Origin of the sequence: Janthinobacterium sp. SUN100, assembly GCF_030397705.1 — a bacterium.
In the GTDB taxonomy this organism is placed as follows: Bacteria; Pseudomonadota; Gammaproteobacteria; order Burkholderiales; family Burkholderiaceae_D; genus Janthinobacterium; species Janthinobacterium kumbetense.
Genome location: NZ_JAPUBU010000002.1, coordinates 169068 through 224089, shown reverse-complemented (window position 1 = coordinate 224089; position 55022 = coordinate 169068). Strand labels below are relative to the sequence as shown.

Genomic DNA, 55022 nt, shown 5'->3' with positions numbered 1-55022 from the left:
CCGCCCGGTACCTGCACATACAGATAGCTGATGTCGCCCAGTTTTTCCACCGCTTGCACGGTGGCCGTGAGGGCGGCGGTGGCGCCGGGCGCGCACGCCTGCACGTGTTCGGGACGCGCGCCGACGGTGACGGGGGTGCCGCTGGCCAGCGGCTGCGTCAACACGGCTTGCAGCATGCCGCCCGCGTTGGTGGCGATGGTGGCCACGCCGTCCGCGTAGCTGTGGATCTTGCCTTTGAGGAAATTCATGCGGGGCGAACCGAGGAAGCCGGCCACGAACAGGTTGGCGGGGTGGTGGTACAGCTCCAGCGGGGCGCCCACTTGCTCGATGCGGCCCGCGTTGAGCACGACGATGCGGTCGGCCAGGGTCATCGCTTCGACCTGGTCATGCGTGACGTAAATCATGGTCGAGCGCAATTCGCGGTGCAAATTCGCCAGTTCGATGCGCATCTGCACGCGCAGCGAGGCGTCCAGATTCGACAGCGGTTCGTCGAACAGGAAGACGTCGGGCTTGCGCACGATGGCGCGGCCGATGGCCACGCGCTGGCGCTGGCCGCCCGACAAGTCTTTTGGTTTGCGTTCCAGCAAAGGTTCGATGCGCAGGATTTGCGCGGCGCGCTGCACGGCGTCGGCGATCTGCACCTTGTTCATGCCGGCCAGTTTCAGGCCGAAGGCCATGTTTTGCGCCACGCTCATGTGCGGGTACAGGGCGTAGCTCTGGAATACCATGGCGATGCCGCGCTTGGCGGGCGGCACGTCGTTCATGCGGGTCTTGCCAATATACAAGTCGCCGCCGCTGATTTCTTCCAGGCCGCAGATGCTGCGCAGCAAGGTGGATTTGCCGCAACCTGACGGGCCCACGAAGACCATGAATTCGCCGTCGGCGATCTCCAGGTCGATGCCGTGCAGGGTTTGCACGTCGCCATATGCCTTTTTCAGGCCTGTTAACTTCAGTCCAGCCATGTCTGTCGTCCTCAATCTCACTGAATGTGCCTGGCCAAATCTACTGCGCGTCGAACTTGCGGCTGGCGATGCTCACTGTGCATTCGCACAGCTGCGCTTCTCAGCCACAACTTTCATCCGCTCGCTACGATTTTGCCAAGCACTGATACTCTGTTGTTCGGCCCCGCTGATGCGCGGGGCTCGTTATTGTAATTGGCGGCATGGCCGCCAAAGGCTGCGATTTACGCCAGGGTGCCGAACCAGCCGCCATGCGCAGGCAAGCTGATCTGTTGGCCATCCTTGCTGCCTGGCAATCCATGACCGGCCAGGTCGGCCGCTGGCGCCGCGTCTGGCCAGGCAAACGTGACGGCTTGCGTGCCCAGGTTGAAGGCGGCCAGCACGGGCGCTTGGCCTGGCAAGTCGCGGCGCAGGGCCAGCACGGGTTCCGGCGCATCGAAGAAGACTATGTCGCCGCGCAACAATTGCGGCAGGGTGCGGCGCCAGGCGAGGATGTTTTGCGCAAACTGCAATGGTGAAGCGGCATCGTTTTCTTCGACATCAACGGCGCGCGCCAGGTGTTCAGGCGGCACGGGCAGCCAAGGTTTTGCCGTGCTGAAACCGCCGTGCGGCGCCTCGGCCACCCATGGCATCGGCGTGCGGCAGCCGTCGCGGCCCTTGAACTGGGGCCAGAACGGGATGCCGTACGGGTCTTGCAGCGCTTCGAAAGGAATGTCCGCTTCCGTCAGGGCCAGCTCGTCGCCCTGGTACAGGCACGGCGTGCCTTTCAGCGCCGCCTGCACGGCCAGCACCACCTTGGCCAGCGATGGCGACGGATTATCTCCGCCCCAGCGCGTCATGACGCGCACGCTGTCGTGGTTGCCCACGGACCAGGACGCCCAGCCGTCGGCCACTTGCGCTTCGAACTCTTCCACTTGCGTGCGGATGTGCGCGGCCGAAAACTCCGCCGTCAGCAAATTGAAACTGTAGGCCATGTGCAGCTTGTCGGCGCCCGTATAGGCAGCCATGGTGGCCAGCGCATTGTCGTCGCCCACTTCGCCGATGGAAATGGCTTGATATTCGTCAAGTACGGCGCGCACGCGCTGCAAATAAGCGATGTTTTCCGGCTGCGTCTTGTCGTACACGTGCGCCTGCATGCCGTACGGGTTGATGGCGGACACGCTGCTCGCATCGCGCTGGGCGGCGGGGGGATTGTCGCGCAGCAATTGGTCGTGATACGGGAAGTTGCAGGAATCGAAGCGGAAGCCATCGACGCCGCGCTCGAGCCAGAAACGCAGGTTGTCCAGCTGCGCCTGCTGCACGGCCGGGTTATGGAAATTCAGGTCGGGCTGGCTGGCGAGGAAATCGTGCAGGTAATACTGGCCGCGGCGCGGCTCCCATTGCCAGGCGGAACCGCCGAACACGGACAGCCAGTTGTTCGGCGCCGTGCCATCCGGTTTCTGGTCGGCCCACACATACCAGTCGGCCTTGGCATTGTCGCGGCTGGAGCGGCTTTCCACGAACCACGGGTGGTTGTCGGACGAGTGCGACAGCACCTGGTCGATCATCACTTTCAAGCCCAGTTCATGGGCGCGCGCCACCAGGCGGTCGAAATCGGCCAGGGTGCCGAACATGGGGTCGACGTCGCAGAAGTCGGCCACGTCGTAGCCGAAGTCTTTCATCGGCGACGTGAAGAAGGGGGAAATCCACACGATGTCGGCGCCCAGGGCGGCGATGTAGTCGAGCTTGGAAGTAATGCCAGGCAAGTCGCCGATGCCGTCGCCATTGCTGTCGAGGAAGCTGCGTGGATAAACCTGGTAGATGACGGCGCTGCGCCACCAGTCGGCGGGCAGATGGGCGAGATTGTTCTGGATGGTCGGCATGAATGATTTCTTAAAAGTTGCCTGTAGCCTCGGCTATCAGGGCGGCGCTGCTGGTTGGTAGGCGAACGTCTTATTTTAAAATTCAAAGCGCTTTGGGTATGAAATGAGTATAGTTCAAAGCGCTTTGAAAAGTAAAGCGATACACGCTCCAGACATACGATTTTTTTATGAGGGTGATTCAGGAAGGCGAGACAGTGGCGCCGGCCAGGCGGCCGGCGGCATGGGGAGGCGGAATACGCCTAGTTTGGTACAGGCCCGGCCGACTCGCCCGGCAACAGTTCGCACGGCCACAGTTCCTGCAAGTCGGTGACGGGCGTGCCATCCATCAGGGCCAGCAGCATGTGGATCATCTTCGCGCCGGCGCCGCGCGGGTCGGGCTGGACGACGGTGGTGACGTTGTGGCCGGCCAGGGAATCTTCCATCACGCCCCAGACGATCAGCGACATGTCGCGGCCGATGGCGATGCCCGCGTCGAGCAGGGCGCGCACGGCGCCCACGCCCGACATATGGTTGTCGACGATGACGGCGGTAGGGCGGGGCGAGCGGGCCAGCAGGCGCTGCATGGCCTGGTAGCCGGCGCGGCGGTCGTGCGCGTTGTCGACCAGGTTGTCGGGGTCGACGGCGAGGCCGCCCGCCTGCATGGCGTGCTGGAAACTCTCGACGCGCTGGCGCACGAAGTTCAGGTCCGGCGTGGCGCTGATCAGGCCGATGCGCTGGTGGCCCAGCTGCGCCAGGCGCTCGACGGCCAGGCGCATGCCGGCCTCGTTGTCGTAATCGAACCACGCGTGCGGCTGGTTCAGCTGCGTGCGGCCATGCGCGACGAACGGCATGCCCTGCTGCGCCAAGTAGGCGATGCGCTCGTCGAACGGCTTCGTGCGGCCGACAACGAGGCCATCGATGCGGCGGCCCTTGACCATGCGTTCATAGGTGTGGAATTCGTTGGTGGCCGAGGCGGGCGCGATCATCATGTCCATCTGCTGCGCTTCCAGCGCTTCCGACATGCCGCCCACGATGTCGATGAACATGGGGTCGGCCAGGTCGTTCGGCATCAGCGGGTAGATGATGCCGACGATATTCGTGCGTCCCACGGCCAGGCTGCGCGCCATGGGATTGGGGCGGTAGCCGGCCGCCTGCGCGGCGGCCAGCACCCGCTCGCGCGTGCGTTCGCTCACTTCCGGATAGCCATTCAAGGCGCGGCTGACGGTGGTTTCGGATATTCCTAGCGTTTTGGCGAGATTTTTGAGGTTCATGGATGCTGCGGTTGGGGTCTATCCAGGGTGGGTCGGGAGCGGTGCCGTGCGATGACGGGTAGTTTATCTGATAAATGCCGGATTGATCAGGGTCATGACAAGCGGCGGCGGCGCCCAAAAAAATACGCGGGCAAACCCAGGGGCGCCCGCGCTAAAAGAGGATACTGCTGAATCACTACATTGAAGCTGCCGGCCATCGCGTGCAGCGGCGAAATGGTGGGTCCGGATATTACTTGCCCCTGGATAAGCGGGCGGTGTTGCTGCCACCGGCAAGCGTCCGGGGACGCTTGCCAACGTTCTAGCGGCCTGCGATTACCACCAGGATTCCACTTGGAAGCCGACGGAGCTGCCGTTGGTCTTGCCACCGAACACGCCGGTCGACGACAGCGCCGATTCCACGGCGGCGGCCGACTGGGCTGCCTTGTTCCATTTGGCGTAGGTGTAGAAAGCGCGCAGCACGGGGCGCGACCAGAAGCTGTTGCCGGCCGACAGTTGCGGCGCGAAGGTCAGCTTGGTCAGGTTGCGGCTTTCGCCGCCTTCCGGCTTGACGATGTCGTGGCCCAGTTCCACGGCCAGGCTGTAGTTGTCCGTGAAGTGGTAGACGGGACGCGCGCCGATCGACGTCCACTTGCTGCTCACGCCTGCCGATTCCTTGTCTTCGTAGACGAAGGTGCCCATGCCCGACCAGGCGCCTTTGGGCTGGATCATGATCTGTTCCGTCAGGCGCACGACCTTGTCATCCTTGTTGGCGCCCAGGCTGAAGCCGCCCGTGTTGGCGGCGCTGCCCTTGCCGTACTGCAATGCCACCTTGTTGAAGCCGCCCAGCAGATTGCCTTGCGTATGCATGATGGTCAGCAGGTGGCCGCTGGCGATGGGGGCCGCGCCTTGCGCATTGCGTTTCTGGTTGAATTGCAGGCCCAGGGTCAGTTCGCCATCCGGGTTGACCTTGATGCCGGAGAAGCGCAGGTCGTGGGACAGGCCCATGCGCTTGCTGTCGCCGTCATCGGCCGTGCGCACGACGGCGTAGGCCAGCTTGGCGGCGCCCAGGTCGATGTTTTCCAGGCCGGCGCCAGGGCCGCTGTTATTCCAGAAGTAGTAATCGGTGATGTGCACGTCCTGGCGGTCGTAGTAGCGCTTGCCGACCCAGGCGCGCGCTTCGGCGAAGGCGCCCGTGCCGATCTTGTCGGCGACGACGTTCATTTCGCGCCACGACGGGTCCGATTGCTCCCAGTCCTGGTTCTGGTTGACGGAGAACGCCACCAGGGTATTGATGCGGAAGGTGGTGCCGTTGGCTGCCTTGAAGGCTTCGCCGCCGAATTTCAGCTCGCCGTAGGTTTCGCACTCATTGCCCAGACGATACTTGGACGAGGCGCCGGCCAGGCCGAAACACGCTTCCTTGCCGCCTTCGCTGCTGGTGCCGAAGCCCGAGCGGATGTAGCCGCCGAAATCGATCGGCAGGGCGGCCTGGGCGGCCGAAGCGCTCAAGGCCAACGCCACGGCGGCAGGCAAAGTTTTCAAGAAATGTTTGTTCATTGCGTCTCCAGTGTTTTTATAGGTGTGGGATCGGTGCGCATAACTTCGCACAACCAAAGCGCTTTAGTTATGTTTCAAAGCGCTTTGAGTATAGTTCAAAGCGCTTTGATGAGTAAACTAGTTTTATCTTTGAAAACTTTTGAGGTGTTGCGGAGAAGCATCAAAGGCGGGCGGCGGCGCGTGGGCGCCGCCGGGTATGGCGGGGCAAGGGATGGCTGCTGCGGGAAAGCCGGGCCGCTTAGTTTGGCGCCTTGCAGGCGGGCAGGGCGGCCGTGTCCCGCGCGGCGTCGGCTGCATTCGCCGGATGGCGCAGGAAGGCGAGGATCAGCAGGGCCGACGCCGTGGTGATGCTGGCCAGCACATACAGCAAGTGGCGGAAGGCGGCGCCATAGGCTTGCGCCAGTTCGGCGGCGCCGGCCTGCGGCAACAACTCGCCCGCATGGCGCAGCTCGCCCAGCGCCAGGAAGGGCGCCGCCAGCGCCGCCTGCTCCGCGCCGATGCCGGCAAGGCCGGCGCCGCCCAGCGCCGCCATGGTGAAGGTGCCCAGCAGCGCGCTGACGATGGCCAGCGCCAGCCCTTCGCCCGCCACGCGCGTCGTATTGAAGATGCCGGCCGCCATGCCGGCCCGTTCGATGGGCACGACGCTGATGGCCAGGCCATCCATCAAGCCCCAGGGCAGGCTGATGCCGCAGCCGATCAGCAGCAGCGGCCCCAGCAAGGTGGCGGGCGACTGGCCCGGCGCGCAGGTGGAGAGCCACAGCAAGCCGCCCGCCGCCAGCAGTAATCCGCTGGCGCAGATGTGCGCGGCGGCAAGGCGCTGCGCCGCCATGCCGGCCAGGATCGGCAGCACCAGCATGGGCGCCGACAGGGCGATCATCATGCGTCCCGCCTCCAGCGCGCTGTAGCCTTCGATGCCGATGAAGCGGGCCGGCAGCAGCACCAGCAGCACGACGAAGGAAAACGCGGGCGCGGCCGCCAGCAGTTGCACGCCGGCAAAGGCGGGCAGGCGAAACAGGGATAAATCCAGCATGGGCCGCGCCGCGCGCCGCTCCACGCGGATGAAGATGGCCAGCAACAGTGCCGCAGCACCGAACAAACCCAGGCTGGTGGAGCTGTCCCAGCCTTTGTGCGGCGCCTGCAGCAAGCCATACGTAAACAGGGACAGCGCACCCGTAAACGTCAGGGCGCCGGGCCAGTCGACGCCCTGCGCTTGCGGGTCGCGCGATTCGCGCATGGCGCGCGCGGCGGCCAGCAGGGCGGCCAGGCCGGCCGCGGCCGTGGCGACAAAAATGGCGCGCCAGCCCGTGTGCGTGATCAAGGTGCCGGCCAGGAAGGGACCGAAGGCCAGGCCCACGCCGAAGGCTGTGCCGATCAGGCTGAAGGCGCGCGCGCGGGCGGTGCCGTCGAATTCCTGCGCCAGGGCCGCCAGTCCGCTCGACAGGGCCATGGCGCAGCCCAGGCCCTGCACGGCGCGCAGCACGTCGAGCCACAGGATGCCGGGCGCGGCCGAGAGCGCCAGCGCGGCGGCGGAAAACACGCCCATGCCCAGCAAGAACACGCGCTTGCGGCCATAGCGGTCGGCCAGCGCGCCGGCCACCATCAGGCAGCCGCCAAAGCTGAGCATGAAGGCATTCGTGATCCACGCCAGCGCCAGCGGCGAGCCGTGCAGGTCGGCGGCGATGGCGGGAATGGCGATGGCCGGCCCCGTAAAACTGAGCGGCATGCATAGCGCGGCGAGGCAGACGGCCGCCAGCACGAAGGCGCGCCGGGCCGGGGAGGCCGGCTTCATACGGTGATTCGTATCCATGGGAATGATTCCAGAAAGAGGGAATCCGATGATAATATGGACGTAATCAATGAAAAAGTGGCTGAAAATCCACTCATAACGGACAAATATTCCCTAATCAACATGGCGAGATGATATGGATAATCTGAACGGCATTGCCGCCTTCGTGCGCGCGGCGGAAACGTCCAGTTATGTGGCGGCCGGGCGGCTGCTCGGGGTGTCGGCCTCGGCCGTGGGCAAGAGCGTGGCGCGGCTGGAAGAAAAGCTGGGTGTGCGCCTGCTCAACCGCAGCACGCGGCGCATCAGCCTGAGCAACGAGGGGGCGCTGTTTTACGAACGCTGCCAGCGCATCCTGGCCGACCTCGGTGATGCCGAGGCGGAACTGTCGCACCTGGCCGAGGCGCCGCGCGGCAAGCTCAAGGTCAGCCTGCCCGTGATCGGCTACCGCATCATCCTGCCCCTGCTGGCCGACTTTACGCGCCGGTATCCGGAAATCGAGCTCGACCTCGATTTCAACGACCGCCTCGTCGACGTGGTGGCAGAAGGCATCGACGTGGCCGTGCGCAGCGGCACTTTGACGGATTCGCGGTTGATGGCGCGCGAGCTGGGGCCGTTTGCCTTCGCCATCGTGGGCTCGCCCGCGTATTTCGGCCGCCATGGCGTGCCGGCCACGCCGCGCGCGCTGGAAGGGCACGCTTGCGTGCGCTATAAATTCCCCACCACGGGGAAACTGCAGGAATGGGCGCTGCAGCGGGCCGGGGGCGACAGCGGCGGCGAGTTGCGCTTGCCGACCGCCTTGACCTGCAACAATATCGAAGCCTTGATCGGCGCCGCCACGCAGGGCGTGGGCCTCGCTTACCTGCCTGACTTTATCGTGCGCGACGCCATCGCGCGCGGCGAATTGCAAGCCGTGCTGGCCAGCTACCTGCTGCACTCAAGCAAGTTCTGGGTGCTGTGGCCATCGAGCCGCCACCTGTCGCCCAAAATTCGCGTCTTTGTTGACCATTTGTGTACCCACCTGCATTTTTCCGCGCCCCCTGCCGACCCTGCATCCTTCCCGTGATGCCCCTGGCCGCCGCACCGGCGGCTGGTTGGGGAATATTCCTACCCCAAAGAGATTATTCCTAACAGCGCTGAATTTATATTTGCTGCACCGCATCAGGCAATGCCGCACGGCATCAACTTATACCCTTCCTGAATACCCGTCATTCGTTATGGAAATTGCCATAAGGAATTTATTTATGTTAATTTCATATCTGTTTCTGCAACATTGCATCGGCTGGTCGCTTGCGGGAACATGTGCAGGATTAGGCGCCATAAGCGTGTAGTAACCAACAATTAAGGGATGGTAACCCCGTTCCGTTCAGGGAGTGTGCATGAAGACAGTCACTACGACACCGCCGGATCTGGCGCCAGCCGCGCCAGCGAAACCGGCCCGTAAAACGGGGCTGCTGCTTGGTGGCGGCGCACCAAATTCCACCTTGATCGCCGGCGCCCTGGCCGCTTTCCTCGACGAAGGCATCGAATTCGACGTCATTTCCGCCTCGGGCGCCGGTGTGTTGATGGGCTTGCTTTACACGACGCCGCACGAGGCAACGCCGCGCCAGGCATTGCAAAGCTGGGCCGATACGGGTGTGGCCGACAGCATCTACAAGATGATCCCGATCAACTACAAGGTGTTCCAGAAGCCGGGCATGCACGCGAGCACTTTCCGCGACGCCTTCCAGCCGCCGGCCAACAATCCTTTTTTTCAGGCGTTCCAGCAAACGTTTGCGGGCGTGCCCACGGCCTGGTCGGACTGGGGCAAGCTGATGGTGTCGTCGCTGTCGCCGTCGGACCTGTCGGCGAAAAGCCTGGGCCTGTGCGCGCACTTGCCCTTCCTGGAAAAGGCCGTGGATTTCTCGGGCGTGGCCCGCATACGCCCCGATTTCTACATCAATGCCTACAACCTCAGCGAACACCGCATGCAAATCTGGGGCAAGCACGAAATCGAACCCATCCACGTGCGCGCCGCTTTGTCGTTCCCCTTCCTGTATGCGCCCACGACCATCGCGGGCGACGATTACATCGAAGGCGCGGCGCTCGATACGCTCAATTTCGACCCGTTTATCGAAGGCAAGGGCGAGCACCATGACGCCGACACCCTGGTCATCCTCGATATCCTCGGTGACGAGCGCTTGCTGCGCAAACCGCGCAACCTGTACGACGCCTGGGTGCGCTCCATCATCACGCCGCTGGTGAAGATTTCCAAGAGCGAGCTGCGCCTGTTCGAACTCGAGCACAACACGGATGCGCGCACGGGCCAGCCCAAGCGGCGTTTGCTCAAGCTCGACCTGATGGGCGGCATCCCGGAACAGCACTGGCCCGATACCCTGGACTGGTCCAGTTCGAACATGCAACTGCTGTTCGACGTGGGCCACAAGGCGGGCCTGGCGTTTTGCCGCCAGCATGGCGACTTGCTGCGCCGCACGCCTGACGCTGCCCCGCTGGCGGCCTAGCCACCGATCCCCGGCCACCTGATCGGCAGCTATTTATCCTGCCTGGCCTTGCCAGGCCACTCTTTTTACTGTGAAACACCATGAATATCACCAAGCAATTAATTCTGACTCTCACCATCGCCTTGCTGGCCCTGCTATTGCTGGGCGCCGGCGGCGCCATCCAGCTGCAGCGCGCCCAGGAGCGTTTTGACACGGTGCAAAACCGCATCATCCCCAGCATCCAGGGCTTGAATGCGGCCAAGGGTTTCCTGGCCGATTCGCGTCTGGCCGGCTACCGCCTGTCCGTGTTCTCGAATTTGGCCGACAAGACGGCGCTGGACAAGGCCGTGGCCGATGCCAACACGAATTTCGACAAGGTCATCACTACCTACCGCGCAGAGCGCCTGTACGATGCGACGGACAGCAAGATGCTCGATGCCGACCAGGCCGCGATGGAAGCCTACCGCCGCGCACTGGTGCCATTCTTTGCCGCCGCCTACGCGGGCGACATGGATGGCGTGCGCGCCACCTTGCTGGCCGGCACGCCGCTGGCCATCACTGCCGCTGCCGCCAAGAAAAGCATGGATGACCATATCGCCTACAACAACAAGCTGGTCGACGATGTCAAGGCGGAAAGCCTGGCAGCCTACGATACGGCGTTCAACACCATGCTGGCCGTGCTGGGCGTGGCCGTGCTGCTGACGGGCGCGCTGGCCTGGCATATCTACCGCACCATCAGCGGCGGCCTGGGCGATATCGAACACACGCTGGAGCGTGTCAGCGCTTCGCTGGACCTGTCCGCCGCCATGCCCGTCGAGCGCATGGATGAAGTGGGCCGCACGGCCACCGCCTTCAACAAATTCCTCGAGCGCATCGTCGGCGTGATCGCCACCGTGCGTACCTCGGCCGATACGGTCAGCGTGGCGGCCGCGCAGATTTCCGCCGGCAACGCCGACTTGTCCGTGCGCACGGAGCAGCAGGCGTCTTCCCTGGAAGAAACTGCGTCCAGCCTGGAAGAGCTGACCTCGGCCGTGCGTCAGAATACGGACAATGCGCGCCAGGCGAATTCGCTGGCCGTGTCCGCTTCGGACGTGGCCCGCAAGGGCGGCGCCGTGGTGGCGCAAGTGGTGGGCACGATGGGTTCGATCAACGAATCGGCGAAGAAGATCGCCGACATTATCGGCGTGATCGACGGCATTGCCTTCCAAACCAACATTTTGGCGTTGAATGCGGCCGTCGAAGCGGCCCGCGCGGGCGAGCAGGGCCGCGGCTTCGCCGTGGTGGCCACGGAAGTGCGCAACCTGGCGCAGCGCTCGGCGGCTGCCGCCAAGGAAATCAAGGGCTTGATCGAAGATTCCGTCGACAAGGTCAACACGGGCAGCGCGCTGGTTGACCAGGCGGGCGCGACGATGGAAGAAATCGTCGCCAGCATCCGCCGCGTGACGGACATCATGGGCGATATCGCCAACGCCAGCCACGAGCAGAGCGCCGGCATCGAGCAGGTGAACCAGGCCATTTCGCAAATGGACCAGGTCACCCAGCAGAACGCGGCCCTGGTGGAAGAAGCGGCGGCCGCCGCATCCTCGCTGCAAGACCGCGCCGTCGAACTGGTCGACGTGGTGGCCGTGTTCCGCCTGCGTGGCGACGCCCAGGCAAAACCGTTGAAAGTGGCAGGCGGCTTGCCGGCCCCTGCGTCTGCCTCAGCCAGCCGGCGCCTGGCGTTGCCAGGCCGCAGCGCCCGCGCTTAAGTTTAGTAATTGAATTGCCCCGGTACGCCGGGGTTTTTCTTTGGTGACGGTGCTGTTCCATGGGGGAATGTTGATTTGGAGTAGCTGTTGCAGGTGTCGGTAACGTTGCCGGGGAGGCATCGCCCCCTTTCGCGCTGTCCAGAGAGCCTGCTTGCCTTGTACGCGCGTGAGTCCGCAGTCCAAAGCGGACATCGCAATCGAAGCGCGTTAAGACGGGAGTAAGCCATCAAGTTTGGCCCCGTGTCATAACTTGCCCTAAGCAGGAGTGCGTTTGCGCTCTGGCAAGTTGAATCCCGTTTTATAAAACGCATCCTTGAATTCTACGCATCCATTACAGGGCCTAACGGTTTCTAATGCCGATATGCGCTGCTCAGTCAGTTGCATCAAACATAAGTCCATCGAAAAATGGTAAGCACTTCCGCCATGCATTGCCTTGTTCTGGAACTTGCACTCCGCGTCGCGGAAAACAAGCCATGCACGTTGCGCGCTTTGCAGCCCTTGTGGCTTGGCAAGCGCGTACATCAATGTCTTGTAGATGACGTTCAAACGCGTGTCGGATTCTTTAAGCTCTCGACTCATGCAGAAAGTATTTTCAAGATTATTACTTTCTTCGCAATGCTCCTGCTTTATCGATGCCATATCGCTTTGTTGTTCGGAGGCATTGGTCAAGGACGACAGCGAAAGGCACAAAAAAATAAGGCCCAACATGGACAACCGGCTTAAAACAGCAATTCCCACGAGCACTCGCTCCTTCTGATAATTGATCGTATTGAGGTCCGCTCCTGGCCTGACCCGGTTGTTAATCAAAGATAATGCGCTGTCCCACTTCGAATTCATTCTCGTGGCAGTAAAAAAGGATAAGCGGCGTGTCGTTCGAATAAACCATCGCGTCGTCACGTGAAGGGACAAAAATATCCGACCAATTCTCGACCAGGAACACACTGCTGCACAAGAAACATTCGTCTTCTCCAAATACCACCACTACTTGCTGGTTTCCCGGCACACGGGCACGTAACCATTTGCTTGCGATGGCCGCATCCTCTCCGGATGCGAACCGCTCGATCGCGTCGACGGTGTTAGCGTTCAGGCCGAGATGCGTCTTCGAGTCGTGAAGGCCTGCTATTTCATAGGCGCGGCGGGCATCCTCGGCATTCAGCCAGGCGACATCCGCTGAGTGATGCTGTAGTTCCTGAACCCGCCAATGTGCTGTGTTCATCATTTCTCAAAATTTCATATGCTCGTGGTTATGGCGAGCAGCGCGGTCGAATCCGGTGCATCCCTTGATCCTGGCGCCAAACAAGGCTGTCATCATGGCCCGGCTTTATCTGCGACCAGTATAACCAGAATCTAATTCTATTGGCATGATAAAAAAACAGTGTATCCTGCAATTCCAGCAGATATATTTTTTGTCGAGGCAAAGAAAAAGCTGCGGCATTTGTTTCTGCTGGCGGAGTATCTTTGAATTGGCGCAATGGCATGGCGATATTGCGTGATGAATGCTATCCGCGGGCCAATATCCAGACACTGCGCGGCGCCGGATAGCAGACCCAGTTACTTTCACCACAATGATAGGGAGATTCCCAATTGATGCAAATCAAAGAAAGCATCCACATTGCAGTCCCGCCCAAGGTCGTCGACCAGATTTGGAGCGAGGTCGACCGATGGCACCTGTGGGATCCGGATACAAAGCAAGCCCGGCTCAATGGGCCGTTCGCGGTGGGGACGCATGGCAGGATCGTTCCCAGCAAGGGGATGGGCATTCCGCTGCTGGTCACGGAGCGCACTGCCGGCCGCTCGTTCACCGTCGAGGGCCACATCCCCCTGTTCCGCATCCACTTCGAACACACGGTTGCCGCCGTCAATGGCGGATCGGAAGTCGTTCACCGCGTGTGGTTTACTGGAGCGCTTGCCTTTCTGTTCGGGCCAGGCGTTGCCAGGCAAGTCAGGGACGGGCTTCCCAAGACGATGCTTTCGCTGAAGGCCTATGCCGAGAAGCGCAACGAAACGCTCCATGATGGCGAGGCGGGCAGGGCTGACGCGACTACAGCCTGATAGATAGTTTCCCCTCGTCAATTCCTTGCAAAGCACTGCAGCAAATTAACGTGCCGTTCCCGTCATGATGGAATACAATTCTTGCGTGGCAGCCAGCTTGCCTGGCAAGGCCGGGCACGGCACCACGCTTTGACCTCGGAAAGATGTTGGCTTATGACTCTGCAGTTCCCCCAGCGAACGGCGCCTTGCGCGCCATCCACGCTCCGCCTTTCACGCAAGCCCCTCGTTTCCCTGTTCGTCCTGACGTTTTCATGCCTGCTGCTCACGGCGCCCGTCATGGCGGCTACGCCAGCCAGCGGCAGCGTCATGCTGGAAGAACTGACCAGCACGGAGTTGCGCAGCCGTATCGACCATGGCGCGACCACCGTGCTGGTGCCGATTGGCGGCGTCGAGCAGAGCGGGCCGTATATTGCGCTGGGCAAGCACAATGTGCGCGCCGGGCTGCTGGCGCGGCAGATTGCGCAAAAGCTGGGCAATACCATCGTCGCGCCCGTCGTTTCCTACGTGCCGGAAGGCAGTATTTCGCCGCCGGCCGGCCACATGCGCTTTGCCGGCACGATCTCGATACCGCCAGCCGCCTTCGAAGCCGTGCTGGAAGGGGCGGCCGCCAGCCTGCGCCAGCATGGTTTCCGCGACATCATTTTTCTCGGCGACCATGGCGGCTATCAAAAGAACGAGCAGAACGTGGCGAATAAGCTCAACCGCGCCTGGGGCAAGGCTTCCACCGGCAAGGAAGCGCGCGCTTATGCCTTGCTCGACTACTATGACATCACGCAATCGGCCTATATTGCCGAACTGCAGAAGCGCGGCCACAGCAGCGCCGAGATCGGCCTGCATGCCGGTTTGGCGGACGCGGCGCTGATGCTGGCGACGGACCCGTCGCTCGTGCGCAGCGAGGCCATGGCCCACGGACCCAAGCCTGGCGTGGCGGACGGCGTGCGCGGCGACGCGACCCGTGCCACGGCTGAACTGGGGCAGATCGGCATCAAGCTGCAGGTGGACACCTCGGTGGCCGCCATCAGGCAACTGCTGCAACGTCCTAAATAATTCCGCTGGAAGTGTTTAACTTCCGGCTTTTGCAACGAAACGACGCGAAATCACATGAAAAAATCTCAACGACGCACCATCGTCACCTTGTCCGCCCTGGCTGCCGCACTGGCCGGCCTGGGCGTGGCCAGCCAGGTCATCGGCGCCAGTACGCCGGCCCCGGCCGCCGCAGCGCCGGCCGCCGCCTATTCGCCGCTGCCGGGCATGCCGCCGCTGGTGGACCCGAAAAACGTGTACGGCAGCATCGCCAGCAGCAATATGAGCCCCGTCGTCAAGGATCACTTGCGCCGCGTCTACGTGCCCAACCTGCGCTCGAACGACGTGTATGTGATCGACCAGGACAGCCTGAAGGTGGTGGACAAGTTCAAGGTCGGCAGCGGTCCGCAGCACGTCGTGCCGTCGTGGGACTTGCGCACCCTGTGGGTGGCGAATAATGCCGAGCGCACAGACAAGGGCAGTTTGACGCCGATCGACCCCCTGACGGGCAAGCCGGGCAAGGAAGTGCCCGTCGATGATCCCTACAATATGTATTACACGCCGGACGGCAAGTCGGCCATCGTCGTGGCCGAAGCGCGCCACCGCCTCGATTTCCGCGATCCGAAGACCATGGCCGTGCAGTATTCGATCGACACGCCCCAGTGCGGCGGCATCAACCATGCCGATTTTTCCAATGACGGCCGCTACGCCATGTTCACCTGCGAATTCGACGGCACCATCGCCAAGATCGACCTGGTGGGCCGCAAGGTCGACGGCTACCTGAAATTGCAGATGCCGGCCAAGCGCTTTGCCGAGTCCGGCCCCGTGGGCGGCCCGGCGAATGAAATCTGCAGCGTCAAGAAGGGCATGCCGCAAGATATACGCATCTCGCCGGACGGCAAGAAATTCTTTATCGCCGACATGGACGCCGACGGCGTGCACATCGTCGATGGCGCCACCCTGAAGGAAATCGGCTTCATCCAGACGGGCGTGGGCGCGCACGGCCTGTACCCCAGCCGTGATGGTAAAAAGTTGTACGTGGCCAACCGCGGCACGCACCGCATCCACGGCAAGCCGAAGGGCAAGGGCAGCGTCAGCGTGATCGACTTCGCCACGGAAAAAGTCGTGTCGAACTGGCCGATCCCCGGCGGCGGCAGCCCCGACATGGGCAATGTGAGTGCCGATGGTAAATATCTGTGGCTGTCCGGCCGTTTCGACGACGTGGTGTACCGCATCGATACGAACAGTGGCGACGTTTCCAAAGTGAAAGTCGGCCAGGAGCCGCACGGCCTGACCGTGTGGCCGCAGCCGGGCCGCTATTCGCTGGGCCATACGGGCAACCTGCGCTAGGCGAGGCGCGTGGCGCTCCCTGGAACCGCAGTGCCGGGTCTGCAGTTATGCTTGCCTAAAAAGCAATGTTGGCGCATACTGTATTCCCCATTCCACTACCTTCAGGGAGCACCAGCATGATTCTTGATCACATCGGTTTGAATGTCAGCGATGCACAGGCCAGCAAGGCCTTCTTTTCGGCCGCCCTGGCGCCCCTGGGCGTATCGGTGGTGATGGAAGTGCAGGGCTGGGTCGGCCTGGGCAAGGATGGCAAGCCCGATTTCTGGTTCGGCGTGGGTGGCGCGCCGCATGCCGGCATGCATCTCGCCTTCGCGGCGGATAACCGTGCCCAGGTGGATGCGTTTTACCAGGCCGCGCTGGCAGCGGGCGGCAAGGATAACGGCGCCCCCGGTATCCGCGAAATCTATCACCCGAATTACTACGGCGCTTTCGTGCTGGGCCCGGACGGTCACAATGTCGAAGCCGTCTGCCACCATCCCGAGCCTTGACGCCGGTTATTACCTGAAGAGAGCAGCATGAAGCACAGCGCCACCCTGTTTGCCGACGATGCCGGCCGCTATGCCTACGTAAAAGCGGGCTTTTCCTGGCCGGCCCTTTTGCTGGGCTCGCTCTGGGCCGTCGCCAAGCGCCGCTGGTGGCTGTTGCTGCTCATGCTGGCCATGGATGCCTGCCTGTGGTTTGGCAGCCACTTGGCCACGGAACTGCGCATCGGCCCGATGATGCTGCTGATGGCCGCCGCGGAGCTCAGTTACCTGCTGGCGCGCGGCTGGTATGGCAACCGCTGGCTGGAAGCGTCGCTGCGCAGCCGTGGCTACAAGCCCGTCGTGCCGGGCTGAACCTGCCTGGCACAGATTTCCCATCACGTCACTGACGTTTGCCAAGAGCAAGCCGTCCAGCCAAAACTTTCTGCGCAGCCTAGCGCACCTTTGATCCAGATCATCCCTCAACTGCGGTGCTCACGTAGCCTTGGGACTCGCGTTGCAAAGCATCGTCCCACCAATCGGATATGTTTTTTCGCGTTTCGTGGCGTAGCCCGGCCGTCTGCTTCACCGTTCGACAGCCGGTGGTGTCGCCATCTGTTTATGTCCACCCAACCGCTATCTAATGAGGAACTCCATGTATCCATATTCCCGTAGTGTTACCCCCGCCGCCAAAAACCACTTGGAAGCGCAACTGGCTTTTTTCAATGGACTGTCGAAGTCGCTGTTCCAGTCGGTGCAGCACTTCAGCGACCTGAACATGCAACTGGCGCAAGGCTTGCTGGAAGAAACCGCAGTCACCAGCCAGAACTTGCTGACGGTCGAGCGCGCTGAAGATGTGTTCCAGGTGGCTGCCGCGGCGGGCCAGCCAGCCGCCGAGCAACTGCGCAAGTACCAGCAACAGGTGTCGCGCCTGGCAGCCGATACGCAGGTCGAACTGGCCAACGTGGCAGAGCGTCATGTGAATGAAACGAGCCGTACTGCCAAGGCGCTGGCCGAAGAAGTGGCCCGCACGGCGTCGGAAGAAACGGAGAAAAACGTGCGCAAGCAGCAGGAAGCCATGCAGCGCATCGCTGAACCGTTCCAGGCCTATCAGCAAAACGGCGCCAGCCGCGACCAGCAACGGGGCGCGCAAAGCCGTGACGGCCAAAGCCTGCAAAGCGGCAGCCACCAGGGCAGCCAGCAGTCGGCCGGCAGCGAAGGCTCGGCCAGCGGCAGCGTATCGCAAGCGGGTTCCGCACAAAGCAAGAGCAGCAGCGCCAGCCGTAAAGAGTAAGCACGAGGCTGCTTGCGGCTGAGCCGCTTCGCGAGGGCCGAGCCTTGAGCTGCGGCCAGCCGGCACGCAGCATCGTGCCTCCTGGTTTGGACAGAGCGCCCGCCCTTCACGGGGCGGGCGTTTTGTCGTATGCGTGCAGTTCAGAGGCCGGTGTGGCCGCGCCAGGTGAGCGGGTGGGCACGGTGATGCTTGCCGGCACGGCTGTCTTCGGCGAGACGGCGGACAAGACCGCGTCACCGCTCCCGCTGTTGGCGTCGATGAAGGCGCTGACGGCGTCCAGGGTGGGCGCCAGCCTGCGCAAGGGCGCTGCCAGCGTGGCGACCAGGGTGGCGTGGCCCACGTGGTCGAAATACGTTTCCGTCACGGGCCTGGCAAGCGTCCGCAAGGCCTTGGCCAGACCGCCCGTGTTGCGTCGCGGATCGACCAGTTTATCCTGTCCGGGCAGGGGGGCGATCAGAAGGGCGGGCGGGGCTGCGGCCGTCACGTGGTGGATGGGCTGCGACGCGGCGGGTGTGTCCGGGTAAAAGAAAACGGGCCGGGTGGTGGTGTTTTCGATCGGCAAGAAATCATAGGGGCCGGCCAGGCCTATCCAGCCCCGCAAGTCGTGCGGGTGCATGCCATGGCGCGCCAGCAGGCTGGCGTCGAGCGCCACCATCGCCGCATTGTAGGCGCCGGCGCTATGGCCCATGACGAACAGGCGCGTCGGGTCGCCGCCGTGGCGGCTCGATTCCATCGCGGCCCAGGCCACGGCGCGGGCCGCATCCTGCAGGATTTCGGGATAGTGCACGTCCGGATACAGCCGGTAGTCGGCGATCACGGCCAGATAGCCGCGCGCCGCCAGCGCATGGCCCACGAAGGCATAGTCGGCGCGCTCGCCCGTCGTCCAGTTGCCTCCATAAAAGAACACCACCACGGGCACGGGCCCCGTGCGGGTCTTGGGGGCGTACACGTCGAGCTTTTGCCGTGGCAGGGGGCCGTAAGCGAGGCCGCGCGTCACGTGCGAGGCGCTGCCGGACGAAAAGGCATTGATGGCCATCAAGGGCGAGCAGGCGGCCAGGCCGGTAGCCAGCGGGATGGCCGCCAGCAAACCGAGCAGGGTGGTGCGCAGGATCGTCATGCCAGCTCCTGATGGTGAGGGTTGATGCTTGCAGTGTAGGCCAGGCAGGGCAGGGCGCACACGGGGAAGTTGCTGTATAGCATAGATAAATGTGGCATGCGTCAATCAATCCTGCAACAGCCATTTGCGCGCCGTGGCGATGACGGCGTCCGACAGGGTGCGCGTGAGCGGGGTCTGGATATCCCAGGCATGCCAGGTCAGGGGCACGTCGAGCGCCTGCCCGGCCGCCACGTCGACCAGCCTGCCGGCGGCCAGCGCCGTTTCCGCCTGCAGCAGGGGCACCATGCCGTAAGCATAGCCCGCTTCGATGAAGCGCACGAAGTCGCGCGCCGAACCGAGCACGTGGTGCGGATAGCGGCCCGTGTAGCCGAGGCGGTGTTGCAGGTAGCGCTCGTGCAGCGCATCCTTGCTGCCGAACGTGATGGCGGGCGCCTGGCTGACGGCTTCCACCGTAAATCCATGGGGAAACCATTGCTGCGCGAACGCGGGCGAGGCCACGCACAGGTAGCGCATGCCGCCCAGCGGCGTGGCCGTGGTGCCCGCCACCAGGTCGTTGGCGCTGGTGACGCAGGCAAACACGCGCCCTTCGCGCAACTGGCTCAGGGTGTGGTCCTGGTCGTCGAGGCGGATATCGAGCAGGCAGGACGGCGGCGACAGCAGCGGCCCCAGCGCTTCCGGGATCCAGGTGGCGGCGCTGTCGGCGTTGACGGCGATGGCCAGTTCCGGCAAATGCGTGGTGGGGCCGGGCTGGGCGTCGAGCGCCGCTTCGAGCAGCTTGACTTGCCGGTAATGGGCGATCAGGCGCTGGCCCGCTTCCGTGGGCAGGGGCGGGTGGCTGCGGATGATCAATAAAGTGCCTTCCAGGTTTTCCAGGGTGCGGATGCGCTGCGACACGGCCGGCTGGCTGATCGCCAGCGCCTGCGCGGCCTTTTCAAAGCTGCCCAGGCCGATCACGGCGTCGAGGGCGGCCAATCCACGGTAATCGACGACGCGCATAAGTTTCTCTTATATATGGTTAGAATCATTCATTATACTTATATTTACTTTTTCTTTACACTGTTGAAATAGGGTAACAACTCCACTCTCCCGCGCGGTCCTGCTGGTACCGCTACACCCTCCACCTACCTTTGATGACTTTGCCGTTGCCGGCAGAGCGTGGGCGGCCGTGCGCGTGATGGAAAGCAATAAAGGAATCGATATGGACAGCGCAATCTTCTTGAAAGGCATGGGGCTCGGAGCGAGCCTGATCGTTGCCATCGGCACGCAAAACGCCTTCTTGCTGAAACAGGGCTTGAAGCGTCACTACGTGCTCACCTGCATCCTGGTCTGCCTGGTGTGCGATGCGATCTTGATCACGGCCGGCGTGGCCGGCATGGGCACCTTCATTGCAGACAACCCCAATTTCTTGCTGTGGGCCAAGGCCGGCGGCGCCACCTTCCTGATCGCGTATGGCTTGCGTGCCGCAAAGTCCGCCTGGCGCCCAACGGCTCTGACGGTGTCGGCCGCCAAGTCGCCGGAAGGCTACTGGGCCGTGATCGGCGCGGCGCTAGCGTTCAGCCTGCTGAACCCGCACGCCTTCCTCGACACGGTCATCCTGCTCGGCTCGATCGGCGGCCAGCATGAAGGCGTGGGACGCTTCTACTTCGCCGGCGGCGCCATCATGGCTTCGGCCCTGTGGTTCTTCCTGCTGGGCTTTGGCGCCCGCTACCTGGCGCCCGTGTTTGCCAAGCCCATGGCTTGGCGCGTGCTTGACGGCATCATCGCCCTCGTCATGTGGGCCATCGCCGCCTCGCTGTTCCTGTAAGGCATCAGCTATAAGGCATCAACGCGTCAGGAAGGCCAGCACGCGGCTGGCCAGCTTGCCATACGGCGGCCACAGCAGTTTCAACGCACTGTAGCGGGCCTGGTAAAACACGGGCCGCAGCTTGCTGAAGGTGTGAAAGCCTTCGACGCCGTGGTAGTGGCCCATGCCGGACTCGCCCACGCCGCCGAAGGGCAGGTCGTGCTGGCCCACGTGATACAGGGCGTCGTTGACGGACACGCCGCCCGACATCACGCGGTCGATCAGCAGCTGCACCGTGTCTGTTTTGTTGCTGAACGGATAGATGGCCAGCGGCCGTGGTCCCGCATTGATGCTGTCGATCACGTTCTCAAGCCTGGCATAGCCGCGCAGCGGCAGGATGGGGCCGAAGATTTCCCGCGTCAGCAACAGGCTGTCCTCGGGCGCGCCGAGCACGATGTGCGGCGCGATCTTGCGCGTGGCGCGGTCGTAGGCGGGCCCCGGCAACAGCGAAATCACTTGCGCGCCCAGTGCGCGTGCTTCGTCGAGCGCCTGCAGCAGGCGTTCAAAGGCGGGCTCGTCGATGATGGAAGTGTAGTCGGGCGTGTCCAGCCGCGGGTAGCGCGTGGGCACGATGGCGCGTGCGTGTTCGACGAAGGCAGGAATGCTGGCCTCGGGCAGCCAGGCGTGGTCGACGCACGTGCAGATTTGCCCCGCGTTCAGGAACTTGACGAACAGGATGCGCTCGGCTGCCGTGCGCACGTCGAAATCGGCGCAGACGATGGCCGGCGCCTTGCCGCCCAGCTCCAAGGTGACGGGGCACAGATTGCGCGCGGCGGCCGCCATGACGGCGCGGCCCGTCTGGCCGGAACCCGTAAATAGCAGGTGGTCGAACGGCAGTTGCGAAAATTCCATGCCCACGCCGCCCGTTTCGTCAAAGAACTGCAGCTTTTCCGGTGGAAAGTAGGCGGGCATGGTGTCGATCAGCAGCCGCGCCAGGTGGCGCGAGTTTTCGCTCATCTTGACCATGGCGCGGTTGCCGGCGGCGAAGATATAGGTCAAGGGCACCAGGCTCAGGTTCACGGGAAAATTCCACGGCACGATGACGCCCACCACGCCCAGCGGCTGCGGCATCACGCGGTTGCGGGCGCCAGGGAAATTGCGCCAGTCCACGCCGCGGCGCTGCGGCCGCATCCATTTTTTCAAATGTTTAAGGACGTGGTTGATGCCGTCAATGGCGGGAAAGATTTCTGCCAGCAAGGTTTCGTGCCGGGAACGGTTGCCGTAGTCGGCGCTGATCGCCGCGCACAACGCGTCCTTGTGGTCGCGGATGAAGCGCTGCAAGGTGTGCAAATCGCGTTTGCGCTCGGCCAGGGTCGGCACGGGGTGGGCCAGGCAGGCGGCGCGCTGCAAGCGCAGGGCGGCAGCGAGTTCGGTGCTCAATAGCATGTTTTCTGCGACATCAGGCATTGTTTTCCTTGGCCGGCCCGGCAATGTGCGCGCCGTTTCATCACACGTTTCAGCACACTATAGTGGACTCTGCGGATAAGTGCCGCCAGCGTGCCGACGGCGCTGCACGATACGCCGTAAAATGTCCGGCAACTGTACGCTACTCTTTCCAGGAATGCCATGACCTCGACCACGCCAGACTCCCTGCACATCGTGTGCCCCCATTGCGACGCCGTCAACCGCTTGCCGGCAGCGCGCCTGATCGAACAGCCCACGTGCGGCAAGTGCCAGAAGGATTTATTTACGGGCCAGCCCGTGGACCTGGCCAGCGCCCGCTTCCTCAAGCATATCGAACGCAGCGACATTCCCGTGCTGGTCGACTTCTGGGCGCCGTGGTGCGGTCCGTGCCGCAGCATGGCGCCATTCTATGTGCAAGCCGCCAAGACCCTGGAACCCGCATTTCGCGTCGTCAAGGTGAATACGGAAGCGTCGCCGGACCTGGGCAGCCGTTTCAATATCCGCAGCATTCCCACCCTGGCCCTGTTCCGCAGAGGCGTGGAAGTGGCGCGCCAGCCGGGCGCCATCGATGCGCAAGCCATCATCGCCTGGGCGAGGGACAAGGCGCGTTTCTAAACGCACAGGAAAACCATCACAGTTTTCCATTTGACATTTAATATGGCGCCATATTATATTGCGCCATATGATAAAGCTCGAACAGAAATACACGGCCCTGCTGGGCGACGTGCAGCGCCGCGCCAGCGGTCTCGACATGGCGCAGTCCACGGCGCGCTTGCGCCTGTGCTTTGAAGTGCTGGGCCTGGCCTCCGCCATCGATGGCGATTGTGCCGCGCGCCTGGGCCGGCATGACTTGTCGGAAGGAAAATTTGTGCTGTTGTCCCTGCTGCGCGACGTGCCCGGAGGGCTGTCGCCGCACGAACTGGCCGAGCAGGCCGGCGTGACGCGCGGCACCATCACGGGCTTGCTCGACGGCCTGGAACGCGATGGTTTCCTGGCGCGCCACGCGGACCAGGTCGACCGGCGCAAGCTGCTGGTGCGCCTGAGCGCCAAGGGAGACCTGGCCGCCGCCACCCTGGTCGATGAACACGCGCAATGGATCGCCAGCCTGTTTGCCGATTTCACGCCGGAAGAAATGCAGTTGCTGAGTGCGCTGCTGGAAAAAGCCTGGCGCAAGACGGATAGAGGTGAAATGCAGGGTGCGCCATGAGCCGCGGCGTCGCCGACATCGCTCCCGCGCGCCTGGCCCTGCTGAACGGCGGAAGCGTGGCCAGCGCCACCCTGACGGAAGGGCTGGCCATCGATTTCGCCCAGTTGCTGGCTGCGGCCGTGCCCGCTATCGGCGCCGCTCGGCTGGATCAACTGCGCGCGCAGGCAGCAGCCGGCATCACCCGGCGCATGGCGCTGGCGGCGCAATTGCTGCTGGAAGCCAACGCCGACCTGGCGCTGCTGCAAGCCCATGCTTCCGACACGGTACGGGGCTGGGTCTGCTTTGCCATCGCCGCCCAAACCGGCTTGACCTTGCCGCAACGGCTGGCGGCCATGCGGCCGCTGGCCGACGATGGGCACTTCGGCGTGCGCGAATGGGCCTGGCTGGCGCTGCGGCCCCATCTGGCGGAGAGCCTTGACGAGGCCATTGCCTTGCTGGCGCCGTGGACAGCTGACCCGTCGGAAAGAGTACGCCGTTTCGCTTGCGAAGCGCTGCGCCCGCGCGGCGTGTGGTGCGCGCATATTGCCCGGTTGAAAGAACAGCCGCAGCTGGCCTTGCCCGTGTTGCACGCCTTGCGCGCCGATCCGGCCTTCTACGTGCAGGATTCCGTGGCCAACTGGCTCAACGATGCGGCCAAGAGCCAGCCGGATTGGGTGCGCAGCCTGTGTGCGCAATGGTTGCAGGAAAGTGCCAATGCCGCCACCCAACGCATCTGCAAGCGCGCCCAACGCTCGCTTGCTTAACTTTTTGGAGGAAAACATGCATTACCTGTTAGAACTGTACAGCCCGAAACCCGCCTGGCTGGCCCTCGACGCCGCCGCGCGCCAGGCGTATTTCGGCACGGTGGGCGCCGGCATGGTGGCCTTGTCCGGCACGGGCGCGGAAGCGCTGGCCATGGGCGCCATCGATGGCGGCAAGCTGCATGGGGCGGCCCAGCAATTTTATGCCGTCTGGCGCTTCCCGGACGAGGCGGCACTGGACGCCTTGCTGGCCGGCATCGCCGCCACGGGCTGGCACGATTACTTCGACACCGTCAATGCGGCAGGACCGGCCGTGGATTTTCCTGCCCATCTGGCGCAACTGGCGGGCGTCTAGCCGTCCGCCGTTTTCCTTGCTGCTGCGGTAAAGTTGGCATTTCCATCCGACCATTGACGTTGATGCCAATCAAACTGCTCTCCATCCTGATGCTTGCCCTGGCGCCCATGCTGGCGTCGGCCATTCCTGCCACCCCGCAAGCCCTCGTCGCCGCCGCCCGCAAGCAGGTGGGCGTGACCCTGCAGTACGACCCGCGCTACGAACGGCTCGCCTATCCGGGCGGCGACGTGCCGATGGAACGGGGCGTGTGCACGGACGTAGTGGTGCGCGCCTACCGCCAGCTGGGGCAGGATTTGCAGGTGCTGGTGCACGAAGACATGCGCAAGGCGTGGCAGGTGTACCAGCAGCAGGGGCGCTGGCAGATGAAGGGGCCGGACCGCAATATCGACCACCGCCGCGTGCCGAACCTGGGCACCTACTTTGCCCGCCATGGCACCAGCTTGCCGCCAAGCAAGGAAGCGAACGCTTACCGCGCGGGCGACATCGTCACCTGGCGCCTGCCGCGCAACCTCACGCACATCGGCATCGTCAGCGACAAGCAGTCGTGGGGCGGCGTGCCGCTCATCATCCACAACATCGGCGAAGGCGCGCGCGAGGAAAATATTCTATTCAGCTATCCCATCACGGGACACTATCGTTGGCAACCGCGCTGAGGGGCAGGGGAGCGATTTCTTGCAGGATCGCCAGCACCTGGGCCAGCGCCGTGTCGATATCGAGCTTGTCGATGGCGCCATAACCGAGGAACAGGCCTGCGTGGCGTGCCTCGCCGTGATAAAAGCCCGATAACGCATACAGGCTGATGTCGGCCAGGCGCGCGCGGCGCAGCAATTCGGCGATGTCGAGCGGCGCCTGGGCCAGGGCCGCCACGTGGAAGCCGGCGCTGGCGGGCACCAGGCGGAACCACGGCGACAGCGGGCCGTTGAACCAGTGCTGCAGCCGTTCGCGCCGCCCCGCATAGATATCGTGGCAGCGGCGGATATGGCGCAGCAAATGGCCGTCGCCGATGAACTTGGCCAGCGCATGCTGGCCCAGGCTGGCCGTGTGGCAATCGCTCAGGTATTTCACCGTTTCCACGGCGGCCACGATAGCTTGCGGCAGCACAACATAGCCGAGCCGCAATTCTGGCAGCATGATCTTGGAAAAGCTGCCCACGTGCGCGACGACGCCGTAGCGGTCCATGCTTTGCAGGGAATCTTCGGGCCGGCCTTCGTAACGGAAGGCGCTGTCGTAGTCGTCCTCGATGATGATGGCGCCCAGCTGCTGCGCCCGTTCCAGCAAGGCATGGCGGCGCGCCATGCTCATCGGCATGCCCAGCGGAAATTGATGCGCGGGCGTGACATAGATCAGCCGCGTGCCGTCCGGGATTTGTCCGACGATGAGGCCATCCTCGTCCACGTCGATGCCCACCACGCGGGCGCCCTGGCTGGCGAACACGGCGCGCGCCACCGGGTAGCCGGGTTCTTCCACGGCAACCGTGTCGCCTGCTTCCAGCAAGGTCAGCGCCAGCAGGTGCAAGGCTTGCTGCGCGCCGCTGGTGACGAGCACTTGTTCCTCGGTGCAATGGATGCCGCGGCTGAAAGCGGCATGGCCGGCGATCGCCGCGCGCAAGGCCGGCAAGCCGGCGACAGGGCCATAGCGGCCGCGCGCCTGGCCACCCTGGCGCAGCGCGTGCAGCATGCAGGCGCGCCATTCATCCTGCGGGAAGTGCGCGGGCGTGGCGCGCCCGCCGATGAAGGCATAGCGCGCCGGCTCTTCCTGGCTGGCGCGGCGCAGGGGCGTGGGCGTCGCTTCCCAGCGGGCGATGCGCTGCGCGCTGGCCAGCGGCGTGCTGGCGTGGCGACGCTGCGGCGACGCGTGCGGCGTCTGCACGAAGCTGCCCACGCCCACTTTGCCGACCAGCAGCTTTTCATAACCGAGCTTGTCATACACGTCGGACACCGTCTTGCGCGACAGGCCCAGCTGGCTGGCCAGCAGGCGCGAGGGCGGCAATTGCTGTCCGTCCGTCAGCCGGCCCGAGCGGATGGCCTCGCTGAGCTGGCGGTACAGCTGGCCGCCCAGGTCGCGCGTGCCGTCGATCAGGATGTGTAATTCCATGGAGTATCTGCTGGTGGTCTGCTGTTTTTCGGGGGGATTGGCCTGCCGCGCGCTGTTCCTGGGCCACTACAATGGTGCATCCCTACTCCTTCAAGGAATGCATCATGACACAGCAACGACTCGATTTTACACAAGCTTCGCCGGACGCCGTCAAGGCCATGTACGCGCTGGAAGCGGCGATTGCCAGGCTGGGCGTGGAACACTCGCTGCTCGAGCTGATCCGCCTGCGCGCCTCGCAAATCAATGGCTGCGCCTTTTGCGTGGACATGCACACGAGCGACGCGCGCAAGGCGGGCGAAACGGAACGCCGCCTGTATGCCGTGTCCGTCTGGCGCGAAACGCCGTTCTTCACGCCGCGCGAGCGGGCCGTGCTGGCCTGGACGGAAGCGCTGACCCTGCTGCCGCAAAGCCAGGCGCCCGATGACGTGTATGCGGCGCTGGCGGAACAATTGACGCCGGCGGAAATGGTCAACGTGACCCTGGCCATCGGCTCCATCAATACCTGGAACCGCCTGGCCGTGGGTTTCCGCAAGATGCCCGAATAAATCCTGTGTTCGTTCGCGAACAGACGCCTGGCTGATCCCTGCGTAGTCTGGCAAGACAACTTGTCAGCGAGGGAACGGCCATGGAAGTCAATATCAGCGAAGCAATTGAAAAGACACCGGAACAGCTGGAAGAAGCGCGCCGCGAATTCATCGCGGAACTGTGGCGGCGCTTTGAAACCTTGCAGGAATGGGCCGTCAGCCACTGGCCCGACCAGGAACACCCGCTTAGTTCCGCCGACTTCGTCGAGGCGCGCAAGGAAATCTTGAGCTTGCGTTCGCCGGCCGGTTCCCTGAACCAGCCAACTACGCGCGATGCGGCTGAGCCGGAGCAGGGCGGGGTGCAGTATATTGACGTGACGCCCGCGCCCTGGCCTTGATTAAATGCCGGGGTCAGACCCGCCGGGGGATAGCACCCCAATGGGGCGCTATCCGATCGCGAGCGACTGACCCCAGTTTTTACCGGGTTGGTATGCGTGACTTTACTTCGCTGCGACTTCCGCCGAACCGCCCTGCGCAAACACCCAGCACAGCAAACTCACCAGCAATCCCGCCATCACGCCATACGCCAGATTCAGGGCGCTGTCGAACAGCAGCGGCGCCACCAGGCCCGACACCAGCGCGAACAGCAGCATCTGGATGAACGATTGCATCGACGATGCCAGGCCGCTGTTGTTGGGGAAGTGGTTCAGGGCCATCAGGGTCATCGGCGGCATGGCGATCGACAGGGCGAACGAGTAGAAGAACAATGGCAGCACGGCCCACGGCACTTCGGCGGCAAAGAAGTAGTTGTAGCCGATGTTGACCAGCGCGGCGATGAGCATCAGGATGAAGCCGGTCCAGATCATCTGGCGCTGGCTGTAGCGGTGGGCGATCTTCGCCGACAGGGCCGAACCGAACACCATGCCGCTAATTAAGGGAATGAACAGCCAGGCGAACGCCGTTTCCGGCAGGTGCAGGATGTTGATGATGAAGTAGGCGGCCGAACCGATGTACAGGGCGAAGCCGCCAAAGGCGGCGCCGATGGCCGTCGACAGCAGCAGGAACTGGCGGTGGCACAGCACTTTCCAGTAATTGACGGCGATGTCGCCCAGGTGGAAGGCGTGGCGCTGTTCCTTCGGCAAGCTTTCCGGCAGCGCGCGCCAGACGACGACGAACATCAGCACGCCAAAGGCCGTCAGGAACCAGAAGATCCAGCGCCAGCCCAGGCCCACCTGCAGCCAGCCGCCCAGCACGGGGGCGATGGCCGGCGCCAGCGCGAACACCATCATGATGTGCGAGAGGATTTTCTGCGCGGCGGCACCCGAGTAGCAGTCTTGCACGATGGCGCGGCCGATGACGGAGCCGGCGCCCGCCGACAGGCCCTGCAGCACGCGCCAGGCCAGCAGCCAGCCCAGCGACGGCGCCAGCGCGGCGCCCACGGAAGCGATCACATACAGCACCAGCGAGACGAGAATGACGGGACGGCGGCCGAACGAGTCGGACAGGGTGCCGTAAAACAGCATCATGAAGGCGAACGTGAACAGGAAAAAGCTCAGGGTTTGCTGCACCAGCAGGGGGCTGGCATTGAAATCATGCGCGATGGCGGGGAAAGACGGCAGATAGGTGTCAATTGCAAGCGGTCCGACCATCGCCAGGCCCGCCAAAATCCATGTTAATAATTTAGTCATGTTGAAGAGTGTTTTTGTTAGTCCGTCATTTTACGCTAGTGACCGGAATCAGGTTTGGCGCCGGCCTTTTTGCCATCCATATGCGTTTTTCGCATATGGAATCTTGAAATTCTTCGTTTGCATCGCTTGTCACCACCGCTAAGCTGGGGCGACCCGGCCTGTTTACCATTTTTCTGGAAGTGATACGCCATGCACAGCATTTATCCCGCGGCGCCCGCCGACGACACGGCCCAGTGGAACCTGGGGCCCGTGATTCAGGCCTTGCGCAGCTCGCGCGAAGACAAGCACAAGATCCGCCATAACGGCAGGGTGCGCGAACTGCCGTCGCGCGAAGCCCTTACCACCATCGTCAACGGCCTGTCGGCAGCCTTGTTTCCCACGCATTACGGGCGGCCCAACCTGACGGACGAAAGCATCGATTATTTTGTCGGCGACACCCTCAACACCACCCTGAACCGCCTCAGCGAGCAGGTGCGGCGCGGCTTGCTCTTTTCCGTGCCGGCTGACGATGAAGGCGAGGGCGCGGGCGACGATGCGGCCCTGGCGCAGCAGGCGCGCGACATCACGCGCGCCTTTGCCGCCAGCCTACCCGATATCCGCGCGCTGCTGGTGTCGGACGTGCAGGCCGCCTACGCGGGCGACCCGGCCGCCACCTCGGTGGCCGAGATCATGCTGTGCTATCCGGGCACCATCGCCATCCTGTACCACCGCCTCGCGCACCGGCTGCACGCCCTCGGTGCGCCATTCCTGGCGCGCCTGATCGCCGACATCGCGCACACCCTGACGGGCATCGACATCCACCCGGGCGCGCACATCGGCGCCTCCTTCTTCATCGACCACGGCACGGGCGTGGTGATCGGCGAGACGGCCATCATCGGCCAGCGCGTGCGCCTGTACCAGGCCGTCACCCTGGGCGCCAAGCGTTTTCCCGCCGATGCCAGCGGTGCGCTGATCAAGGGCACGCCGCGCCACCCCATCGTCGAAGACGACGTGGTGATTTATGCGGGCGCAACCGTGCTGGGGCGCATCACCATCGGCGCGGGATCGACCATCGGGGGGAATGTGTGGCTGACGCAGAGCGTGCCGCCAGAAAGCAATGTATCGCAGGCGCAGATGCGCAACGATTGAAGCGTGGCCGAGAAAACGTCCATGGCGGCGCTGCGCCTTGCCCTGAACGTTTTTCGGGCACTCTTCGCGCCAGGAGATGGTTCCTGGCTTTGTGATGACCTTACTTTACCGTCAGCGCTTCATAGCGCGCCACGGGCACGCCATCCTTCAGCAACAGCAATTCCTGGTCGGCGTAGCGGTAACCATTGACTTCGCCCAGGGTGGTCAGCAGCAGGCGTTCCAGCTCCATGTCCTGCGGCTGGCACATCATCATGGTGCCGGCCAGCTGTCCAAAGTTCAGGGTGCTGACGCCATCGCTGGTGTAGCCGCCCATCATCTGGTTGCAGCCGCTGTTGCCGCTGGCGCGGCCTTCAGCCAGCAGCAGGGTCACTTCGCGCTGCTCGGGCGTCTTGCGCACCACTTGCTTGCCCTTCAATTCCTTCAGCTTCCACTGCGTGCCCGTCAGCTTGGGCGCCGGCTTGGCGGGCGAGGTGGCGCCTGGCGCGGCGGCGGCAGCGTCGCTGCGCACCGGCGTTTGCGCGCAGCCGGCGGTGATGGCGACGATGGCGGCGAGGGGAATCAGGCTGGCGAGTTTGAACATGGCGGTTCCTTCTTTAAATGAATGGCGCCAGCGTAGCAGATCGGCGCTGCGCCAGCGTGCACGGTTGACAAGCTTATTGGCAAGTTCACTGCTGCTTTTCCTGTTCCAGCCGGGAGTCGAGCACGGTGCGCGCCGCCGCCACATAGGCGCGGCAGGCTTGCGGGTCGACAAAGGCGTCGCTGCCGGCCGTGGCGCTCGCCTCCAGCCGCTCCCACAACTGTGCAGCCTCCGGATGCGCGGAAATGAGCACGTCGCAGGGCAGTTTTTCCAGGGTCTCGAAGCTGCGGCGCAAGTCCGCCACCGCGTTCGGATACTCGCTGCTGGCGCTGAACTTGAAGCCGGGACGCGAGACGGCGTTGAGGCTGTCCGCATACACCATGTTCAGGCAGCGGGGGCCGTCGCACGATTGCCACGTCCAGCTCAAGCCTCCGGGCGTGTGGCCCGGCGTGGCGTGCGCCGTCAGGTTGACGGGGCCGACATTGAACTGGCCGCCGTCGCGCGCCAGGCGCATGTCCTTGACGGGCGGGTACTTGGGCAGCGCGTGGTATTGCGGGTCGTCCGGCCCCACTTCGCCCGACGCCAGGTCCAGCGCCGCCGACGGGCTGGCGGCCACCAGCGCATTGCTGCGCCGCTGCAGTTCGGCCAGGCCGCCCGCATGGTCGATATGGCCGTGCGAATTGAGGATCAGCTTGACGTCCTCGATGCGGAAACCCAGCGTGCCGATATTGGCGATGATCTTGGGCGCCGATTCCGGCAAGCCGCCGTCGATCAGCACGTGGCCCTGCGGCGACGTCACGAGCACGGAACTGAGGCCTTTGACGCCCACATAATAGGTATTGCCGAAGATGCGGAACGGCGCCTGGTCCGCATTCCAGGTGGCGCAGACGTCGCAGCCAGGCGTCGGCGGCGTGACTGGCGCCTGCGCCAATGCCAGGGAGCCATGGCCTGCCAGCAGCGCCAGTGCCAGCGCGCGCGTAAGAGTGGGGGGCATTGCAATCCTTATCCGTGGTGCCAGGGTGGCATATGCTGACATGGAACGGGGCGCGACGCAAACGCTAAGGGGCGGCGGACGGCGTACCGGCGGCATCCTGCTGGTAGATCAGTTCGATCAGGGTATCGTCCGCATAGCGGGTGTCGCCGATGGGCGACAGGAAGGAGCGGCCTTCCTTTTCCACCTTCAGGGCGATGCGGCGCTCGCCATCGAGCAGGGTGGCGCTGGCGAGAGGCACATCGCTGCGGGTGCCCAACTTGAGCTGCTCGGCGGAGCACCAGTCGGTGGTGCGCAGCAGGGTGCCGACCAGGGTGCGTATCCAGAACGGTATCTCTTTCTTGGCGATGGCAATCGTCACCTGGCATTGCAGGCGCAGGTCGCCCAGGCGACGCATGCCGGCCGGCACGCCGTCGCTGTGAATGGACGGCTGCCAGCGGTAATTGCCCTTTTTTTTGTTGGTGACCAGGTCCGCATCCTCGCTGTCCGCTTGCGCGCTGCGCGGCAGCGTGAAACTGCCGTCGGCGGCCAGGGGCAGCGCAATCGACGTTTCGTTTCCGGCGATGCGCAAGGCCAGGTCCTGCATGGCGTCCGCCGGCGCGCGGCTGCCCGTGACCAGTTTGAAGCGCACTTCGCGCGCCCCGGGCGCCAGCGCATGGTATTCATCGAAGGCATCGAGGCCGGCCGCCATCACGCGGTACGATTTCAGTTCTGGATTGCGGATGCTGTTGATGTGGATCGATTGGCCGGTTTCCGCCGGCGCTTCCACTGGCACGTCCGCTTGCGCTGCCGCGTGGCAGGCGGCCAGGATGGCGAAGAGCAAAGTCGAAGAGAGCTTGCCGCGAAAAGAAAGGAGGTCCACGTCGTCGCTTGTCATGTTTTTAACATGACAAGCTAACATGATAGTCAACGCTTGTCACTGGCGCCGTCAGGCCACCGCCAGCGCCACCCCTTCTGGCGCGATGCTGACCTGACGGCCCGCGTGATCGGCGGGCAGGCGCGGGCCCTGGCCGAAGACCTTGTGGCGCAAGCTGCCTTCCTCGTAATGGGTACGGTAGCGGCCGCGCCGCTGCAGTTCCGGCACGATGTATTGCACCACGTCGGCCATGCTGTCGTGGGCGACGGCGAAGGCCAGATTGAAACCGTCGATGCCCGTTTCATCGAGCCAGCTTTCCAGCTGGTCGGCCACCTGGCGCGCGTCGCCGACGATGACTGGGCCGCGTCCGCCCAGGCCGATGTATTCGGCCGCTTCGCGCACCGTCCAGCGGCGGTCCGGGTCGGCCTGGCTGAACGAAGCCAGCGCCGAGCGGCCGGCCGGAGAATCGATGTACTCGATGGTGGCGTCAAGCGGGTAGCGGCTGAAATCGACGCCCGTCCAGCCGGACAGCAGCACGAGGGCCGCCTCGATATTCACGTGGCGCAGGTAATCGGCATGCTTGGCGCGCGCTTCTTCTTCCGTGGCGCCCGTGATGACCAGCGCCTGCGCGTAGATCAGCAATGCGTCGCCATCGCGTCCGCTTTGCCGCACGGCGGCGCGCAAGTCGTCGGCGTAGCGCTTCACCACCGTCTTGCTTGGGCCACTGACGAAGGTCGCCTCCGCATGGCGCGCCGCGAAGCGCGTGCCGCGCGGCGAGGTGCCCGCTTGGTACAGCAGCGGCGTGCGCTGCGGCGACGGCTCGCACAAATGGATGCCGGGCACCTGGTAGTGGCGCCCGGCATGGTTGATCGGATGCACGCGGGCCGGATCGGCATAGATGCCGCGCGCCTTGTCGTTGACGACGGCGTCGTCATCCCAGCTTTTTTCCCACAGTTTGTAGACGACGTCCAGGTATTCATCGGCCAGGTCGTAGCGCTCGTCGTGGCCCAGCTGCTGGCTCAAGCCCAGGTTGCGCGCCGCGCTATCGAGATAGCCGGTGACGATATTCCAGCCGATGCGCCCTTTCGTCAGGTGATCGAGGGTGGAAATGCGGCGCGCGAACGTGTACGGGTGCTCGTAGGTGAGGGCGCAGGTGACGCCGAAACCCAGGTGCGTGGTGGCCTGCGCCATGATGGGCACGAGCGCCAGCGGGTCGTTCAGCGGCACCTGCACGCCGTGTTCCAGGGCCGCATCGAGGCTGCCCCGGTACACGTCATACACGCCCAGCACGTCGGCGAGGAAAACCGCGTCGAACAGGCCCGCTTCCAGCAGTTGCGCCAGTTCCGTCCAGTGTTCGGGATCGGTATAGCGGTGGCTGCGGTCGCGCGCATGCGTCCACAGCCCTGGCGACTGGTGGCCGACGGTATTCATCTGGAAGGCGTTGAAGCGTATCGACTTGGCCATGGCTTATTTGGCCGCCGTCTGCAAGGCTTGCTGGTAATCGGGTTTCGAGTAGCCGGCAAAGTGCTTGTTCGTGATGTCGAGGAATTCGCGCGAGCGGTAGGCGGCCGCCAGGTCTTTTGCGAACTGCTTGTCCTTGTCCGCCGTGCGGATGGCCACCAGGTTGATGTAGTTGGGCGAGATTTTCTCGGCCACCAGCGCATCCGTCAGTTTCAGCCCCGACGCCAGCGCGTAATTGCCGTTGATGAAGGAGTAATCGGTGTCGCCCAGCGAGCGTGGCAGCTGCGCCGCTTCCAGCGGCAGCAGCTTGATTTTCTTGGTGTTGACGGCGATATCCTTTTCCGACGCGCGCACGGGGTCGAAGCTGGCGCGCAGCTTGATCCACCCCAGCTGGTCGAGCAGCACCAGCGCGCGCGCCTGGTTGGTCGGATCGTTCGGCAAGCCCACCGTCGTGCCTTCCTTCACGTCGTCCAGGGTCTTGTGCTTCTTGCTGTAGATGGCAATCGGCGCCGTGGGGATCGTGATCAGGTCCGTCAGGGCCAGCTTGTGCTCCAGCGCGAATTTCTTCAGGTAGACGATGTGCTGGAAGACGTTGGCGTCCAGCGAACCCTCGGCCAGCGCGAAGTTCGGCTGGATGTAGTCGTTGAATTCCACCAGCTTGACCTTGTAGCCCTGCTTTTCCAGGATGGGCTTGATGCCCAGCTTGATCTGGTCCGCGTACGGCCCGGCGCTGGTGCCGATGGTGATGTCCTTCGGGTCCTTGGCGTGGGCGAAGGTGGCCGTCAAGGCCAGGGTCAGGGCGCTGAGGAGGATGCTGCGGCGGGCGATGGTCATGGTGGCTCCTTGGTGGGTGAATCAGGAATACGCCGTCGGCTCGGGCACCGTGCCATTCAAGGCAAAGCGTCCCAGGTCGCGCAGCTTGTAGTCGATGGGGTCGTGCAGGGTGTGCACGCGCACGTTGCGCCAGTAGCGGTCGAAGCCGTATTGGGCCGAGGTGGAGCGGGCGCCCGTCAGTTCGAACATCTGGCTGCTGATCTCCAGTCCCGCCTGGTGCGCCAGGCACTTGGCTTCGGCCACAGCGACGGCCAGCAAGCCCCGTTCGCGCGCCGTCACCAGCGCGCCCTTGCGGAACACTTTTTCCAGTTCCTGCGCTGCCGCGTCGGCCAGCACCTGCGCGGGGCGCAGCAAGAGCCACAGCTGGCCATAGCGGTGCTGTACCAGAGGGTCTTCCGTTGCCTTGGCCACGCCCGAGGCAAACCAGGCTTTCGCCTGTTCGTCCGTGTAGCGGCGCGCCGCCTCGAACGCGCCTTCGGCGATACCAAGGTACAGGTTGGCCATGATCAGCTGGGCGATCTGCGAGCGCACGGTGGCTTGCGGCGTGGCGGCCTGCGCGGGCGCCTGCAGCACCAGTTCGCGCGGCAGGGCCACCGCCTGGAAATGCACATTGCCGCTGTCCGTCTGGCGCTGGCCGAAGGCATCCCAGTCCGCCTGCACGGTGACGCCATCCTGGCGCGTGGGCAGGGCGGCGATCAGCGCCGTCTGCGTGGGCGCGTGCCAGGCCGAGACGGTCAGCCAGTCCGAGCCCACGGAACCGGAAGAAAAGCTCTTGATGCCGTCGAGGGTGAAACCGTCGTCGCTGTCGGCCGCGGTGACCCGTTTGTCGAGGGGATTCAAGGCATTGCCCCAGAACAGGCGCTCGTCGACGGTCAAGGCGAGCAGGCGGCGCTGCTGCTGCGCGCTGCCATATAGCTGCAGGCCGGCCAGCTGCAGATGGTGGAAGCCGAAGACATGCGCCAGCGCGCTGTCGGCCCGCGCCAGGATGCGGATCACCTGGTACACGAGGGGCCAGGACGCGCCCTGACCGCCGAATTCCACGGGGATCGACAAAGTCAGCAGATCCGACTCGCGCAGCCATTCGCGTTCCTGCGCCGCGTGCCCGCCGGCCTGGTCGCGGGCATTGGCCGTTTCGGCCAGGCGCGCGGCCAGCTTTGTTGCGATGCGGATGGCGTCCTGCAGGGGTTCCGGCACAGGCGGCTGGGGACGGGCGGCATGGAGAAAAACGCTAGACATGGGTGACATTCCAGAAAGACGATGACGCCGATATTGCACCGCCAGGCGTGCGCCGTACACGAAGAAAACCGCGCATGGATATGCGAAAAAAGCCGCGCGCGAGCCGGCGTCTTCGCTTGCGGGGCGTCAGGCCCGGATAGTCGAAAAACGCATATCGAAGCGCGAAAGCATTCGTTTTGCCGGACTGCTGATGGCGATAGGCTGCAAGCATCCGAGCAACTCCAATCCGACAACCTACAGGGACGGGCATCATATGAGCATCTTGTTATTGGGCGGTAGCCCGCAACTCCCCTCGAGTTCCAGCCGCCTGCTGCTGCATATCGGCGAACAGCTGGCGCTGCAGGGCCACAGCTACGCCAAGCTGCATGTGCGCGACCTGCCGGCGCGCGCCTTGCTGCTGGCCGACTACGACGATGCGGCGATTGCCCGCGCCGTGCGCGCCGTGGCCGACGCCGACGCCATCGTGATCGCCACGCCCATCTACAAGGCGTCGTATACAGGGTTGCTGAAAGCCTTCCTCGACCTGCTGCCGCAAGATGGCCTGGCCGGCAAGCTGGTGCTGCCGCTGGCCACGGGCGGCGGCCATGCCCACACCCTGGCGCTCGACTACGCGCTGCGCCCCGTGCTGCATGCGCTGGGCGCCAAGCAGGTCTTCACCAGCATCTACGCGAATGCGCAGCAACTGGCGTGGCACGAAGAACGGGGCCTGAGCCTGGATGCGCCGATTGCAGAGCGCGTGCAGGCGGGCATCGAGGAACTCTCCACCGGCCTGTTCGTGCTGCAGGGACAGCGCCCGCCCGCGCCCGCCGATATTTCTGTACCCGTGCGTTCGCTGCAAGACCGGCCTTACGCGCCCCAGTATCAAGCTGCCTGATTATTCACCGACCAAGGAACTGCCATGACACACCGCCACGCACAACGACTCTCGCGCCGTACCACCCTGGGCTTGCTGTTTTCTGCCGTCGCCGGCGTGATGGCGGCCGGAATGCCGGCCGCGGCGCAGGCGCAAGCCAAGGGAGAAGTGCAAGCCAAGGGGGAAGTGCGCATCGGTTACCAGAAATACGGCACATTGACCCTGCTCAAGGGGCGCGGCACCCTGGAGAAACGCCTGGCCGAGCAGGGCGTGGGCGTGAAGTGGACGGAGTTCCCGGCCGGTCCCGTGCTGCTGGAAGGCTTGAACGTGGGCAGCATCGACTTCGGTACGGTGGGCGAGGCGCCGCCGATCTTTGCCCAGGCGGCCGGCGCCAACCTGGTGTATGTCGGCAATGAGCCGGCGTCGCCCGCCAGCGAAGCCATCGTCGTGCCCAAGGGCTCCGGCCTGCGCACCCTGGCTGACTTGAAGGGCAAGAAAATCGCCCTGAACAAGGGCTCGAACGTGCATTACCTGTTATTGAAGGCGCTGGAAAAGGCCGGCGTCGCCTACGCCGACATCCAGCCCGTATTCCTGCCGCCGGCCGATGCGCGCGCCGCCTTCGAGCGGGGCAGCGTGGATGCCTGGGCCATCTGGGATCCGTTCCTGGCGGCCGCCGAAAAGCAGCTGGGCGCCCGCGTGCTGGCCGATGGAAAGGGCCTGGTGGCGAACTACCAGTTCTATCTCGCTTCGCGCACGTATGCCGAGAAAAACCCGGAAATCCTGCGCATCGTGCTCGATGAAGTGGCCAAGGTCGATGACTGGGGTCGCAACAACCCGGAAGAAGTGGCGACGATTCTGTCGGCGCAGACGGGGCTGGGCAAGGATGTCGTGGCGCTGGCCGCCTCGCGCTATGCGTATGGCGTCAAACCCGTGTCGGTCGACGTCATCGCGTCGCAGCAAAGGGTGGCCGACGCGTTTTCCAGCCTGAAGCTGATCCCGAAACCGATCGTCGTCAAGGACGCGCTGCTGCCGGCGCGCCAGCTGGCCACCAGCACCAAATAATCAAGGAATACACACCATGTCATTGAATGTCTTCTGGTTCATCCCTACCCACGGCGACAGCCGCTACCTGGGCACGTCGCAGGGCGCGCGTCCCGTCGATGCCGATTATCTGCGCCAGGTGGCCGTAGCCGCCGACACGCTCGGCTACGACGGCGTGCTGCTGCCCACGGGCCGCTCCTGCGAAGATGCCTGGGTGGTGGCGTCGTCGCTGATCAGCGTGACGCAAAAGCTCAAATTTTTAGTGGCCGTGCGGCCCGGCCTGTCCACGCCCGGCCTGGCCGTGCGCATGGCGTCCACCTTCGACCGCCTGTCGAACGGGCGCCTGCTGATCAACGTCGTCACGGGCGGCGACCAGGGCGAGCTGGAAGCGGACGGCCTGTTTGCCGACCACGCCAAACGCTATGAAATCTCCGATGAATTCATCAAGGTGTGGCGCGCCACCCTGGCGGGCGAGGGCGGCGCGGCCGGCTACGATTTCGAGGGCAAGCATATCCAGGTGAAGGGCGCGAAAACCCTGTATCCGCCCGTGCAGAAACCATATCCGCCGCTGTACTTCGGCGGCTCGTCGGAGCCCGCGCATGAACTGGCGGCAGAGCAGATGGACGTGTACCTGACGTGGGGCGAGCCGCCGGCCGCCGTGGCGGAAAAGATCGCGGACATCCGCGCGCGCGCCGCGAAAAAAGGCCGCACGGTGCGCTTCGGCATCCGCCTGCACGTGATCGTGCGCGAAACCAACGAGGCGGCCTGGCGCGCGGCCGATGAACTGATCAGCCACCTGGACGACGACATCATCGCCAAGGCGCAGGCGGCGTTCGGCAAGATGGATTCCGTGGGCCAGCAAAGGATGGCGGCCCTGCATGGCGGGCGGCGCGACAAGCTCGAAGTGTCGCCCAACCTGTGGGCCGGCGTGGGCCTGGTGCGCGGCGGCGCGGGTACGGCCCTGGTGGGCGATGGCCCGACGGTCGTGGCGCGCATGCAGGAATACGCGGACCTGGGCATCGACACCTTCATTTTCTCCGGCTATCCGCATCTGGAAGAATCGTACCGCTTCGCCGAACTGGTGTTCCCGTTGCTGGGCAAGGGCAAGGCCGTGGGTGAGCAGTCACTGACGGGGCCCTTCGGCGAAGTCATGGCCGGCAATATTGTGCCGGCCGCGCCGCAGAAAAAGGCGGCCTGAGATGGGCGCCGGCCCCACTTTCACCACCAAGCGTCTGCCCGGCACGCCGTGGCGCAATGCGTTGGCGCCGTGGGCCTTGCCCGTGGCGCTGCTGCTGGCCTGGCAACTGGCGGCGCAGTGGGGCTGGCTGTCGAGCCGCATCTTGCCCGAGCCGTGGGCCGTGGCGAAAGCCTTCTGGCACCTGGCCGTGTCGGGCGAATTGTGGCTGCACCTGAAAACGAGCTTGTGGCGAGCCACGGTCGGTTTCACCGTCGGCGCGGGACTGGGCCTGCTGCTGGGACTCTTGACGGGCAGCTTCCGCCACGCGGAAACCCTGCTCGACACGACCCTGCAAATGGTGCGCAACATCCCGGCCCTGGCCCTGATCCCGCTGGTGATCCTGTGGTTCGGCATCGACGAGACGGCGAAACTGTTCCTGCTGGCCGTCGGCGTGTTTTTCCCCGTCTACCTGAACACCTTCCACGGCATCCGTTCGGCGGACCAGGGCTTGATCGAAATGGCGAAAAGCTATGGCCTGTCGGGCTGGCCCCTGTACCGCGACGTGATCCTGCCGGCCGCCATGCCGTCGATCCTGGTCGGCGTGCGTTTTTCGCTCGGTCTCGTGTGGGTGCTGCTGATCGTCGCCGAAACCATTTCGGCGCAGGCCGGCATCGGCTACATGACCATGAATGCCCGCGAATTCCTGCAAACGGACGTGGTGCTGGTGGGGATTTTGCTGTACGCCTTGCTGGGCAAGCTGGCTGACCTGTTCTCGCGCCGGCTGGAACGCCACTGCCTGCGCTGGAATCCCGCCTACCGATAGTGACGAAATGAGGAAAGAAAATACCATGCTGCTCGCCCCCATCCAGATCGAAACGGATTTCCTGTCGCACTTCGTGCAGTACGACCCGGCCAGCGCGCCACAGGCCAGGGCCGCCCCGCAGGCCCCTCTGGCGCGCCGCGGCGTGCCGCTGGCCTTGACGCAATTGAGCAAAGCCTATGGCGAACGTCCGGTCCTGAAAAACGTCGACCTGCAGCTGGAAGCGGGCGAATTTGTCGCCATCGTGGGACGCAGCGGCTGCGGCAAGAGCACCTTGCTGCGCTCGATCGCGGGCCTGGAAAGCGTCGACGAGGGCAGCATCGCCATCGGCAGCGGCGTGGGCGCGCCCGATATCCGCATCATGTTCCAGGAATCGCGGCTGCTGCCGTGGAAGACGGTGCTCGACAACGTGGCCCTGGGCTTGCCCCGTTCCGTCGGTGCGGCGGCCGCCTCGTTGTGGACGGTGGGCCTGGCCGAGCGGGCGGACGATTGGCCGTCAGCGCTGTCGGGCGGGCAGAAACAGCGCGTGGCGCTGGCGCGCGCGCTCGTGCACGAGCCGCAACTGCTGCTGCTCGACGAACCCCTGGGCGCGCTCGACGCCCTGACGCGCATCGAGATGCAGCAGCTGATCGAGTCCCTGTGGCTGGCGCGCGGTTTCACGGCCGTGCTGGTGACGCATGATGTGGCCGAAGCCGTGGCCCTGGCCGACCGGGTGCTGCTGATCGAGGATGGGCAGGTCACCATGGACGTGCCGGTGGACTTGCCGCGCCCGCGCCAGCGCGGCCATGCGGCGTTCGCCGCGCTGGAGCAGGCTATCTTGTCGCGCGTGCTGCAACCGCAGGGTCAGATAACTGCGCCAGCACGATGAAGCCGTCGCTGTCGACCGTCGCGACGATGGCTTCATAATTGTCGATGGTCGGGTGGCGCGTGGCCAGCGGGTGCGCATGCGTGGCGGTGACGACGATGACTTTCGCGCCGGCCGCTTCGCCCGCCTCGATGCCGACGGAGGCATCCTCGAACACCAGGCAATCGGAGGGCGTCACGCCCAGTTTTTCCGCCGCCAGCAAATAGCAATCGGGCCGGGGTTTGCCCGCCTTGACGTCTTCCGCCGTCACCATGATGGCCGGTATCGGCATGCCGGCCGCCTTCAGGCGGGCCGTGGCCAGCGCGCGCGGCGCCGAGGTGACGATGGCCCATTGCGCGGGCGGCAGCGATTGCAAGAAGCGCAGCGCGCCCGCGATTTCAATAATTCCTTCCACATCGATGATTTCGGCATCCGTGATGCCCTGCGATTCGCGCTGCGCGTCGACGCCGGGCAAGCGCAGTTTGGCGATGGTGTCGACCGAGCGCGCGCCGTGGATGGTGGGCAGGAAGGCTGCCACGTCGAGGCCCTGGCGCTGCGCCCAGGTGCCCCAGATGCGTTCTGCGGCGGCGATGGAATTGATGACGGTGCCGTCCATGTCAAAAAGAAAAGCCCGGTAGCGGCCGGCGGCCGATGGTGTCGGGGATGAAGACGGCGAGGGCAGTGCGGACATGGCTTCCTTCCGGATGATGGGCTGGAAGCCATTGTAACGGCAGTCGATTTTTATTTCACAGGTAGACCGATTCAAACCTGGCCACGGGTGCGCCATCCTTGAGCAGGATCAGGTACTCGCCATCGAAACGGTAACCCGTCACGCTGTTCAAGTTGGCCAGCACGGCGCTTTCCAGCTGCATCAGGGGCGGCGGGCAGGCCATGCGCGTGCCGGCCAGCTGCGTGAAGCGCAGGGCAGTGCCGGCCAGCGTGTAGCCGCCCATGACCTGGTTGCAGCCCGTGAAACCATGGACCTTGCCATCGTCGGTGAGGGTGATGCGCACTTCGCGCTCCTGCTGCGGCGCCATCGTCACCGGGGCGCCATCGAGTTCCGTCAGCTTCCAGTAGGTATTCGTCAGGCTGTAGCTGGGCGTCAGGGCGGTGTCCGGCTTGGCGCTGTCGGACGTGGCGGCGCAGCCGCCGGTCATGGCGATGGCTGCGGCGAGGGACAGGTATGTGAGGCGATGCAGCATGGGGCGCTCCAGTATCAAGGTGTATAGCCGCAAGATTAGCAGTTTTCCCGTATCTGCCGGCGTACCGCAGCGGCGAATGTTTCCATTTTGCCAGTACTGGCATTACACTCATGCTTTCTGCTGTTTCAACCTTGATCGGGGAGCCGGGCCGATGCTGCAAGCGCAAGCGCTGGATAATCGACTGGTCGCCACCAGTGCCGACGACGTGCTGGTCGACCGCATCGTGCCGGGCGCGCCGCTGGTCATCGCTTTCGGTTTTGTTTCGTGGACAACGCGTCCCGCCTTCGATTTTTACGGGCGCCTGCGCAAGCTGGAGCAGGCCAGCGGACAGCACCTGAACAAGATCCTCGTGCGCGATTCTGGCAACGCCTGGTACCACCGCCGCATCGCGGGCCTGGGCAATCACGTGGATGAAACGGCGCAAGCGCTGCGCGAGCTGGTGCGCCGCATCGCGCCGAGCCAAGTCACCACCCTTGGCCAGTCCATGGGCGCGTACGCGGCCGTCATGTATGGCTTGCTGCTCGAGGCGCAGCAGATCGTCGCCTTCGGACCCTTGTCTTTTCTGGACGTGCAGCAGGCGCGCCTGTACCACGAGCTGCGCTGGCTGCCCGTGATGGAGTCGCTGGCGCAAGACCCGCCGCCGTCTGGCTACTACGACCTGGCGGCCCTGTGCCGCGCCAGGGCGACGGACGATACGCAGCTGCACCTGGTGTTCGGCACGCGGCCTGACGTGGCCCGGCCCGACGTCGCCAATGCGGGCGCCAGTGCCAGCGAATCGGTGAACCTCGACGCCATGCACGCGCAGCGCCTGGCCGCATTCGGCCGTTGCACCCTGCACCCGTATCCCCAGTCGGGCCATGCGGTGGTGCAGCACCTGATCGACACGAAGCGCATCAACGGTTTGCTGGCCAGCTGCATACTCGGTCTCACGCTGGAAGAAGAACCCATGCCGGAGATCGGCGCTGCCTGGCATGACTGGGTGGCGGAAAACCTGCGTTTGGGCTGCGCCGGCGAGCAGCTGGTGGCGGTGCTGCAGCAGCATGGCTTTTCGCTGGCCAGCAGCATGGCCGCCGTGGATGCGGCCCGCGCCAAGGCCCTATGACGCCGCAGTTCGAACTCGACACCCTGAAAATCCGCATCGGCGCGCCTGAACTGGCGGCGCTCGACTTGCGCGTGCGGGTGCAGCGCGCGTTGCGCCAGTTGATACTCGACGGCGTGCTGGCGCCCGGCCTGCGCCTGCCGGCCACGCGCGCGCTGGCGCAGTCGCTGGGCGTGTCGCGCGAGACGGTGGAAATGGCGTATGCGCAGCTGCGCCTCGATGGTTATGTGCGGCGGCAGGCGGGATCGGGCAGTTTTGTCTCGCCGACGATAGGCGCGAGCTTGCTGGGCAAGCCTGCGACTGCGTTGCCGCCCTTGTCCGCGCAGCCGGCGGCCCTCAGCGCGCGCGGCGCGCAGATTCTCGCCAGCGGCGGCGTGGCCGACCAGCAGAGCGTGAAGGCCTTCGCCACGGGCTTGCCGGAAACGCGGGCCTTTCCGCTCGACGTGTGGGAGCGCTTGCGGCGCCAGGCCGCCTGCGAACATCAGGCCGGCGTGCTGCTGCACGGCGACCCGCAAGGCGCGGAACCGCTGCGCCAGGCCATCGCCGACTATGTGAACCTGGAGCGGGGCGCGCGGGCCACGGCGGACCAGGTGCTTGTGCTGAGCAGCACGCGCCAGGCCCTGTACCTGTGCGCGCAAGTGCTGGCCGACGCGCATGGCCCCATCCTGATGGAAGACCCCGGCTATTTCGGCGCGCGCAAGGCCTTTGAGATGGCGCAATTGCGGGTCGTGCCCGTGCCTGTCGATGCGCATGGCTTGTCCATCGAGCACCTGCGCGCGGACCGCAGCGGGGCCAACACGGTGTACGTCACGCCGTCGCATCAATACCCGACGGGCGCCACCCTGGCGCTTGAGCGCCGCCTGGCCCTGACTGCCTGGGCCGCCGAGCGCCAGGGCTGGATCGTCGAGGACGATTACGATAGCCAGTTTCACTACGCGGGCTTGCCGACAGCTTGCGTGCAGGGGCTCGACACGCAGCAGCGCACGATCTACCTGGGCACCTTTGCCAAGTCGCTGTATCCGGGGCTGCGCCTCGGCTACATGGTGCTGCCGCCCGCGCTGGTCAAGCCGATGACGTATGCGCGCAGCATCCTCGACGGCCACACGCCGCAGCTGGACCAGCTGACGCTGGCCCGTTTCATCGCCGATGGCCATTTCGCGGCCCATGTGCGCGCCATGCGCAAGGTCTACGCCGTGCGCCGCGATGCGATGGCGCAGGCCGTGCAGCGGCACTTGCCGCACGTGGTCGCGGCGCAGCTGCCGCCGGGCGGCTTGCAGATGCCGTGTCTGCTGCACGGGGGCAGGGACGAGCTGGAAACGATACGCCTGGCGGCACAGGCGGGCATCGTGCTGCCGGGCCTGAGCCGGCTGTACGCGAGGCCGCCGGAGCGGGGCGGCTGGCTGCTGGGTTTTGCGGCGCTCACGCCGCACGAGATCGACAGCGGCATCGTCCGCCTGGCTCGCGCGCTGGGGTGAGCGCTCAAGTGGTCTGCTATGCATGCGTAAAGTGGCCTGCCTGAGCAGTCCATGCGGCCGTTAAGATGCCCCTTTTGAACCTCAGGCAAGGGCACACGCATGCAGACCAGTTCCACATCATCGGCGTCGATCGACAACACGACACGGGCGCGCTGGCGCGACCTGGCGTCCCCCGCCATGGCGGCCTTCATCTCCGTCCTCGTCAACTATGGCGGCACCTTCGTGCTGGTGTTCCAGGCAGCCCAGCTGGCCCAGCTGAGCGCCGCGCAGACGGCGTCCTGGGTCTGGTCGCTGAGCATCGGCGTGGGCGTGACGGGCATCTGGCTCAGCTACCGTTACCGCGCACCCATCATCACGGCCTGGTCCACGCCCGGCGTGGCCTTTTTGGCCACCGTCATGCCGCATACGCCGTATGCCGAGGTGATCGGCGCCTACATCGTGTCCGCCATCGCCTTCATCTTGCTGGGCATGTCGGGCGCCTTCGAGCGCCTGGTGCGGCTGATACCGGGCGGCATCGCCGCCGGCTTGCTGGCCGGAATCCTGCTGCAATTCGGCGTGAACGCCTTCGGCGGCGCCAGCGCCGATCCGCTGCTGGTGGTGGTATTGCTGCTGTCGTACGCCGTGCTGCGCCGTTTCACGGCGCGCTTTGCCGTGGTGGGCATCATGCTGATCGGCCTGGCCCTGCTGCTGGCGCAGGGGCGCATCGATACGCAAGGCATAGCACTGGCCCTGGCCGCGCCCGTGTTCGAGATGCCGCGCTTTTCCGTGGCGTCTCTGCTGGGCGTGGCGCTGCCCCTGTTCCTGATCACCCTGACTGGGCAATACATGCCCGGCATGCTGGTGTTGCGCAATGACGGTTACCAGGTCAGCGCCAATCCCATTTTGACGGTGACGGGCCTCGGTTCGCTGCTCATGGCGCCATTCGGTGCGCACGCCTTCAACGTGGCCGCCATCACGGCCGCCATCTGCACGGGCAAGGATGCGCATGCGGACCCGTCGAAGCGCTATGTCGCGGGCCTGGCGTGCGGCGTGCTGTACATTCTGGTGGGCATCTTCGGCGTCACCCTGGCCAGCCTGTTCATGGTCTTGCCGCGCCCCTTCATCACGGCGCTGGCGGGCCTGGCCTTGCTGGGCGCCATCGGCAACAGCCTGGCGCAGGCGATGGCGGACGTGCGCATGCGCGAAACGGCGCTGATCACCTTCCTGGCCACGGCCGCAAACGTGACCCTGCTGGGCGTGGGCGGCGCCCTGTGGGGGCTGGCGGCCGGGCTGGCGGCGCATGCGCTGATGCATGGCTGGCGCAAGGCGGGATGACGGCGGCATCGGCAGACGGCTTGCCCATGTTGCCGGCCGCCGCATACAATTGCTGCGCCCGTGCCCGTTGGCACTATCGAACGATTGAACGATGCCCGAGATCACTTCCCTGGCGCAGTATCTGCTGGCGATCACGCCCGCCTTCCTCGTCTGCGCCGCCTTGCTGCTGGCCGTTCCCCGGACGGTGCCGCTGCTGCGCGTGCTCGTGCACATCCTGTTTTTCGTGCTGGCGCGCGACGCGATGACGGCGCACGGCTATTGGCAAGTGGCGGCGGGCGGCTTGCGTTTCACGGCGCCGCCGCCGGTCTTGCTGGCGCTGGGGGCCATGTCGCTGGCCCTGGTGGCGAGTACTTGCTGGCTGGAAAGCGAGGCGCGCCGCCAGATCCGCTGGCTGGGCACGCGGCCGGCCCTGTCCGTGTTGCTGGGCGTGGCGGGCGCGTGCGTGATCATCGCCCTGGCGACGGGCTTGAAAGCCCTGTCCGGCTTGCCGTCCCTGGCGCCCGTTGCGCCATCCGCGCTGCCCTTGCTGCTGGGCTTTGCGCTGGCGGCCAACTGTTATGAGGAATTGCTGTTTCGCGGCTTGCTGCAGCAGCAATTGCGCGCCTGGCTGCCGGCCTGGCGCGCGGCGCTGGTGTCGGGCCTGCTGTTTGGCCTGTGCCACGCCTTTCTCGCCACCACCGTCACGCAGGTGGGCGCGCCCATCCTCGTGTTCACCGTGATCGAAGGCGTGGTGGCGGGGCTGGTATATTGCCGTGCCGGCTTGCTGGGCGCATCCCTCGCGCATGGGCTGGCGATTTTTGCGCTGGCCGCCGGCTGGGTGTGAATCCTGTTGTTTAATGTTAAAGAAACGAGAAGACAATGCCTGTAAGCTCTTACCTGAATACCCGTCCCGTGCTGGGCGAGCGCGTCTACCTGCATGACACGGCGCAAGTGATTGGCGACGTACAGATCGGCGACGACTCTTCCATCTGGTGCAACAGCGTGTTGCGCGGCGACGTCAACCGCATCGTCATCGGCGAAGGCAGCAATATCCAGGACTTTTCCATGGGTCACGTGTCGCACAGGAATGCGGCCAAGCCCGACGGTTCACCGTTGACCATCGGCAAGTACGTCACCATCGGCCATTCTGTGATCTTGCACGGCTGCACCATCGGCGACGAGTGCCTGATCGGCATGGGCAGCATCGTCATGGATGACGTGGTGGTGGAAAAACACGTGATGCTGGGCGCGGGCAGCCTGGTGTCGCCGGGCAAGGTGCTGGAAAGCGGCCATTTGTACGTGGGCCGTCCCGCCGCCAAGGTGCGCGCGCTGACCGAGGCCGAGATCGCCTACCTGCGCTATTCGGCCGAGCACTACGTGCGCGTGAAGAACAATTACCTGGCCGGCGAGCCGGACTGATGCGTCAGGCTGGCGCCGTGGCCAGTGCATTGATGCGCGCCGCCATGGCGCGCGCGTCAGGCACGCCGAGTACCAGGCGCGCCCACTTTTCGCCCTGCAATTCGATGACCAGCGGCTGCGTGCCGCGCGTCATGAAGACAAACTGGCGGTCGCCACCCTTGTGGTAAGTGCCCGCCGAAATGACGCCAGGCAGGTTGGTGCCCGGGGCGCGCAAACCCAGGGCCGAGCCGCGGAAACCGTCATCGTCGGTGGCGCCCCGCACATGCTGCAGGGGAATACGCAGGTTGCCGTGAAAGGAGGCCAGCTTTTCCCACAGGGCCAGGCGGATGGTCAGTGCATCGTCGTTCAATTCGAGGACAGGCATGGTGTCTCCTTTGGTGGTTGATCCAGATGGCTTAACAGGCGTTCGCCCAGCAGGCGGGCCGTCCCGGCGCCCGTGTCCTGCACGGCGGCGCGGCACAGCGCCGTGATGGCGGCGTCGGAGGGCGCCAGTTCCTTCAAGGCGATGATCAGCAAATCGACCGCTTCTTCCCGCGCCGGCCAGCCAGGCTGCAGCGCCTGCGCCAGCACGCGCTCGAACAGATGGCGCTTGGAGCCGAATGCCTTGTACAGGCTGCCGCGCAGCAAACCGGTCGCCTTGACCAGGTCATCGATCGATGCGGCGTTGTAGCCCAGGCTGCCAAAGACGGCGGCGGCCTGGCTGATGACGGTCGTTTCGTCGAAGTTGCGCGGTCTGGCCATGGTGCGTAAGCAATGCGTGCGGCGGGGCGGGATGTCCCGTATCTGCTTCCACTATATGCATTGGTGAACGATTGGTCAATAACTATCGGCGGGCAGCCGTTGGCGCAGTTCCGGCCGCGGCGCCAGGTCGTGCGGCAGGCGCAGGCCGGAGACGAGGCCCAGGCGCCGCAACAGCAGCAGCATCCACCAGCCCGGGTCCCATTCGCCCGGCAGCAGGCCCAGCCTGGCTGAACCCGGATACGCGTGATGGTTGTTGTGCCAGCATTCACCCATGGTCAGAAGCGAGGTCAGGCGGATATTCCGGCCTTGCACGGCGGCGCCATCGACATGAAAGTGCATTTGCCCATGGTTGTGGGCGAAGTAGCCGATCAGCCAGTGGCCCAGCACGCCGGCGCTGACCCGCGCGCAGACGCCCCAGCAGACGTAGCCCCAGCCGCCCCAGGCGTAGAACAGCAGGGCCCACGGCAGTTGCTGCAGCATCCAGGTTTTTTCCAGGAAACGATAAAAGCGGTCGTGCGCGATGCGCGGCTCGATGGCGATGTGGGGCGGGTGGCCGAGGTCGAGGCGGCAGTGGAGTTGCCACCAGGCATCGCGCCAGAAGCCGGCGCCGTGGCGCAGATAGGGGTGGCAGTCGGGCAGGCGCTGCGCATAGTCGCGCAGCTCGTGCTGGCGCAGCAGGCCCAGCGGGCCGCTCAGGCCCACCAGCACGCCCAGGTACACGAGTACATATTCCAGCCATTGCGGGCATGCGAAGCTGTCGTGGATCAGTTTGCGGTGGCTGCCCAGCGAGTGGCCGAACAGCAGGACGATGGCCGTGCTGACGATAAACAGCGCCACGCCCGTCCAGCTGAAGAAGAACACGGCGCCAGTCACGGCGCCGGCCAGCATGGCCGTCAGCCACAGCGATGGCAGCGGCGCGTAGCGCACCACGCCGTCCAGCACTTCGTCAGCGTGGCTGGCGCGGACGCGGTGACTGTCCAGGCTGGCCGTTGGCATCAGCCCTTGGGGGCCGACGACGGTTGCGTGTACTTGTCGAAGTTGGTGATGTAATCGTTGAAGTTGTCGGTCAGCATGCGCTTGTACTGTTCCGTGAAGAAGGCCACGGCGCCTTCCTTCTCTGCCTGCATCTTGGCCACGTCGTTGCTCTTGCTGGCGACGAGGAAGGCGTTGAAGCGGGCGGCCGCGTACAGCAGCGAGGTGGCCACTTCATTGCCGCCGCTGTGCATGCATTGCTCATTGGCCAGGGCGATGACCTGGTCGGCGCGTTCCCAGAATTCGGGGCCCGGTGCTGGTTTTGTCGTTGGTGTGCTCATAGAAATCCTTCATGAAAGTGCGCGCCAGTCTACACAGGGGGCCGCGGGCTGTCCAGCCGCATGGCCGCCAGTCAGGGCGTTTGCAGGATCTGTTCGAGCAGCACGGCCAGCGGCTGGCGGATATCGAGCACGATGCCGGCCTCGTCCGCCTGCAGCGGTTGCAGGGTGGCCAGCTGGCTGTCGAGCAGGCTGGCGGGCATGAAGTGGCCCGGGCGCTGCAAGCGGCTTTCCAGCACGGCGCGCGGGCCGTCCAGGTGGACAAAGCGCAGGGCCGGGTCGCCTGCGCGCAGCACGTCGCGGTAGGCGCGCTTCAGGGCAGAGCAAGAGACGACGAGGCCGCTGCCTTGCGCGCGCGCCGCAGCGATGCGTTCGCGCAGGGCGGCCAGCCAGCCGGCCCGGTCGGCATCGTCGAGCGGGATGCCGGCCGCCATCTTGGCCACGTTTTGCGGCGAATGCACGTCGTCGCCTTCCACGTAGGGCACGTGCAGGGCATCGGCCAGCAGGCTGCCGACGGCGCTCTTGCCGCAGCCGGACACGCCCATCACGACCCAGCGCACGGCGGGCACGTCCAGGTGCAAGGTCAAGGCGCCGAGACGATGACGGTGACGCGGCGGTTTTCCGCCTTGCCCGTCTTGCTGGCGTTCGAGGCGACCGGTTTGCTCATGCCCAGGCCCTTGACGGTGATGTTGTCGCGCGGAATGCCCGATGCGCTCATGGCGTCGGCCACCACGTTGGCGCGCGCCAGCGACAGCTTGTTGTTGTACGCTTCCGTGCCTTCGTTATCCGTATGGCCTTCCACGCGCATGTGGGTAATGCCCACTTTCAGCAGGGCGGCGCTGATTTTCTGGATGGCGTTGCGGCTCGGTGCCGTCAGCTTGGCGGCGTCGAATTCGAACAGCAGCTTGTCGGTAAAGCTCAGTTCCCAGCCTTCGTCGGTCTGGTTGAAGCCTTGCTCCTTCAAGGTGGCGACTTGCTCGGCGTTGAACAGCGGTTTGATTTCTGGCGTGCTCTGGCAGGCGGCCAGCAGGCCCAGCATGAACAGACCGAGGACGCCGCGGCGTAATTGTGTGTAGAGAAATTGCATGGTGTTGCTCCTTGGTTCAGGGGTGAATATGGGGTTGCGGCAGGCGCGCCACCTGGCGCGTGCCGCGCTGCGCCTGCTTGGCGCGGTACATGGCTTCATCCGCCGCGCCCACCAGCGAGACGGCGTCGATGGCGTGGTCGGGGAAGACGGCCACGCCGATGGTCAGCGAGCTGACGATACTGTTGCCAGTGGGCAGTTCAATGGCTTGCGCCATGGCGGCGATGATGTTGTCGGCGATGTGCATGGCGTCGCTGCTGTTGCGCAGCGGCTTGAGCAGGATGGCGAATTCGTCGCCGCCCAGGCGCGCCACCAGGTCGCCCTCGCGCAATTGCTGCTTGATGCGCGCGGCGATCGTCACCAGCACCCGGTCGCCCGAGGCATGGCCGAAGGTATCGTTGATGTATTTGAAGCGGTCGCTGTCGAGGAACAGCACGGCCACCTTGCCGTTGCCGACCCGCGCTTCGAGGATGGCGCGTTCCAGCTCCGCTTCCATGAAGGCGCGGTTCGACAGGCCCGTCAGGCTGTCGTGGTTGGCGCGGTGCGACAGCGAGGCGTTTTCCTTTTGCAGATGGCTCTGCCATGCTTCCAGTTCGTCGAGCAGGGCGTTGAAGTCGTCATTGATCTGGTTCAACTCGGCAATATTGGCTGGCGGCACGCGCAGTTCGAACGAGCGGTCGCGCCGCACGCGGTGGGCCGTTTCCGCCAAGTGGCGCAGGGGCGAAGTGATTTCCGTTTCCATGCGGCGCGACAGGCGCACGGCGACGGCCAGGCTGAGCACCAGGCAGGCGAGCAGGCAGGCCAGGCCACTGAGCAGGAAGGGCAGCAGGCTGCGGCTGTGCGGCACCAGGGTGATGTTGCCGATGGCCTGGTCATTGCGCGTGATGGGGAAGGTCAGCGAATCGGGCAGCATCCAGCCCGTCAGCGCGCGTTCGATGTAGTAGCGCGTGCCATGTTGCCCACGTTCCCAGCGGGCCAGCACCTTGCCGGCCGTGTCGCTCACCTGCGCCTGGTCAATATCTTCATTGACGCCGATCAAGGCCAGCGCTTCCCTGGCGGCCTGGGAGTCGCCAAAGACGACGGCCCCTTCCACCGTGTAGCTCATCGAGCGGGCCACCAGGCGCAGGTTCTGGTCCGAATACACGCGCAGGGCCAGCAGCGCCACGGCCGTCAGGGTCAGGCCAGCCGCCAGCACGGCGATCAGCGACACGCTCAGGTGGGCGCGCCGCAGCACGCTGTCGAGCGTGGGGCGGGGCGTGCGGGCAGGCTTGGTGCTCATGCGGGCGCTCATGGCGGCGGTCCCTTGCGACGTGCAATTTGCAAGGCGTTCGGATGCACGCGCAGGCCGCTGCGGGCGATGGCGTCGAGGTTGACGTCAAAGCCGATCTGCGCCTCGTTCAGGCGCAGGCAAAACATGGTGCCCACGGTGCAGGACGTGCCGGGTTCGGCGACCGATAAAATCGGCTTGCCGATGAGCTGCGCCAGCAAGTGCTCGCGCTCGCCCTCGGGCAGGCTGCCCAGGTAGACGACGTCGCATTCGCTGGCCGCGCTTGCCAGCGCCGGGATTTTCACGCGGATGCGCTGGCCCAGGCTGGAGGCGGGCGTATCGACGATGGCCGCGCCATAGCGGGGCGCACCGACCATGCAGACGCGCACTTCCTGGCGCGCCACGGGCCAGCGCACATAGCTGACGATGCCAAACAGGACCTGGGCCACCTCGGCGGGACGCCTGGCGTCGGCCGCCGCGCCCGCTTGCGCCCATGCCGCACACGGCGCCAGCGCGGTGCCGGCGAGCAGCGAAGCCAGCAGCACGACAGCGAACAGGGCTGGCGGCGCGGAGCGCTGCCGGTGGCGGGGGGAGGAGGGCACGGCGTCGGTGTCTTTATTCGGGTCGGGTGGCTACTTATACTGTTACTCAGCAACACAGACTCTACGGAAGTCCCGGTTGAAAGTAAATCACGGCGCTACGCCATACAACCTTGCATTATAAACACGAATGTGAAAACTTGCATTCTTTACCATGAGAATTACTTGTCAACACTGCCGTGGCACGCCAGAGTGTTGCTATTCTTCCAGTGTCGCTTCCAGCAAGTCGATTTCGCGCAGCAGGCGCAAATGGATGGTGTCGTCCAGTTCGCCCGAAATGCGGCGGCGGAACAGTTCATCGCGCTCCGCATTCAGCCCTTCCAGGCGCAGCGCGCGCTCGGCCTTGGCCAGTTCCTGCAAGCGCATCGCCTCGTCGTTGCTGCTTTCGCCATACGCGAGGCGGCGCCGGTAGGCTTCGATCAGGCGGTTGGCCGCTTCCGTGACGACTTGCTGCTTGTCATTCTTGTCGATGCCTTCGCACACTTTTTCCAGCCGCGCGATGGCCGCTTCGGCGGCTGCGGCGCGGGCATTGCGCTCTTCCGTCGAACGGCGCGCGGGCGGCGCGAACACCAGGCCCTTGGTCAGCAGGGGCAGGGTGACGCTGGCCAGCAGCAGCGACAGCAGGATCACGCCCATGGCCAGGAAGATGACGAGGTCGCGCGCCGGGAAACGATTGCCATCGGGCAAGAACAGGGGCAGGGTCAGGATGCCGGCCAGGGTCAGCGCGCCGCGCACGCCCGCGAACGACGCCACCAGCAGCAGGCGCAGGCTGGGGCGCGCCAGCAGCGCCGCGTCCTTCGGTTCGCCCGCGATTTTCTTGTGGTGCTTGAACAGGGTCAGTTTCATGGAAATGAAGACCCAGAGGAAACGCATGAAGGTCAGCCCCACCGTGATGGCGATGACGAACAGGGGCAGCTTCCAGGCGCTGCCGGCGCCGATTTCGGCGGAGGCGGCCGGCAAGCCGGCCACGGTGGCGGGCAGTTGCGCGCCCAGCATGACGAAGATCACGCCGTTCAAGACCAGTTGCACGGTATCCCACACGGCCTTGCGCTGGGTGCGCGTGGCGGCCAGCGGGCGGCCGATCAGGTCGGCATAATGCATGGACACGCCCGCCGTGGCGGCGGCCAGGATGCCGGAACCGTGGATTTGCTCGGCGCCCAGGTAGGCGGCGAACGGGATCAGTATGCTGATGAGGATTTGCAGGCCCGGCTCTTCGCCCACCTTGCTCACCAGCCATTTATTCGCCAGGCCCACGCCCCACGAGATGGCCAGGCCGATGACGATGCCGCCGCCCGCTTCCTGCAGGAAACTCAGCGAGGCGGCGCCGATGGAAAAGCCGCCCGTCATCATGGCGCCTACGGCAAACGTGAAGCAGACCAGGCCCGAAGCGTCGTTCAGCAGCGATTCGCCTTCGAGGATGTGCATCAGGCGCGGCGGGATGGGGTTGCCGGCGGCGATCGCCGAGACCGCCACGGGGTCCGTCGGCGAGAGGATGGCGCCCAGCGCGAAGGCGACGGCCAGCGGCACGCTGGGGATGAGCCAGTCGATGAAAAAGCCCATGCCCAGCACGGTAAACAGCACCAGGCCGATAGCCAGCATCAGGATCGAGCGCGCGTCGGAAAAGAAGGCGCCCTTGGGGATGCGCCAGCCGTCGAGAAACAGCAGCGGCGGGATGAAGAGCAGGAAGAAAATGTCGGGATCGAGCGGCACTTGCACGCCAAACAAGGCCAAACCCGTGCCGCCGGCGATCTGGATCAGGGGCAGCGGCAGCTTGACCCAGCGCGAGCGGGCGAGAAAGCCGCACAGGACGACGGTCAGGACGAGGATGAGGATGATGGTAACGGTATGCATGAAGGAGCGGCGGCGTGCTGAAACGCTGATTATAAGGCGCAGCCCGCCTGCGGCGTTGCCTGCGTGTCATTGCGTACATACAACAAGTCACAATCGCGGTAAGATTGTCACCGTGGCCCTGTTGCCGCCGCCGTTGGCCGGCGGCCCGTGCGCCTTGCTTACACCCTGGCCTTTACTTTTCACTGGTTCCTGTTTTGCTCAAGAAAATCTTCACCGGCCTGCTGTTGTCGCTGGCATTGCTCATCGTGGCGGCCCTGGCCGCGTATCTGTATTACTGGCGCCCCGCGCTGGCGCCCATCGATCCGCCTGCCGCCACGGCATTTTCCCAGCAAGTGGTGGAGCGGGGCCGCATCCTGGCGGGCATGGGCAATTGCGCCGCCTGCCATACGGCCAGGGACGGCGCCGATTACGCGGGCGGGCACGGCCTCGCCACGCCGTTCGGCACGATCTACGCGACGAATATCACGCCTGACCGGCAAACGGGCATCGGCCGCTGGTCGCTGGCCGCCTTCCAGCGGGCCATGCGCGAAGGCGTGGGCCGCGATGGCGCCCATTTGTATCCCGTCTTTCCGTACACGCATTTCAACCTTGTCTCGGAGGCTGACCTGACGGCCTTGTACGCGTATTTCATGACGCGCCCGCCCGTATATGCGGTGGCGCCCGTCAATACCGTGCCGTTTCCCCTGAACTTGCGGCCGCTACAGGCGGGCTGGAAGTTGCTGTTTTTCAAGCCAGCGACATTCCAGCTTGATCCTGCGCAAGGACTGGACTGGAACCGGGGCCGCTACCTGGCCGAAGGCCTGGCCCATTGCGCCGCCTGCCACACGCCGCGCAATGCGCTGGGCGCCGAGCTGGCCGGTTCGCCCTATCTGGGCTCGGCCATCGACCACTGGTATGCGCCGGCCTTGACCAGCGCCAACACGGCCCCCTTGCCATGGACGCAGGACGAGCTGTACGCCTTCCTGCGCACGGGGGCGACGGCCCTGCACGGCGTGGCGGCAGGACCCATGTCGGCCGTCGTGCACGAAGGCATGGGCGCCTCGCCCGATAGCGATATCCGCGCGCTGTCCGTATATTTTGCCGGCGTGGCCGGCGCT

The 55022-nt window shown here is 64.7% G+C and carries 58 protein-coding genes (2 of these 58 cut by a window edge); 29 read left to right on the top strand and 29 right to left on the bottom strand.

The features are described 5' to 3' along the window. The 5 genes from ugpC to O0881_RS13270 form a co-directional block, all read right to left on the bottom strand. Window positions 1-962: the 5' portion of a sn-glycerol-3-phosphate ABC transporter ATP-binding protein UgpC gene (ugpC, locus tag O0881_RS13290; RefSeq protein WP_251351135.1), read on the bottom strand. The gene continues 124 nt to the left of window position 1, outside the view; 962 of the gene's 1086 nt are visible here — the first part of the coding sequence; the start codon lies at window positions 960-962; the stop codon falls past the left edge of the window. 221 nt (window positions 963-1183) lie between these two features. After that, a complete protein-coding gene (locus O0881_RS13285) occupies window positions 1184-2821 on the bottom strand; it encodes an alpha-amylase family glycosyl hydrolase (protein WP_289911666.1) in 1638 nt (545 codons plus the stop codon). 239 nt (window positions 2822-3060) lie between these two features. Beyond that, a complete protein-coding gene (locus O0881_RS13280; protein WP_289911665.1) occupies window positions 3061-4071 on the bottom strand; it encodes a substrate-binding domain-containing protein in 1011 nt (336 codons plus the stop codon). A 312-nt stretch (window positions 4072-4383) separates the two neighbouring features. Further along, window positions 4384-5604, bottom strand: coding sequence for a carbohydrate porin (locus O0881_RS13275; protein WP_289911664.1), 1221 nt, complete (start codon window positions 5602-5604; stop codon window positions 4384-4386). Window positions 5605-5842: 238 nt separating this feature from the next. After that, on the bottom strand, window positions 5843-7411 hold the full coding sequence (locus O0881_RS13270) for an MFS transporter (protein ID WP_289911663.1): 1569 nt from the start codon (window positions 7409-7411) through the stop codon (window positions 5843-5845). Window positions 7412-7526: 115 nt separating this feature from the next. Between O0881_RS13270 and O0881_RS13265 the strand changes: the two genes are divergently transcribed. The 3 genes from O0881_RS13265 to O0881_RS13255 all read left to right on the top strand — a co-directional run bounded on the left by O0881_RS13265 (window position 7527) and on the right by O0881_RS13255 (window position 11615). Beyond that, window positions 7527-8453 carry a LysR family transcriptional regulator gene (locus tag O0881_RS13265; protein WP_289911662.1) on the top strand — a complete coding sequence of 309 codons (927 nt, stop codon included), beginning with the start codon at window positions 7527-7529 and terminating at the stop codon, window positions 8451-8453. A 313-nt stretch (window positions 8454-8766) separates the two neighbouring features. Next, window positions 8767-9888 carry a patatin-like phospholipase family protein gene (locus O0881_RS13260; RefSeq protein ID WP_289911661.1) on the top strand — a complete coding sequence of 374 codons (1122 nt, stop codon included), beginning with the start codon at window positions 8767-8769 and terminating at the stop codon, window positions 9886-9888. 80 nt (window positions 9889-9968) lie between these two features. Next, window positions 9969-11615 (top strand): methyl-accepting chemotaxis protein, encoded by a 1647-nt coding sequence (locus O0881_RS13255; RefSeq protein WP_099664592.1) that lies wholly within the window; start codon window positions 9969-9971, stop codon window positions 11613-11615. Between the two features lie 255 nt (window positions 11616-11870). On the opposite strand, the gene O0881_RS13250 is transcribed toward O0881_RS13255, so the two are convergent. Both O0881_RS13250 and O0881_RS13245 read right to left on the bottom strand, forming a co-directional pair. Further along, a complete protein-coding gene (locus tag O0881_RS13250; RefSeq protein WP_289911660.1) occupies window positions 11871-12452 on the bottom strand; it encodes a lysozyme inhibitor LprI family protein in 582 nt (193 codons plus the stop codon). Then, on the bottom strand, window positions 12415-12834 hold the full coding sequence (locus tag O0881_RS13245) for a hypothetical protein (RefSeq protein ID WP_289911658.1): 420 nt from the start codon (window positions 12832-12834) through the stop codon (window positions 12415-12417). The genes O0881_RS13250 and O0881_RS13245 overlap by 38 nt, the downstream gene beginning before the upstream one ends. A 368-nt stretch (window positions 12835-13202) precedes the next feature. Here O0881_RS13245 and O0881_RS13240 point away from each other — a divergent pair, with 368 nt between their 5' ends. The 6 genes from O0881_RS13240 (at window position 13203) to O0881_RS13215 (ending at window position 17795) form a co-directional block, all read left to right on the top strand. Beyond that, a complete protein-coding gene (locus O0881_RS13240) occupies window positions 13203-13667 on the top strand; it encodes an SRPBCC family protein (protein WP_289911657.1) in 465 nt (154 codons plus the stop codon). 276 nt (window positions 13668-13943) lie between these two features. Further along, a complete protein-coding gene (locus O0881_RS13235) occupies window positions 13944-14714 on the top strand; it encodes a creatininase family protein (RefSeq protein ID WP_289905604.1) in 771 nt (256 codons plus the stop codon). A 54-nt stretch (window positions 14715-14768) separates the two neighbouring features. Then, entirely contained in the window at window positions 14769-16040 is a 1272-nt protein-coding gene (locus O0881_RS13230; RefSeq protein ID WP_099664588.1) for a YncE family protein, read from the top strand. Window positions 16041-16156: 116 nt separating this feature from the next. Then, window positions 16157-16528, top strand: coding sequence for a VOC family protein (locus tag O0881_RS13225; protein ID WP_099664587.1), 372 nt, complete (start codon window positions 16157-16159; stop codon window positions 16526-16528). Window positions 16529-16555: 27 nt separating this feature from the next. Beyond that, window positions 16556-16876 (top strand): hypothetical protein, encoded by a 321-nt coding sequence (locus O0881_RS13220; RefSeq protein WP_289911655.1) that lies wholly within the window; start codon window positions 16556-16558, stop codon window positions 16874-16876. Window positions 16877-17156: 280 nt separating this feature from the next. Next, window positions 17157-17795: a phasin family protein gene (locus O0881_RS13215; RefSeq protein ID WP_099664585.1), complete on the top strand. Its 639-nt coding sequence runs from the start codon at window positions 17157-17159 to the stop codon at window positions 17793-17795. A gap of 106 nt (window positions 17796-17901) precedes the next feature. Here O0881_RS13215 and O0881_RS13210 read toward each other — a convergent pair whose 3' ends face one another. Then, a complete protein-coding gene (locus O0881_RS13210; protein WP_289911652.1) occupies window positions 17902-18912 on the bottom strand; it encodes an alpha/beta hydrolase in 1011 nt (336 codons plus the stop codon). A 105-nt stretch (window positions 18913-19017) separates the two neighbouring features. Then, complete coding sequence (locus O0881_RS13205) at window positions 19018-19908, bottom strand: LysR family transcriptional regulator ArgP (RefSeq protein WP_034785706.1); 891 nt, start codon at window positions 19906-19908, stop codon at window positions 19018-19020. A 202-nt stretch (window positions 19909-20110) separates the two neighbouring features. Here O0881_RS13205 and O0881_RS13200 point away from each other — a divergent pair, with 202 nt between their 5' ends. Next, complete coding sequence (locus tag O0881_RS13200; protein ID WP_034785705.1) at window positions 20111-20716, top strand: LysE/ArgO family amino acid transporter; 606 nt, start codon at window positions 20111-20113, stop codon at window positions 20714-20716. A gap of 18 nt (window positions 20717-20734) precedes the next feature. Here O0881_RS13200 and O0881_RS13195 read toward each other — a convergent pair whose 3' ends face one another. Then, complete coding sequence (locus O0881_RS13195) at window positions 20735-22162, bottom strand: coniferyl aldehyde dehydrogenase (RefSeq protein ID WP_289911651.1); 1428 nt, start codon at window positions 22160-22162, stop codon at window positions 20735-20737. A gap of 159 nt (window positions 22163-22321) precedes the next feature. Here O0881_RS13195 and trxC point away from each other — a divergent pair, with 159 nt between their 5' ends. The 5 genes from trxC to O0881_RS13170 all read left to right on the top strand — a co-directional run bounded on the left by trxC (window position 22322) and on the right by O0881_RS13170 (window position 25114). After that, window positions 22322-22774, top strand: a complete 453-nt coding sequence (gene trxC / locus O0881_RS13190) for a thioredoxin TrxC (RefSeq protein WP_099664582.1) — start codon at window positions 22322-22324, stop codon at window positions 22772-22774. A gap of 70 nt (window positions 22775-22844) precedes the next feature. Continuing rightward, window positions 22845-23366, top strand: coding sequence for a MarR family transcriptional regulator (locus tag O0881_RS13185; RefSeq protein ID WP_289912229.1), 522 nt, complete (start codon window positions 22845-22847; stop codon window positions 23364-23366). Then, window positions 23363-24109, top strand: coding sequence for a HEAT repeat domain-containing protein (locus O0881_RS13180; protein WP_289911650.1), 747 nt, complete (start codon window positions 23363-23365; stop codon window positions 24107-24109). The genes O0881_RS13185 and O0881_RS13180 overlap by 4 nt, the downstream gene beginning before the upstream one ends. Before the next feature lie 16 nt (window positions 24110-24125). Further along, complete coding sequence (locus tag O0881_RS13175; RefSeq protein WP_289911649.1) at window positions 24126-24461, top strand: DUF6616 family protein; 336 nt, start codon at window positions 24126-24128, stop codon at window positions 24459-24461. Window positions 24462-24523: 62 nt separating this feature from the next. Then, window positions 24524-25114: a DUF1287 domain-containing protein gene (locus tag O0881_RS13170; protein WP_289911648.1), complete on the top strand. Its 591-nt coding sequence runs from the start codon at window positions 24524-24526 to the stop codon at window positions 25112-25114. Here the strand turns inward: O0881_RS13170 and O0881_RS13165 are convergent. Continuing rightward, window positions 25083-26555, bottom strand: coding sequence for a PLP-dependent aminotransferase family protein (locus tag O0881_RS13165; RefSeq protein ID WP_099664577.1), 1473 nt, complete (start codon window positions 26553-26555; stop codon window positions 25083-25085). The genes O0881_RS13170 and O0881_RS13165 overlap by 32 nt on opposite strands. Window positions 26556-26659: 104 nt before the next feature. On the opposite strand from O0881_RS13165, the gene O0881_RS13160 reads away from it, so the two are divergent. Both O0881_RS13160 and O0881_RS13155 read left to right on the top strand, forming a co-directional pair. Beyond that, a complete protein-coding gene (locus O0881_RS13160) occupies window positions 26660-27100 on the top strand; it encodes a carboxymuconolactone decarboxylase family protein (RefSeq protein WP_035817618.1) in 441 nt (146 codons plus the stop codon). A gap of 80 nt (window positions 27101-27180) precedes the next feature. After that, window positions 27181-27477, top strand: coding sequence for a hypothetical protein (locus tag O0881_RS13155; RefSeq protein WP_289911646.1), 297 nt, complete (start codon window positions 27181-27183; stop codon window positions 27475-27477). Window positions 27478-27579: 102 nt separating this feature from the next. On the opposite strand, the gene O0881_RS13150 is transcribed toward O0881_RS13155, so the two are convergent. After that, the gene (locus O0881_RS13150; RefSeq protein WP_289911645.1) at window positions 27580-28767 is read right to left on the bottom strand and encodes a multidrug effflux MFS transporter; all 1188 of its coding nucleotides are present in this window, start codon (window positions 28765-28767) and stop codon (window positions 27580-27582) included. 189 nt (window positions 28768-28956) lie between these two features. Here O0881_RS13150 and epsC point away from each other — a divergent pair, with 189 nt between their 5' ends. Continuing rightward, on the top strand, window positions 28957-29895 hold the full coding sequence (gene epsC / locus O0881_RS13145; RefSeq protein ID WP_289911643.1) for a serine O-acetyltransferase EpsC: 939 nt from the start codon (window positions 28957-28959) through the stop codon (window positions 29893-29895). A 100-nt stretch (window positions 29896-29995) separates the two neighbouring features. On the opposite strand, the gene O0881_RS13140 is transcribed toward epsC, so the two are convergent. From O0881_RS13140 to O0881_RS13115, 6 genes are all read right to left on the bottom strand, one after another. Next, complete coding sequence (locus tag O0881_RS13140; RefSeq protein WP_289911642.1) at window positions 29996-30475, bottom strand: META domain-containing protein; 480 nt, start codon at window positions 30473-30475, stop codon at window positions 29996-29998. A gap of 85 nt (window positions 30476-30560) precedes the next feature. Continuing rightward, window positions 30561-31466, bottom strand: coding sequence for a subclass B3 metallo-beta-lactamase (gene bla, locus O0881_RS13135; protein ID WP_289905560.1), 906 nt, complete (start codon window positions 31464-31466; stop codon window positions 30561-30563). A gap of 64 nt (window positions 31467-31530) precedes the next feature. Further along, window positions 31531-32340, bottom strand: a complete 810-nt coding sequence (locus O0881_RS13130) for a hypothetical protein (protein ID WP_289911640.1) — start codon at window positions 32338-32340, stop codon at window positions 31531-31533. 51 nt (window positions 32341-32391) lie between these two features. Further along, window positions 32392-33783 carry an LLM class flavin-dependent oxidoreductase gene (locus tag O0881_RS13125; protein WP_289911637.1) on the bottom strand — a complete coding sequence of 464 codons (1392 nt, stop codon included), beginning with the start codon at window positions 33781-33783 and terminating at the stop codon, window positions 32392-32394. A 3-nt stretch (window positions 33784-33786) separates the two neighbouring features. Next, a complete protein-coding gene (locus O0881_RS13120; RefSeq protein WP_289911636.1) occupies window positions 33787-34614 on the bottom strand; it encodes a MetQ/NlpA family ABC transporter substrate-binding protein in 828 nt (275 codons plus the stop codon). A 21-nt stretch (window positions 34615-34635) separates the two neighbouring features. Next, window positions 34636-35850, bottom strand: a complete 1215-nt coding sequence (locus tag O0881_RS13115; RefSeq protein WP_289911635.1) for an acyl-CoA dehydrogenase family protein — start codon at window positions 35848-35850, stop codon at window positions 34636-34638. A gap of 253 nt (window positions 35851-36103) precedes the next feature. Here O0881_RS13115 and ssuE point away from each other — a divergent pair, with 253 nt between their 5' ends. The 5 genes from ssuE to O0881_RS13090 are packed head-to-tail and all read left to right on the top strand — an operon-like array spanning window position 36104 to window position 40609. Continuing rightward, window positions 36104-36724: an NADPH-dependent FMN reductase gene (gene ssuE / locus O0881_RS13110; RefSeq protein WP_289911633.1), complete on the top strand. Its 621-nt coding sequence runs from the start codon at window positions 36104-36106 to the stop codon at window positions 36722-36724. 24 nt (window positions 36725-36748) lie between these two features. After that, window positions 36749-37765: a sulfonate ABC transporter substrate-binding protein gene (locus O0881_RS13105; protein ID WP_289911631.1), complete on the top strand. Its 1017-nt coding sequence runs from the start codon at window positions 36749-36751 to the stop codon at window positions 37763-37765. A 16-nt stretch (window positions 37766-37781) separates the two neighbouring features. Beyond that, window positions 37782-38942, top strand: coding sequence for an FMNH2-dependent alkanesulfonate monooxygenase (gene ssuD / locus O0881_RS13100; RefSeq protein ID WP_289911630.1), 1161 nt, complete (start codon window positions 37782-37784; stop codon window positions 38940-38942). Window position 38943: 1 nt separating this feature from the next. Beyond that, window positions 38944-39744, top strand: coding sequence for an aliphatic sulfonate ABC transporter permease SsuC (gene ssuC / locus O0881_RS13095; RefSeq protein WP_289905550.1), 801 nt, complete (start codon window positions 38944-38946; stop codon window positions 39742-39744). 25 nt (window positions 39745-39769) lie between these two features. Next, window positions 39770-40609 (top strand): ATP-binding cassette domain-containing protein, encoded by an 840-nt coding sequence (locus O0881_RS13090; protein ID WP_289911629.1) that lies wholly within the window; start codon window positions 39770-39772, stop codon window positions 40607-40609. Here the strand turns inward: O0881_RS13090 and O0881_RS13085 are convergent. Next, the gene (locus O0881_RS13085; protein ID WP_289911628.1) at window positions 40554-41276 is read right to left on the bottom strand and encodes an HAD-IA family hydrolase; all 723 of its coding nucleotides are present in this window, start codon (window positions 41274-41276) and stop codon (window positions 40554-40556) included. The genes O0881_RS13090 and O0881_RS13085 overlap by 56 nt on opposite strands. Before the next feature lie 55 nt (window positions 41277-41331). Further along, window positions 41332-41787, bottom strand: a complete 456-nt coding sequence (locus O0881_RS13080; RefSeq protein ID WP_289911627.1) for an META domain-containing protein — start codon at window positions 41785-41787, stop codon at window positions 41332-41334. Window positions 41788-41938: 151 nt separating this feature from the next. On the opposite strand from O0881_RS13080, the gene O0881_RS13075 reads away from it, so the two are divergent. From O0881_RS13075 to O0881_RS13055, 5 genes are all read left to right on the top strand, one after another. After that, window positions 41939-42889 carry a hypothetical protein gene (locus tag O0881_RS13075; RefSeq protein WP_289911626.1) on the top strand — a complete coding sequence of 317 codons (951 nt, stop codon included), beginning with the start codon at window positions 41939-41941 and terminating at the stop codon, window positions 42887-42889. Further along, a complete protein-coding gene (locus O0881_RS13070; protein WP_289911625.1) occupies window positions 42886-44361 on the top strand; it encodes a PLP-dependent aminotransferase family protein in 1476 nt (491 codons plus the stop codon). Before O0881_RS13075 ends, O0881_RS13070 begins: the two co-directional genes overlap by 4 nt. Before the next feature lie 177 nt (window positions 44362-44538). Beyond that, window positions 44539-45675: a benzoate/H(+) symporter BenE family transporter gene (locus O0881_RS13065; protein ID WP_289912228.1), complete on the top strand. Its 1137-nt coding sequence runs from the start codon at window positions 44539-44541 to the stop codon at window positions 45673-45675. A gap of 91 nt (window positions 45676-45766) precedes the next feature. After that, window positions 45767-46498 carry a CPBP family intramembrane glutamic endopeptidase gene (locus tag O0881_RS13060; protein ID WP_289911624.1) on the top strand — a complete coding sequence of 244 codons (732 nt, stop codon included), beginning with the start codon at window positions 45767-45769 and terminating at the stop codon, window positions 46496-46498. A 35-nt stretch (window positions 46499-46533) separates the two neighbouring features. Beyond that, window positions 46534-47073, top strand: coding sequence for a gamma carbonic anhydrase family protein (locus tag O0881_RS13055; RefSeq protein WP_289911623.1), 540 nt, complete (start codon window positions 46534-46536; stop codon window positions 47071-47073). A gap of 4 nt (window positions 47074-47077) precedes the next feature. Here O0881_RS13055 and O0881_RS13050 read toward each other — a convergent pair whose 3' ends face one another. The 9 genes from O0881_RS13050 to O0881_RS13010 all read right to left on the bottom strand — a co-directional run bounded on the left by O0881_RS13050 (window position 47078) and on the right by O0881_RS13010 (window position 53925). Further along, the gene (locus O0881_RS13050; RefSeq protein ID WP_289911622.1) at window positions 47078-47437 is read right to left on the bottom strand and encodes a hypothetical protein; all 360 of its coding nucleotides are present in this window, start codon (window positions 47435-47437) and stop codon (window positions 47078-47080) included. Beyond that, window positions 47419-47814 carry a helix-turn-helix domain-containing protein gene (locus O0881_RS13045; protein WP_289911621.1) on the bottom strand — a complete coding sequence of 132 codons (396 nt, stop codon included), beginning with the start codon at window positions 47812-47814 and terminating at the stop codon, window positions 47419-47421. The genes O0881_RS13050 and O0881_RS13045 overlap by 19 nt, the downstream gene beginning before the upstream one ends. Window positions 47815-47889: 75 nt before the next feature. Next, on the bottom strand, window positions 47890-48810 hold the full coding sequence (locus O0881_RS13040) for a fatty acid desaturase (protein WP_289911620.1): 921 nt from the start codon (window positions 48808-48810) through the stop codon (window positions 47890-47892). Next, the gene (locus O0881_RS13035; RefSeq protein ID WP_092712778.1) at window positions 48810-49127 is read right to left on the bottom strand and encodes a DUF3144 domain-containing protein; all 318 of its coding nucleotides are present in this window, start codon (window positions 49125-49127) and stop codon (window positions 48810-48812) included. The genes O0881_RS13040 and O0881_RS13035 overlap by 1 nt, the downstream gene beginning before the upstream one ends. A 71-nt stretch (window positions 49128-49198) precedes the next feature. Beyond that, entirely contained in the window at window positions 49199-49669 is a 471-nt protein-coding gene (locus tag O0881_RS13030) for a gluconokinase (RefSeq protein WP_180278803.1), read from the bottom strand. Window positions 49670-49707: 38 nt separating this feature from the next. Continuing rightward, complete coding sequence (locus O0881_RS13025) at window positions 49708-50211, bottom strand: OmpA family protein (protein WP_251351177.1); 504 nt, start codon at window positions 50209-50211, stop codon at window positions 49708-49710. Window positions 50212-50227: 16 nt separating this feature from the next. After that, window positions 50228-51487, bottom strand: a complete 1260-nt coding sequence (locus O0881_RS13020; protein ID WP_251351178.1) for a diguanylate cyclase — start codon at window positions 51485-51487, stop codon at window positions 50228-50230. 8 nt (window positions 51488-51495) lie between these two features. Then, entirely contained in the window at window positions 51496-52077 is a 582-nt protein-coding gene (locus O0881_RS13015) for a YfiR family protein (protein ID WP_289898996.1), read from the bottom strand. Between the two features lie 195 nt (window positions 52078-52272). After that, window positions 52273-53925 (bottom strand): Na+/H+ antiporter, encoded by a 1653-nt coding sequence (locus O0881_RS13010; protein ID WP_289911619.1) that lies wholly within the window; start codon window positions 53923-53925, stop codon window positions 52273-52275. A gap of 194 nt (window positions 53926-54119) precedes the next feature. On the opposite strand from O0881_RS13010, the gene O0881_RS13005 reads away from it, so the two are divergent. Next, window positions 54120-55022, top strand: partial view of a cytochrome c gene (locus O0881_RS13005; RefSeq protein ID WP_289911618.1) — the 5' portion only. Its footprint extends 396 nt past the window's final position; the window shows 903 of its 1299 coding nt (coding positions 1-903); its start codon is at window positions 54120-54122; the stop codon falls past the right edge of the window.

Bases quoted from the DNA above. Each gene is read 5' to 3' on its own strand.
- O0881_RS13045 (WP_289911621.1), bottom strand. From the start codon at position 47,814: ATGGCCAGACCGCGCAACTTCGACGAAACGACCGTCATCAGCCAGGCC.
- O0881_RS13150 (WP_289911645.1), bottom strand. From the start codon at position 28,767: ATGACTAAATTATTAACATGGATTTTGGCGGGCCTGGCGATGGTCGGA.
- O0881_RS13275 (WP_289911664.1), bottom strand. From the start codon at position 5,604: ATGAACAAACATTTCTTGAAAACTTTGCCTGCCGCCGTGGCGTTGGCC.
- O0881_RS13175 (WP_289911649.1), top strand. From the start codon at position 24,126: ATGCATTACCTGTTAGAACTGTACAGCCCGAAACCCGCCTGGCTGGCC.
- O0881_RS13115 (WP_289911635.1), bottom strand. From the start codon at position 35,850: ATGTCTAGCGTTTTTCTCCATGCCGCCCGTCCCCAGCCGCCTGTGCCG.
- O0881_RS13155 (WP_289911646.1), top strand. From the start codon at position 27,181: ATGGAAGTCAATATCAGCGAAGCAATTGAAAAGACACCGGAACAGCTG.
- O0881_RS13030 (WP_180278803.1), bottom strand. From the start codon at position 49,669: ATGGGCGTGTCCGGCTGCGGCAAGAGCGCCGTCGGCAGCCTGCTGGCC.
- O0881_RS13225 (WP_099664587.1), top strand. From the start codon at position 16,157: ATGATTCTTGATCACATCGGTTTGAATGTCAGCGATGCACAGGCCAGC.
- O0881_RS13280 (WP_289911665.1), bottom strand. From the start codon at position 4,071: ATGAACCTCAAAAATCTCGCCAAAACGCTAGGAATATCCGAAACCACC.
- O0881_RS13160 (WP_035817618.1), top strand. From the start codon at position 26,660: ATGACACAGCAACGACTCGATTTTACACAAGCTTCGCCGGACGCCGTC.
- O0881_RS13035 (WP_092712778.1), bottom strand. From the start codon at position 49,127: ATGAGCACACCAACGACAAAACCAGCACCGGGCCCCGAATTCTGGGAA.
- O0881_RS13165 (WP_099664577.1), bottom strand. From the start codon at position 26,555: ATGGAATTACACATCCTGATCGACGGCACGCGCGACCTGGGCGGCCAG.
- O0881_RS13270 (WP_289911663.1), bottom strand. From the start codon at position 7,411: ATGGATACGAATCACCGTATGAAGCCGGCCTCCCCGGCCCGGCGCGCC.
- O0881_RS13105 (WP_289911631.1), top strand. From the start codon at position 36,749: ATGACACACCGCCACGCACAACGACTCTCGCGCCGTACCACCCTGGGC.
- O0881_RS13245 (WP_289911658.1), bottom strand. From the start codon at position 12,834: ATGATGAACACAGCACATTGGCGGGTTCAGGAACTACAGCATCACTCA.
- O0881_RS13205 (WP_034785706.1), bottom strand. From the start codon at position 19,908: ATGCGCGTCGTCGATTACCGTGGATTGGCCGCCCTCGACGCCGTGATC.
- O0881_RS13010 (WP_289911619.1), bottom strand. From the start codon at position 53,925: ATGCATACCGTTACCATCATCCTCATCCTCGTCCTGACCGTCGTCCTG.
- O0881_RS13070 (WP_289911625.1), top strand. From the start codon at position 42,886: ATGACGCCGCAGTTCGAACTCGACACCCTGAAAATCCGCATCGGCGCG.
- trxC (WP_099664582.1), top strand. From the start codon at position 22,322: ATGACCTCGACCACGCCAGACTCCCTGCACATCGTGTGCCCCCATTGC.
- O0881_RS13235 (WP_289905604.1), top strand. From the start codon at position 13,944: ATGGCGGCTACGCCAGCCAGCGGCAGCGTCATGCTGGAAGAACTGACC.
- O0881_RS13120 (WP_289911636.1), bottom strand. From the start codon at position 34,614: ATGACCATCGCCCGCCGCAGCATCCTCCTCAGCGCCCTGACCCTGGCC.
- O0881_RS13080 (WP_289911627.1), bottom strand. From the start codon at position 41,787: ATGCTGCATCGCCTCACATACCTGTCCCTCGCCGCAGCCATCGCCATG.
- O0881_RS13085 (WP_289911628.1), bottom strand. From the start codon at position 41,276: ATGTCCGCACTGCCCTCGCCGTCTTCATCCCCGACACCATCGGCCGCC.
- O0881_RS13060 (WP_289911624.1), top strand. From the start codon at position 45,767: ATGCCCGAGATCACTTCCCTGGCGCAGTATCTGCTGGCGATCACGCCC.
- O0881_RS13020 (WP_251351178.1), bottom strand. From the start codon at position 51,487: ATGAGCACCAAGCCTGCCCGCACGCCCCGCCCCACGCTCGACAGCGTG.
- O0881_RS13285 (WP_289911666.1), bottom strand. From the start codon at position 2,821: ATGCCGACCATCCAGAACAATCTCGCCCATCTGCCCGCCGACTGGTGG.
- O0881_RS13090 (WP_289911629.1), top strand. From the start codon at position 39,770: ATGCTGCTCGCCCCCATCCAGATCGAAACGGATTTCCTGTCGCACTTC.
- O0881_RS13215 (WP_099664585.1), top strand. From the start codon at position 17,157: ATGTATCCATATTCCCGTAGTGTTACCCCCGCCGCCAAAAACCACTTG.
- O0881_RS13065 (WP_289912228.1), top strand. From the start codon at position 44,539: ATGGCGGCCTTCATCTCCGTCCTCGTCAACTATGGCGGCACCTTCGTG.
- O0881_RS13055 (WP_289911623.1), top strand. From the start codon at position 46,534: ATGCCTGTAAGCTCTTACCTGAATACCCGTCCCGTGCTGGGCGAGCGC.
- ssuC (WP_289905550.1), top strand. From the start codon at position 38,944: ATGGGCGCCGGCCCCACTTTCACCACCAAGCGTCTGCCCGGCACGCCG.
- O0881_RS13220 (WP_289911655.1), top strand. From the start codon at position 16,556: ATGAAGCACAGCGCCACCCTGTTTGCCGACGATGCCGGCCGCTATGCC.
- O0881_RS13250 (WP_289911660.1), bottom strand. From the start codon at position 12,452: ATGAATTCGAAGTGGGACAGCGCATTATCTTTGATTAACAACCGGGTC.
- O0881_RS13180 (WP_289911650.1), top strand. From the start codon at position 23,363: ATGAGCCGCGGCGTCGCCGACATCGCTCCCGCGCGCCTGGCCCTGCTG.
- epsC (WP_289911643.1), top strand. From the start codon at position 28,957: ATGCACAGCATTTATCCCGCGGCGCCCGCCGACGACACGGCCCAGTGG.
- O0881_RS13125 (WP_289911637.1), bottom strand. From the start codon at position 33,783: ATGGCCAAGTCGATACGCTTCAACGCCTTCCAGATGAATACCGTCGGC.
- O0881_RS13025 (WP_251351177.1), bottom strand. From the start codon at position 50,211: ATGCAATTTCTCTACACACAATTACGCCGCGGCGTCCTCGGTCTGTTC.
- O0881_RS13200 (WP_034785705.1), top strand. From the start codon at position 20,111: ATGGACAGCGCAATCTTCTTGAAAGGCATGGGGCTCGGAGCGAGCCTG.
- O0881_RS13170 (WP_289911648.1), top strand. From the start codon at position 24,524: ATGCCAATCAAACTGCTCTCCATCCTGATGCTTGCCCTGGCGCCCATG.
- O0881_RS13265 (WP_289911662.1), top strand. From the start codon at position 7,527: ATGGATAATCTGAACGGCATTGCCGCCTTCGTGCGCGCGGCGGAAACG.
- ssuE (WP_289911633.1), top strand. From the start codon at position 36,104: ATGAGCATCTTGTTATTGGGCGGTAGCCCGCAACTCCCCTCGAGTTCC.
- O0881_RS13255 (WP_099664592.1), top strand. From the start codon at position 9,969: ATGAATATCACCAAGCAATTAATTCTGACTCTCACCATCGCCTTGCTG.
- ssuD (WP_289911630.1), top strand. From the start codon at position 37,782: ATGTCATTGAATGTCTTCTGGTTCATCCCTACCCACGGCGACAGCCGC.
- O0881_RS13210 (WP_289911652.1), bottom strand. From the start codon at position 18,912: ATGACGATCCTGCGCACCACCCTGCTCGGTTTGCTGGCGGCCATCCCG.
- O0881_RS13050 (WP_289911622.1), bottom strand. From the start codon at position 47,437: ATGCCTGTCCTCGAATTGAACGACGATGCACTGACCATCCGCCTGGCC.
- O0881_RS13230 (WP_099664588.1), top strand. From the start codon at position 14,769: ATGAAAAAATCTCAACGACGCACCATCGTCACCTTGTCCGCCCTGGCT.
- O0881_RS13240 (WP_289911657.1), top strand. From the start codon at position 13,203: ATGCAAATCAAAGAAAGCATCCACATTGCAGTCCCGCCCAAGGTCGTC.
- O0881_RS13195 (WP_289911651.1), bottom strand. From the start codon at position 22,162: ATGCCTGATGTCGCAGAAAACATGCTATTGAGCACCGAACTCGCTGCC.
- O0881_RS13040 (WP_289911620.1), bottom strand. From the start codon at position 48,810: ATGCCAACGGCCAGCCTGGACAGTCACCGCGTCCGCGCCAGCCACGCT.
- bla (WP_289905560.1), bottom strand. From the start codon at position 31,466: ATGCCCCCCACTCTTACGCGCGCGCTGGCACTGGCGCTGCTGGCAGGC.
- O0881_RS13075 (WP_289911626.1), top strand. From the start codon at position 41,939: ATGCTGCAAGCGCAAGCGCTGGATAATCGACTGGTCGCCACCAGTGCC.
- O0881_RS13130 (WP_289911640.1), bottom strand. From the start codon at position 32,340: ATGACAAGCGACGACGTGGACCTCCTTTCTTTTCGCGGCAAGCTCTCT.
- O0881_RS13260 (WP_289911661.1), top strand. From the start codon at position 8,767: ATGAAGACAGTCACTACGACACCGCCGGATCTGGCGCCAGCCGCGCCA.
- O0881_RS13140 (WP_289911642.1), bottom strand. From the start codon at position 30,475: ATGTTCAAACTCGCCAGCCTGATTCCCCTCGCCGCCATCGTCGCCATC.